This window comes from Pseudomonas sp. GL-B-19 (assembly GCF_019956415.1).
In the GTDB taxonomy this organism is placed as follows: domain Bacteria; phylum Pseudomonadota; class Gammaproteobacteria; order Pseudomonadales; family Pseudomonadaceae; genus Aquipseudomonas.
On the sequence record NZ_JAHBDK010000040.1, the window covers coordinates 1 to 49145 of the forward strand.

General features: G+C 57.1%; 44 protein-coding genes and 2 pseudogenes. 25 read left to right on the forward strand and 21 right to left on the reverse strand.

From position 1 onward, the window contains the following. Both KGB06_RS16655 and KGB06_RS16660 read left to right on the forward strand, forming a co-directional pair. A partial coding sequence (locus tag KGB06_RS16655; RefSeq protein ID WP_223517594.1) for a hypothetical protein occupies positions 1-394 on the forward strand: 394 nt, incomplete at its 5' end. A 284-nt stretch (positions 395-678) separates the two neighbouring features. Then, the gene (locus KGB06_RS16660) at positions 679-2598 is read left to right on the forward strand and encodes a tyrosine-protein phosphatase (RefSeq protein ID WP_223517595.1); all 1920 of its coding nucleotides are present in this window, start codon (positions 679-681) and stop codon (positions 2596-2598) included. Positions 2599-2661: 63 nt separating this feature from the next. Here KGB06_RS16660 and KGB06_RS16665 read toward each other — a convergent pair whose 3' ends face one another. Continuing rightward, positions 2662-3600, reverse strand: a complete 939-nt coding sequence (locus KGB06_RS16665) for a helix-turn-helix domain-containing protein (protein ID WP_263288297.1) — start codon at positions 3598-3600, stop codon at positions 2662-2664. A 326-nt stretch (positions 3601-3926) separates the two neighbouring features. Here KGB06_RS16665 and KGB06_RS16670 point away from each other — a divergent pair, with 326 nt between their 5' ends. After that, positions 3927-4853, forward strand: a complete 927-nt coding sequence (locus KGB06_RS16670; RefSeq protein ID WP_223517597.1) for a Gfo/Idh/MocA family protein — start codon at positions 3927-3929, stop codon at positions 4851-4853. 146 nt (positions 4854-4999) lie between these two features. Here KGB06_RS16670 and KGB06_RS16675 read toward each other — a convergent pair whose 3' ends face one another. Beyond that, positions 5000-7972 (reverse strand): multicopper oxidase domain-containing protein, encoded by a 2973-nt coding sequence (locus tag KGB06_RS16675; RefSeq protein WP_223517598.1) that lies wholly within the window; start codon positions 7970-7972, stop codon positions 5000-5002. Positions 7973-8535: 563 nt separating this feature from the next. On the opposite strand from KGB06_RS16675, the gene KGB06_RS16680 reads away from it, so the two are divergent. After that, a complete protein-coding gene (locus KGB06_RS16680; RefSeq protein ID WP_223517599.1) occupies positions 8536-9234 on the forward strand; it encodes a response regulator in 699 nt (232 codons plus the stop codon). Here the strand turns inward: KGB06_RS16680 and KGB06_RS16685 are convergent, their stop codons facing one another. After that, entirely contained in the window at positions 9235-10722 is a 1488-nt protein-coding gene (locus KGB06_RS16685) for a sensor histidine kinase (protein WP_223517600.1), read from the reverse strand. It lies immediately after the preceding gene. Between the two features lie 265 nt (positions 10723-10987). Between KGB06_RS16685 and cax the strand changes: the two genes are divergently transcribed. From cax to KGB06_RS16700, 3 genes are all read left to right on the forward strand, one after another. Then, on the forward strand, positions 10988-12058 hold the full coding sequence (gene cax / locus KGB06_RS16690) for a calcium/proton exchanger (protein ID WP_223517602.1): 1071 nt from the start codon (positions 10988-10990) through the stop codon (positions 12056-12058). 67 nt (positions 12059-12125) lie between these two features. Beyond that, positions 12126-12401 carry a metal/formaldehyde-sensitive transcriptional repressor gene (locus KGB06_RS16695; RefSeq protein WP_223517604.1) on the forward strand — a complete coding sequence of 92 codons (276 nt, stop codon included), beginning with the start codon at positions 12126-12128 and terminating at the stop codon, positions 12399-12401. Between the two features lie 8 nt (positions 12402-12409). Then, a complete protein-coding gene (locus KGB06_RS16700; protein ID WP_223517606.1) occupies positions 12410-13546 on the forward strand; it encodes a nickel/cobalt efflux protein RcnA in 1137 nt (378 codons plus the stop codon). Between the two features lie 131 nt (positions 13547-13677). Here KGB06_RS16700 and KGB06_RS16705 read toward each other — a convergent pair whose 3' ends face one another. The 7 genes from KGB06_RS16705 to KGB06_RS16735 all read right to left on the reverse strand — a co-directional run bounded on the left by KGB06_RS16705 (position 13678) and on the right by KGB06_RS16735 (position 17876). Next, entirely contained in the window at positions 13678-14250 is a 573-nt protein-coding gene (locus KGB06_RS16705; RefSeq protein ID WP_223517608.1) for a chorismate mutase, read from the reverse strand. A gap of 153 nt (positions 14251-14403) precedes the next feature. Beyond that, positions 14404-14727, reverse strand: coding sequence for a hypothetical protein (locus KGB06_RS16710; protein ID WP_223517609.1), 324 nt, complete (start codon positions 14725-14727; stop codon positions 14404-14406). A gap of 193 nt (positions 14728-14920) precedes the next feature. Beyond that, positions 14921-15349 (reverse strand): nuclear transport factor 2 family protein, encoded by a 429-nt coding sequence (locus tag KGB06_RS16715; RefSeq protein WP_223517611.1) that lies wholly within the window; start codon positions 15347-15349, stop codon positions 14921-14923. Between the two features lie 3 nt (positions 15350-15352). Further along, positions 15353-16111 carry an SGNH/GDSL hydrolase family protein gene (locus tag KGB06_RS16720; RefSeq protein ID WP_223517613.1) on the reverse strand — a complete coding sequence of 253 codons (759 nt, stop codon included), beginning with the start codon at positions 16109-16111 and terminating at the stop codon, positions 15353-15355. A gap of 194 nt (positions 16112-16305) precedes the next feature. Next, on the reverse strand, positions 16306-16629 hold the full coding sequence (locus KGB06_RS16725) for a hypothetical protein (protein ID WP_046030377.1): 324 nt from the start codon (positions 16627-16629) through the stop codon (positions 16306-16308). Between the two features lie 156 nt (positions 16630-16785). Beyond that, positions 16786-17478: an RES family NAD+ phosphorylase gene (locus tag KGB06_RS16730; protein ID WP_223517615.1), complete on the reverse strand. Its 693-nt coding sequence runs from the start codon at positions 17476-17478 to the stop codon at positions 16786-16788. Next, positions 17472-17876 carry an antitoxin Xre-like helix-turn-helix domain-containing protein gene (locus KGB06_RS16735; RefSeq protein ID WP_223517617.1) on the reverse strand — a complete coding sequence of 135 codons (405 nt, stop codon included), beginning with the start codon at positions 17874-17876 and terminating at the stop codon, positions 17472-17474. The genes KGB06_RS16730 and KGB06_RS16735 overlap by 7 nt, the downstream gene beginning before the upstream one ends. Positions 17877-18293: 417 nt before the next feature. Between KGB06_RS16735 and KGB06_RS16740 the strand changes: the two genes are divergently transcribed. Then, positions 18294-19511 (forward strand): DUF3422 domain-containing protein, encoded by a 1218-nt coding sequence (locus KGB06_RS16740; protein ID WP_223517619.1) that lies wholly within the window; start codon positions 18294-18296, stop codon positions 19509-19511. An 86-nt stretch (positions 19512-19597) separates the two neighbouring features. Here KGB06_RS16740 and KGB06_RS16745 read toward each other — a convergent pair whose 3' ends face one another. Together KGB06_RS16745 and KGB06_RS16750 are read right to left on the reverse strand one after the other, a co-directional pair. Then, complete coding sequence (locus KGB06_RS16745; protein WP_223517620.1) at positions 19598-20083, reverse strand: MaoC family dehydratase; 486 nt, start codon at positions 20081-20083, stop codon at positions 19598-19600. 65 nt (positions 20084-20148) lie between these two features. Beyond that, entirely contained in the window at positions 20149-20763 is a 615-nt protein-coding gene (locus tag KGB06_RS16750; RefSeq protein WP_223517622.1) for a LysE family translocator, read from the reverse strand. A gap of 180 nt (positions 20764-20943) precedes the next feature. Between KGB06_RS16750 and KGB06_RS16755 the strand changes: the two genes are divergently transcribed. Continuing rightward, positions 20944-21396 carry an Lrp/AsnC family transcriptional regulator gene (locus KGB06_RS16755; protein WP_223517624.1) on the forward strand — a complete coding sequence of 151 codons (453 nt, stop codon included), beginning with the start codon at positions 20944-20946 and terminating at the stop codon, positions 21394-21396. 217 nt (positions 21397-21613) lie between these two features. Here KGB06_RS16755 and KGB06_RS16760 read toward each other — a convergent pair. From KGB06_RS16760 to KGB06_RS16780, 5 genes and pseudogenes are all read right to left on the reverse strand, one after another. Continuing rightward, positions 21614-23278 (reverse strand): annotated as a pseudogene (locus KGB06_RS16760) (Ig-like domain-containing protein); the annotation flags it as partial. Then, positions 23268-23414 (reverse strand): annotated as a pseudogene (locus KGB06_RS16765) (dienelactone hydrolase); the annotation flags it as partial. The pseudogenes KGB06_RS16760 and KGB06_RS16765, both read right to left, overlap by 11 nt. Before the next feature lie 629 nt (positions 23415-24043). Next, positions 24044-26080, reverse strand: coding sequence for an LTA synthase family protein (locus KGB06_RS16770; RefSeq protein WP_223517625.1), 2037 nt, complete (start codon positions 26078-26080; stop codon positions 24044-24046). A 32-nt stretch (positions 26081-26112) separates the two neighbouring features. Beyond that, positions 26113-26724, reverse strand: coding sequence for a hypothetical protein (locus KGB06_RS16775; RefSeq protein ID WP_223517626.1), 612 nt, complete (start codon positions 26722-26724; stop codon positions 26113-26115). Then, a complete protein-coding gene (locus KGB06_RS16780; RefSeq protein WP_223517627.1) occupies positions 26721-28019 on the reverse strand; it encodes a sialidase family protein in 1299 nt (432 codons plus the stop codon). The genes KGB06_RS16775 and KGB06_RS16780 overlap by 4 nt, the downstream gene beginning before the upstream one ends. A 141-nt stretch (positions 28020-28160) precedes the next feature. On the opposite strand from KGB06_RS16780, the gene KGB06_RS16785 reads away from it, so the two are divergent. Next, complete coding sequence (locus KGB06_RS16785; protein WP_223517628.1) at positions 28161-28436, forward strand: hypothetical protein; 276 nt, start codon at positions 28161-28163, stop codon at positions 28434-28436. Here the strand turns inward: KGB06_RS16785 and KGB06_RS16790 are convergent. After that, on the reverse strand, positions 28405-29316 hold the full coding sequence (locus tag KGB06_RS16790; RefSeq protein WP_223517629.1) for a LysR family transcriptional regulator: 912 nt from the start codon (positions 29314-29316) through the stop codon (positions 28405-28407). The two genes, KGB06_RS16785 and KGB06_RS16790, sit on opposite strands and share 32 nt — an antisense overlap. A 108-nt stretch (positions 29317-29424) precedes the next feature. Between KGB06_RS16790 and KGB06_RS16795 the strand changes: the two genes are divergently transcribed. The 4 genes from KGB06_RS16795 (at position 29425) to KGB06_RS16810 (ending at position 33093) form a co-directional block, all read left to right on the forward strand. After that, positions 29425-30264: a hypothetical protein gene (locus KGB06_RS16795; protein ID WP_223517630.1), complete on the forward strand. Its 840-nt coding sequence runs from the start codon at positions 29425-29427 to the stop codon at positions 30262-30264. A gap of 154 nt (positions 30265-30418) precedes the next feature. Continuing rightward, positions 30419-31387, forward strand: coding sequence for an ABC transporter substrate-binding protein (locus KGB06_RS16800; protein ID WP_223517631.1), 969 nt, complete (start codon positions 30419-30421; stop codon positions 31385-31387). Between the two features lie 118 nt (positions 31388-31505). Further along, on the forward strand, positions 31506-32624 hold the full coding sequence (locus KGB06_RS16805) for an S-(hydroxymethyl)glutathione dehydrogenase/class III alcohol dehydrogenase (RefSeq protein WP_223517632.1): 1119 nt from the start codon (positions 31506-31508) through the stop codon (positions 32622-32624). An 88-nt stretch (positions 32625-32712) separates the two neighbouring features. Beyond that, positions 32713-33093: a VOC family protein gene (locus KGB06_RS16810; protein WP_223517633.1), complete on the forward strand. Its 381-nt coding sequence runs from the start codon at positions 32713-32715 to the stop codon at positions 33091-33093. Between the two features lie 16 nt (positions 33094-33109). Here KGB06_RS16810 and KGB06_RS16815 read toward each other — a convergent pair whose 3' ends face one another. After that, on the reverse strand, positions 33110-35113 hold the full coding sequence (locus KGB06_RS16815) for a DUF1302 domain-containing protein (RefSeq protein ID WP_223517635.1): 2004 nt from the start codon (positions 35111-35113) through the stop codon (positions 33110-33112). 281 nt (positions 35114-35394) lie between these two features. On the opposite strand from KGB06_RS16815, the gene KGB06_RS16820 reads away from it, so the two are divergent. From KGB06_RS16820 to arsJ, 4 genes are all read left to right on the forward strand, one after another. Further along, positions 35395-36090 carry a tRNA (adenine(22)-N(1))-methyltransferase gene (locus KGB06_RS16820; RefSeq protein WP_317849411.1) on the forward strand — a complete coding sequence of 232 codons (696 nt, stop codon included), beginning with the start codon at positions 35395-35397 and terminating at the stop codon, positions 36088-36090. 250 nt (positions 36091-36340) lie between these two features. Then, positions 36341-36703, forward strand: coding sequence for a metalloregulator ArsR/SmtB family transcription factor (locus tag KGB06_RS16825; RefSeq protein ID WP_223517639.1), 363 nt, complete (start codon positions 36341-36343; stop codon positions 36701-36703). An 85-nt stretch (positions 36704-36788) separates the two neighbouring features. Continuing rightward, positions 36789-37793 (forward strand): ArsJ-associated glyceraldehyde-3-phosphate dehydrogenase, encoded by a 1005-nt coding sequence (locus KGB06_RS16830; RefSeq protein WP_223517642.1) that lies wholly within the window; start codon positions 36789-36791, stop codon positions 37791-37793. Between the two features lie 9 nt (positions 37794-37802). Continuing rightward, positions 37803-39023: an organoarsenical effux MFS transporter ArsJ gene (gene arsJ, locus KGB06_RS16835; RefSeq protein ID WP_223517644.1), complete on the forward strand. Its 1221-nt coding sequence runs from the start codon at positions 37803-37805 to the stop codon at positions 39021-39023. Positions 39024-39134: 111 nt separating this feature from the next. On the opposite strand, the gene KGB06_RS16840 is transcribed toward arsJ, so the two are convergent. Continuing rightward, complete coding sequence (locus tag KGB06_RS16840) at positions 39135-39494, reverse strand: DUF6124 family protein (protein WP_223517646.1); 360 nt, start codon at positions 39492-39494, stop codon at positions 39135-39137. Positions 39495-40036: 542 nt separating this feature from the next. On the opposite strand from KGB06_RS16840, the gene KGB06_RS16845 reads away from it, so the two are divergent. The 5 genes from KGB06_RS16845 to KGB06_RS16865 all read left to right on the forward strand — a co-directional run bounded on the left by KGB06_RS16845 (position 40037) and on the right by KGB06_RS16865 (position 46085). Then, positions 40037-41593, forward strand: coding sequence for a T6SS phospholipase effector Tle1-like catalytic domain-containing protein (locus KGB06_RS16845; protein WP_223517647.1), 1557 nt, complete (start codon positions 40037-40039; stop codon positions 41591-41593). Further along, the gene (locus tag KGB06_RS16850; protein ID WP_223517648.1) at positions 41593-42249 is read left to right on the forward strand and encodes a DUF2931 family protein; all 657 of its coding nucleotides are present in this window, start codon (positions 41593-41595) and stop codon (positions 42247-42249) included. Before KGB06_RS16845 ends, KGB06_RS16850 begins: the two co-directional genes overlap by 1 nt. A 433-nt stretch (positions 42250-42682) precedes the next feature. Next, positions 42683-44041 (forward strand): MATE family efflux transporter, encoded by a 1359-nt coding sequence (locus KGB06_RS16855; protein WP_223517649.1) that lies wholly within the window; start codon positions 42683-42685, stop codon positions 44039-44041. A 94-nt stretch (positions 44042-44135) separates the two neighbouring features. Continuing rightward, positions 44136-44828: a phosphoribosyltransferase gene (locus KGB06_RS16860; RefSeq protein ID WP_223517650.1), complete on the forward strand. Its 693-nt coding sequence runs from the start codon at positions 44136-44138 to the stop codon at positions 44826-44828. Positions 44829-45437: 609 nt separating this feature from the next. Beyond that, positions 45438-46085: a hypothetical protein gene (locus KGB06_RS16865; protein WP_223517652.1), complete on the forward strand. Its 648-nt coding sequence runs from the start codon at positions 45438-45440 to the stop codon at positions 46083-46085. A gap of 135 nt (positions 46086-46220) precedes the next feature. Here the strand turns inward: KGB06_RS16865 and KGB06_RS16870 are convergent, their stop codons facing one another. Further along, entirely contained in the window at positions 46221-46967 is a 747-nt protein-coding gene (locus tag KGB06_RS16870) for an SDR family oxidoreductase (RefSeq protein WP_223517654.1), read from the reverse strand. A 208-nt stretch (positions 46968-47175) separates the two neighbouring features. On the opposite strand from KGB06_RS16870, the gene KGB06_RS16875 reads away from it, so the two are divergent. Continuing rightward, a complete protein-coding gene (locus KGB06_RS16875; RefSeq protein WP_223517656.1) occupies positions 47176-47745 on the forward strand; it encodes a YceI family protein in 570 nt (189 codons plus the stop codon). 269 nt (positions 47746-48014) lie between these two features. Continuing rightward, positions 48015-49142, forward strand: a complete 1128-nt coding sequence (locus KGB06_RS16880) for a sensor domain-containing diguanylate cyclase (RefSeq protein WP_223517661.1) — start codon at positions 48015-48017, stop codon at positions 49140-49142. The last annotated feature ends 3 nt before the right edge of the window (positions 49143-49145 follow it).

The window sequence follows — 49145 nt, forward strand, 5'->3', positions numbered from 1 at the left end:
GGCAGGTGGTGGTGGTGGTGGCGCCGGTGGTGGTGGCGGTCACGGAGGCGGCGTTGGCGGTGGCCATGGCGGCGGTACAGGCGCTGGTCACGCTGGTCACAACGGTTCCGATCACTCCGGCGGCACTCACAGTAACGGCCGCGGCAATGGGCTCAGCAGTGATCATGCCGGCAGGGCCGTTCGCGATCATGGTGAAAGCGGAAATCACTACGGCAGTGAGCACAATAGTGATCGCGGTCATGGCCAAACGACTTCAGGCATCGCCCACTCCAGAGATACTCATGGCATAAGCAAAGCCAGAGCTATTGCTGACTCGACTCCAGGCGATCACAACTCGAAAGGCTTGAGCAAAACCGGGATGTCGGTATCGAAAAGTCGCACTGATCATCCATAACGGCTGACCGGGAAGTGCAGCAGACTCAATTGCAAAGTCTGCTGTACGCTTGAGGTCAGTTCGATTTCTTCGGTGGGGAGTTTTGTCCAGAGTGGTAGGTGGGAATCCTCGCCTACCCTCTGCGAGAGAGTTTTGCACGGCCAATTGCCATAGGGATATACGGACCAAAAGCGCGCTATCCGGACCTATCGCGCACGGATTTTCATCCGTCGGCAATCTGTCATATTCGGTATTTCTTCATTACAGATAGTGGTCAGCCCAATGCGTATAAATGAGGCTGCACCGTGTTTTCACGTCTTCTGTGTTCACTGTCCGTTTTGAGCCTGTCTATCGCGGCTGCCCAGGCTGCCGAGACCAACTCCCTCGACACCCCCCGCTTGAGCAGCATCGACAACTTGCGCGATGTCGCCGGCACCACCACCGCGTATTCCACGGCTACCGACGGCACGATGCGTAACGGCGTGTTCTACCGCTCCAACGCGCTGACCCCGTCAGCGGCGGATCTGGGCACCTTGAATGGCCTCGGCATCAAAGCCGTCTACGACCTGCGCACGCCGAGCGAAATCGCCGGTACGCCTGACACCCTGCCCAACGGTGCTCGCTATTTGAACATCGACATTCTTGGCAACGCCACGTCCGGTTCAAACCTCCCCACGGGCCCGCTCGAAAGTGCCGCCGACGCCATCGCCATGATGCAGGGCATCAACCGGTCATTCGTCAGTGATGCGGGGGTGCGCGGTCAATTCAACACGCTGTTCAATGAGCTGGCCGAAGTTGACGGCGCCGCTCTGTTCCATTGCACGGCCGGCAAGGACCGTACAGGCTGGACCGCCGCCGTGTTGCTGAGCATTGCCGGGGTCGACAGCGCCACCATCATGAGCGACTACCTTGCCACCAACGAATACACTGCCGCGCGCGTGGCGGCGACGCTGGCGGCCATGCCACCGAGCATGGCCGCGATCTATGCGCCGCTCCTCGGCGTGGAAGCCAGTTTCTTGCAAGCCAGTCTGGATCAGGTCACCGCGCAGTACGGCAGCATGGACAATTACCTCAAGCTAGGCCTTGGCCTGTCCCAGGAGACCATCTACGTGCTGCGCGGCAAGATGGTTTTCTACAACAGCCTGCCTGGCCAGGCAGGCCTCCTCGGCAACGCCGCCGCAGGTGCCGGGTTGCTGCAACAGCTGCAGAACAGCAACCTGTCAGGCACCTACAGCGACTACAACTATTACCTGCAATCGGCGATTGATGCCGGCACCCTTGGTGGTGTCGAGTCCACTGTCGGTGGCCAGGTGCACGCCGACTCTGCCAGCTACTTGCTGCGCCAGGGGGCGATGATCGACCGGGCCGCTGCGCCCTTCACCAGCGGCACAGATCTCAAGATCGGCCAATACCGTTTGTGGAGCACTGCACTGGCGGGCTATCTGGGCACCGATGGTTCGTCCGAAACCGCCAGCAGCAACGAGCACAGCCAAGGGTTGATGATCGGCCTGACGCAGCGCTTCACCGAACAACTCAGCGCCCACGCGGGTTTCGGATACAGTCGCGGTAATGTCGGCGGGGCGGGCGGTGAGGTGGACACTGACTGGACCTTTCTCACCGCCGGCGCCCGCTATGCCCCGGACGGCCTGGAGCGCGGCCTGTTTGTCGACGCCGACGCCAACGCCGGCTGGCTTGACTACGAAAGCAAGCGTGACCTCGGTGGCGGACTAGGGACGGCCAAAGGCGACAGCCATGGCAATCTCTCCGGTGCAACCCTGGCGCTGGGCTATCGTGTGCCGGTGAGCGGCATGATCGTCGAACCGAGCCTCGGCCTTCGCGTCAGTCACCTGAACGTGTCCGGCTTCCAGGAGAAGGGCAGCGAGCTGGCTCTCGACGTCGACGATATCAATGAAACCCGGCGCAGTGCGGTGGCCAATCTGAATGTGTCATTTACCCCGGTCGGCATGGGTAGTTGGCAACTGGTGCCGGGTGTTCAGGTGGGTTATGAGCATGTGCTGGGCGATAACGAAGTCTATAGCGAAGGACACCTGCTGGGTCTGGATGTCGAACAACGCGCAGCCTTTGATAACCGGGATCAGTTCACCGCCGGGGTCAATCTCATGGCCAATATCGGCCCGCTGAGCCTTGGGGGCGAAATTGGTGCCAGCGGTGGAGGGGACAGTCACGGCTTCAGCGGTGGCATCAACGCCAGCTATTCGTTCTAACACTGCGGCATGGGTTCCGGCCGCCGGTATTCGGCGGCCTTGGCTTTATGCAGGACGAACCGGTTAGCGTCGGGCGCGCGGGCGCCCTGATTTCAAATCAGCGGGACTCACACCATAGGCGTTCTGGAAGTACTGGCAAAACCTGCCGACATTGCTGAACCCGAATCGCAAGGCCACCTCGGTCACGGACGTCGGGGCATCCTGCGCAAGCGCATCGTAGGCACGCTCCAGCCGCACTTGCCGTTGATAGGCGACAACCGAAATGCCCACGAAGCGCCGAAAACCTTCCTGCAACGCGCGCTGGCTGACGTTGCTCAGTCGGGCCAGATCCGTGCCGCTGACTAGTTGATCGGGATGATCCTGAATGTACTCGACGGCCCGCTTCACATGCCGTGGCGCTATCAGCGGAGCAGGGCGCCGAAGGGCTCGCGTGAAGTTGTGCGGCCAGGCCTCCAGTACCGCGTCGATCAGCATTTCCCGAAGACGTGAAGGCATCAGAGTCCCCGCGTTGATCAGCAGGCCGAACTCGGTGCCCGTCGCCAGATCGATCAAGGCCTTGATGCCCTGGAAGGCCGGGATTTTCAAATCTACCACCGGCTCGAAGTGCAGCTTTTCCAGGACCGGCTTTTCCAGCAACGTCGACAGTCGCTCGGTGAAGAGGGCGCGTCTGATCGAAATCCCGTGCTGGGCATGATTGTCGAGAAAATGCATCGAGCGAATATCGGCTTTGTCGATTGCCAGACCAACGTGGGTGACGCCCACCGATTCGGTTGTGTGATTGAAGACGATCTTGCCGGCAGTAGGAATGACGAAGGTGATTTCATCATGGGGATCGGGAAAGATCACCGTGAAGTCGCCGCGGTAATGCATCCTGCGAAAGCTGACGCCTTCATGCCTGCCGTAGACGCCCCCGATGATGATGTTGGCAGGTGGGGGCGGCGTATCGGAGTAGCGGTTGCCGAACATGGTCGAGAACAGCGCGCCAAAGTCATCGCAGCGCATGTCGTTGGATCTGAGGATGATTGGCTGGCGTGGTGGGGGTGAGTACACCTTGAGTGGCACCTTGGGTCGAGGGAACTTGGGTACAGGGACGATGGAATGTGGGGTACGCGGGGAGCATGAGGACGTTAGCAGGCGCGGGTGACAGGTTTGTGATGGCGTGGAATGTGGAGGGCGGCGATCGATCCAAATCGGGCATTAACAGGGATAGCAGTACTCAAGTTCGCCGGCTGGATGGACCGTTGGCACGTCATCGATGACTTCCCCGCTATACAAACGTAATCTTGCCGATTCGCGTACCAAGACAAGAAAAAAAACAGGAGTCATTGATGCAACCAATCCGTCTCGGCCTGGTGGGCTACGGCAAGATTGCCCGGGATCAACACGTTCCAGCGATCAACGCCAACCCTGCGTTCCAGTTGGTGTCTGTCGCAACGCAAGGGCAGCCCTGCGCCGGGGTAGAGAATTTTCAGTCCCTGAGCGAGCTGCTCGAAAACGGCCCGCACATCGATGCGATTGCGTTTTGCACACCGCCGCAAGGGCGATTCGCTCTGGTGCAACAAGCGCTGGCCGCTGGCAAACACGTGCTGGTAGAAAAACCGCCGTGCGCCACGTTGGGTGAAGCGATGGCGTTGGTGAATCAGGCAGAGGAGCAAGGTGTCAGTGGTTTGTTCGCCTGGCATTCACGCTACGCGCCCGGTATCGAAGCCGCCCGTGACTGGCTGGCCACCCGTGCCCTGCAAAGCGTACAGATCGACTGGAAGGAAGACGTGCGCAAGTGGCACCCCGGCCAGGTGTGGATCTGGCAGCCCGGAGGCCTGGGCGTCTTCGATCCCGGCATCAATGCCTTATCGATTGCAACCCATCTGCTGGCTTTGCCGCTGTTTGTCGAGTCTGCCGAGCTGCGCGTCCCCGGCAACTGCCAGTCGCCTATTGCCGCTTCCATCAAAATGTCTGATGCGCGCCACCTCGATGTCCGCGCGGAGTTCGATTTCGACCACGGTCATGAGGAACTCTGGAGCATCGAGTTTCGCTGCACTGAAGGCATCCTGCGACTGGACAATGGTGGAGCACTGTTGAGTATTGACGGCGTGCGCCAAGCCGTATCGGAGGAGGGCGAGTACGCGGCGGTGTATCGACATTTTCAACAGCTGATTGACGACAAAGCCAGTGACCTGGACCTCCAGCCGCTGCGACTGGTTGCCGATAGTTTTTTTGTCGGCAGTCGGGCGTCGGTTGAGCCGTTCTACGATTAGCGGCCGCTGAAAGATTTAGCCAATCTGCTGCATCGACTGGTTGAATCAAAGCCGACTGTGATGACAGGCGGCTTTGGGATTGAAACGGTCATATAAGCGGTTTTTTTCGTTTGCTGACGACAAAACCAGCCGTTTGATAGACGACGCTAGCCTCTGCCTTTACCTCCGCTGCCACCGCCACTGCCGCTGCCGCTGCCGCTGCCGCTGCCGCTGCCACTGCTGCTGCTGCTGCTGCTGCTGCCGCTGCCACTGCCACTGCCACTGCTGCCACTACCGCTGCCGCTGCTATCTTCCGGGTCATTGTTGACATTGGGCTGTGGCCCGACGCCATCTCCCGTACGGAATGTCGGTAACGCAACCGAGGCCACGAATTTCACGCCGTCCCAGCTAGGCAAGGGTGTGGGCATCAATTGGAACTGGCCCGGGTGCTCAGAGTCCCAGCGCAGGAGCATCGACGTGTCCTCATGCTGTGTGTTGTGGCAGTGCTCCATGTAGGTACCGGCAAACTCACGGATGCGTATGGCCATTTCGACATCGTCGAGGCTGTCGGAATCGCGGCCTACACGGTAGATATCTTTGCGCGCGCCTTTTTCCCATTCTGGCGGCGGTTTGCCACCTCGAGTGAGAATGACCCCTTCCTCGAAGTGCACATGCACCGGGTGAGTCCAGCCATTGCCGCCGTTCTGGATCTTCCAGATTTCCAGCGTGCCTTCACCCTTGAACCCTGCCGGTGTCGGGCCAGTGGCCAGTTGTGGCGCGGCTGAAATCCGGCGCGGGTCCATGCCGAAGCCTTCGCCGCCATCGGTCTTGATCGTCCAGGGCTTGAAATCCGTGCCGTTGGAGCGGCCAAAGATAAAGGTGCGGTGCCGCGCCTGGGCAAGCCGGGCGATATCGGCAGGGTCATCACGGTTCAAAGGCAGGGGGATCATGAACCTGCCCTCGGGCTTGCCAGGTTTGGCGGGCTCGAAGTCGACCGGATTCATGCTCACGTCCTGCCCGGTGTAAGGCTGGACGTTCAGTTGCAGGAACAGGCCCACGCCCGGGTCACCGTTGACCCACTGTGGCCCGTGGCTGGTTTGCCTGACAACGGGCAGGTACTTCCCGGAGAGTACATCCGCCAATGGAATGTCGCGTTTGGGACGCTTGCCGTCTTCATGCTCCTCGATGTTGACGAAGAAAATCTTGTCGCCCGGATTGATGCCGTTTTTCGCGAAGTCGATTACGATGTCATAGCGTTCGGCAACGCCCAGTATCGGCAGAATGGCATTGTTGTCCTGTGTGTCGCCGTCGCCATCGAGGTCCAGGCTGCCATCGAACGGCACCGCGTGCTCCATGATATTGCCGTCGTTGGCAATCATGTGGAACGGCACCCGGTTATAGGAAACCCCGGAGCTTTTCGGGCCAGGAAACTCGCCACCATTACCATTGACCTGACGCACCACCGCCAGCTTGAAGTAACGAGAAACCGATCCGTCGAGAATGCGGAAACGGTAGCGGCGGGCACGTACGTCCAGGAAGGGCTTGTACTCCCAGTTGGTCAGCACCTGGTCACCGAGAAAACCGTCGGTGTTGAAGGGGTTGAACCACAACTGGCCGGTCTGGTCCCAGGCTTTGTCGGCGATCGTCAAGTTGACGTCATAGTCGCGGTTACCCCACCCCAGACCCGAACCACTGGGCAAGCGCAGGTTGACCCCGTCGTCGACCGACTCGTTGCCACGGTCCACGGCGCTGTAGTAGTTCATCATCGTCGCGTTGCCCTTGTAGACATTCTGCGCGGTGAAATCGAGCATGTGGTCGTGGAACCAGTGGCTGCTCATGGTTTCTCGCCAGTCGCCACGGATCTTGATGGTGCCGTTGTTGCAGGTCTTGAAGCCGGGGGTGGCGTCGTTGACGAACAGGATCTCACCGGGGTCGCACGGGAATGCCGCTCGCGGATCCTCAGCGCTGGTATTGATGGAGTCGTAACCGGCCAACTGGATCGGCCAGCGATAGTCGTAGTACTGACCCGGGAAGAAGAACGCGTTGGCAAAGCCGTCGCTTTCCGCGGGCGAGTGGCCGTTGTGTTCATGGGTGGTGAGGGTGTGCAGGCCAAAGCCCCGGTTGGCCGATGGGTCAATGGGCAAGGCATCGTAATGACGCATCAGCATCGCCTGGCCATAGCGGACTAGAAGCAGTTTGGGCGGAAAGGTGCCGTCGAATGTCCACAACGCATTATGGTCCTGGACAGGAAAGTTTTCGTGAAACTGCACTTCAATGCCCTTGGTGGTGCCCTCGTTGGCCGGGGTGCCGTTGGTGTTGTGATAGAGCCCGCCTGGCGCAAATTCCCCCACGGCGTAGTTATGCCGTTGCATGCGATCACGTAAACCGCTGTTGACGTGCGCGCCTGCTTGCACCGTCTTGAAGGCGTCGCGCGGGAAAAACTCGTTGAAACGCTGGTGCGACCAGCCTTTTCCCGGTGGCCGGCCTTCTGCGGGCGAATCGACTCGACGATTGAGGAAATCCTCGATCTGCGCCTTCCAGGGGTTGCGGTCAAGTACATTGGAGAACTCTGTCGGGAAGGGCGTCAATGCCGGCTGCCTGAGAAAGGCATCCAGCGCAGTCGGCGATGGGCCGCTACGAGCCACCTTCAATGGATCTTGCGCCGGTGCGGGGCCCACCGTCGGGACCGGAAACGGAACGGGTGATGGCGGGTCGGTCGCATCCAGTTTGTTCGAGCCGAATTCCTCGAACAGTTCAAGCTTCTGTGTGAACGGTTGAACCCCGAACACCGGGCTGGCATTACCGTTAGTGGGGATGTTAAAGCTGGGTTGCAGATTGGGTGGCAGCACATTGTCGACCAAGGGGGTCTGGCGGTTTCCGGTCACACCATTGGGTAAGTCGAAGGCGCCGACGTTTGCGGGAGGCAGCTTGAGCAAGTCCCGCAATGCGGCATCGGGATCGGCAGGCGGATTGGTGAACGCCGATGGGTCGGTAGGAGGCGGGGGATCGGTGTTGTCGAGGGGGACTGCCTGGGTCTGGGACAAGCCCAGCCCCAACATGATCACGGCAGCAGAGATACTCAACGCCAGCCTGGTTTTGGACAAGGGACTAGGATTCAACCTTCCGGTATCTAGTTTCATCGCAAACACCTCTGACGGGTTCCTCGAAGCGCGTGGCAATACATGGGCAACGAACCACGGCTTCTGGCCCAGCTGGCGATTGATTTCGAGCCGGGATGGGGACGATGCATATTTCCAGCCAAAAGTGACAGGAAGTGACTAATGGCTCTACGCCACGCCCCCCTTATCTGCTGGCTTTAAGCCGGCGAATGAGAAGCCAGGATGAAAACCCCGATGACGGGGGATATCCCCCAATACAGGGTGCGATTGTGCGGGGTGTTTTGGCAAAGCGAAGTTGTGCCTAAGCGCAGGAGAGCGACTGTTGGTCGGATGAAAGATGGATCCGGGTTTTATGAGGCTGTCTTTTTTTGATGTTTTTAGCGGCCTTTTAAAACAATGGGTTGGGGTATAAATGTATAGAGTCTTGTAATCATGATTGCTTATTGACGATCGGATTTTATCCGACCTAAGTCTGATATCCGAGCGCCAGGAGCCTGGAAAACACGACCGGTGATCGGCGTCATCCTGGGTTCCCTGCTATTAATGAATGAATGTTCGAGTGTTAATCCTTTCGGGAGCGCGTCATGAATCCATTCATTCGCATCTGCATTGCCGACGACCATCCGATGTTGCGTGAGGGCGTTGCCAATACATTGAGAAAACGGGCGGATTTTCAGGTCGTGGAGCAGGGCGCCAGTGCGCAAGATGCCAGGGATATCGCCCAGAGGGTGCGTCCGGATGTGATGCTGATGGACGTCAATATGCCAGGTGATGTTTTCGCCGCGGTGCGGTTCATTTCCAATGAGCTGTCGGATGTGAAGGTGCTGATGCTGACGGTTTCAGAATCCGAAAATGACGCCTTTTTGGCGCTGGAGGCCGGCGCGCGAGGGTATGTGTTGAAAGGTGTCAGCGGACCGGAACTGGTCCAGGCGATCAGGTTGGTTGCCAAGGGTGAAACGTATGTCACCCCCGAGTTTGCCAACAAACTGCTGAGTAACACCAAGAAACACGAAGCGGAAATTCACACGTTTGATCTGACCCATCGCGAGGAGGAGGTCATTCGTGAGGTTTCAAAGGGGCTGACCAATAGGGAGGTTGCGTCAAAGCTGTTGATCAGCGAAAAAACCGTCAAGCACCACATGGGCTGTGTGATGCAGAAACTGAACGCCCGAAATCGTGTCGAAGCGGTCACGGCCCTACGGCATTACAGGGAGCGCGAAGCTGTCGGGCGACTTCACATCGGCGCAGGGAATACACCAATGGATGCCCAAAGCGGCCCCTGACTAGAGTTTGAACTGTGCATTGACCGACGTACCAGAGGCGCAGGAGTCGATGCTGAACAACCCGCCCAGAGATTCAACGCGATAACGCAAACCGGCGAGCCCCAAACGGGTTCTGTCGGATGTATCGAGCTGCATGGCGTCCGCCGCCATGCCCGGACCACTGTCCCTGACGCTGATATTCAATACCTGATCAATGTATTGCGCCTGGATGACCTGACCCTCGCCGTTGGCATGACGGTAAGCGTTGTTGAGGGTTTCTTGCACAAAACGGTACAAACAGAGTTTGAGCGGCAGCGGCGTGGCCTTTGGCAGCGGCCCCAGGGTTAAGGTGACCCTGGTGCCGGTACGTTGCTCGTGCCGTTGCGCCACCAGTTGCAATTCTTCCACCAGGCTCAGGTCGTTAATTTCCGGAAGTGCCAGGCCTCGTGACAAATCGCGGACCTCACGCAATGCGTCGGTGGCGGCGCCACGAATGGTTTCCATCGACTCCTGATCGACAGCCGAGCAGTTTTCGGCCAGGTCATCGAGCCGGATCAGAATCAAGGTCAATAACTGCGCCGGCCCATCGTGCAGGTCTGCACCAATGCGCCGCAAGGTAAGTTCGTTGACCCGGGAAAACTCCTGGGTAGCCGTCGCCATCTTGCGCTGGAGTTCGGCATTGCTGATGTGCAAACGGGTTTGCTCCTGCAACCGTAAGCGCAGTGCAACTTGTTGTTGCTGGATAATCTTGTCACCGCGTCGCACGATGAAGAACAGTAGCGTCAGCATTGCCAGCGTCGCGGCGCCCACAACCCCCCATACCTGCTGTCGGACCCGATTGATCTCGCGTTTCAGACTATCGGCCTTTTCATAAAATTCGCCCACCGCGACGATATTCCCAGAGGTTGAATCCCGCAGGGGCGCGTAGATCTCATAGAGCGGCAGGTTGAGGTTGCGCTCGAACTCGTTCTCCTCCTGGCTCAGGTCTTGAAGGTCAGTGACCACTTTGCCCTTGAGTGCCTCGGTGATCTCATCCAGTGGGAATTTTCGGTTGGTGATGGCTTTATTCGTGCCGTAGATCACCGTGCCATCCGCTCGCCAGATCTTGATCGAGACAATGTGCTGTTTTAGCGAACGACTTTCCGCGAGGCGGTCCAGGAACTGGACACTTTCAGCCGAGAGGCCGTTGTCCCGGCTCATCTCCTGCACATAGGGCTCCAGAAACGTATCCATGTACTGAGCGGCTGCTTCTGCCGCGCTTTGTACCGCGGCACTTTCTATTCGTTCGCTCACCAGTTTGCCAACGAAGAACATGGTCAGTCCCAGGATCACCGTAGCGGCAATGACAAACTGGGTCGAGCGACTCAGCTCGCGCGCCCGGCCCCTGATCCGTGTGCGCCAGATTCCATTGCGAGCCACATCGGAAGCAGGGGTTGGTTCGACCAGAGCCTCAGTCTCCTGCGCGATAAAAGTCTCGTTTTCTGATTCGACTTTTGCATTTTTTACCATCGATTTGGTTCCCTGATCATCGTGATAAACCGGTTGGAAAACCCTGCAACTCAACGGATATCTGGAGTCTGGCATGTATCGGCTAAAGCGCTTCCCCTCAATCAAAATGATATTTCGTTTCTTGACCAGCAGGTTTCCTTTTCGACTTTAGCAACTGACTCTCATTGTTATGTTGGTGGGATTTTCGACGGTGTTACGTAAGTGAGCCATTCTTACCGGGATATCGATCGCCGCTTCATCACCTTGGCCTCATGCGAGTACAGCCATGCTCTATTGGATGTTGGTCTTCGTCCCCATTCCTATCCTCTTGAAGTTCATTGCGCCACAGCAGGACTTGCTGATCTTTCTGGCGGCATCTCTGGCCATCGTGCCACTGGCCGGATGGCTGGGCCGGGCGACCGAGCAACTGGCGGAGCGTTCTGGAGAAGGGGTCGGTGGACTGCTCAATGCCACGTTCGGCAACGCCACCGAACTGATCATCGCCATTAGCGCATTGCGGGCCGGCTTGCACGATGTGGTGAAAGCCTCCCTGATCGGCTCCATTGTCGGCAATATCCTGCTGGTGCTGGGAGCCGCCATGCTCGCCGGCGGGTTGCGACACAAGGAGCAGCAATTCAATGCCCTCGCAGCTCGTTCCCAAGCCACGTTACTGACCATGGCGACCATTGCACTTGTATTGGCTGCTGCCTACAACGCCGTGGTGGCGCCTCGTGCACCTGAAGGGCTGCAGAGGTTGAGCTTGTATATCGCCGTGGTCTTGTTGCTGGTTTATGGGCTGTTTCTGGTGTACTCGCTGATTACCCACAAGAACCTGTTTGCCGGGGACCCTCATGTTGCGAGCGATGGGCAGCAGTCCCCGCTCTGGTCAAAGAGCAAGGCGTTGCTGGTTTTGACCGTGGCGACGCTGTTGATTGCCTGGGTCAGCGAGATTCTAGTGGCGGCCATCGAGCCGAGTGCGCATCAACTTGGACTCAGCAACCTCTTTGTCGGTGTTTTTATAGTCGCGATACTAGGAAACGCCGCTGAGCATTCTTCCGCGGTTTCGGCGGCCATGAAAAATCGCATGGACCTCTCGCTCTCGATTGCGATTGGTTCCAGCGTTCAGGTTGCCCTTTTCGTGGCCCCCGTTCTCGTGTTGGTCAGCTACGCCATCGGTTCGGCACCGATGGACCTGGCGTTCTCCGGCGGTTTGGTCCTCAGTGTGCTGCTGGCCGTTCTGATTACCGGTCAGGTGGCCGGCGACGGACGATCCGACTGGCTGAAGGGGGTGCAATTACTCGCCGTGTACTTGATCCTCGGCCTGGCCTATTTCTTTACACCTGATGTGTTGGCCTGAACGCCTGGGGATTGCGAATCTCTCAATTGCAGGTGATCATGCGCCAAATAGGTAGGGGGGGTATGGTATGGCGCACATTCACGGGCAAAAAGACGATCTATTGAAACGAGTAAAACGCATCGCCGGACAGGTTCAGGCGATAGAGCGAGCGCTGGAGTCCGAGGCCGACTGCGCCAAGACTTTGCATCTCGTCGCGGCGACTCGCGGGGCCATGAACGGTTTGATGGATGAAATCATCGAAGCTCACGCCCATGCACATGTCGCCAATCCTGAACTGAGCGATGAGGAGCGGGCCAAAGGCGTCGAAGAACTGCTCGAAGCCATCCGCCGTTACTCCAAATAGGCCCGGTAATGCCAAATTTCGCAGAACTGCTTCAACAGGGTGGCGCCCACGCGTGGCTCTATTTCCCCAGCGCGATACTGCTGGGGGCCTTGCACGGGCTTGAACCCGGGCATTCAAAAACCATGATGGCGGCGTTCATCGTGGCCATTCGTGGCTCGGTCAAACAGGCGGTGTTGTTGGGTCTGGCCGCAACGCTGTCGCATACGGCGGTGGTCTGGCTGGTCGCTATCGGTGGCATGTATTTGGGCAAGGGGCTGGATGCTCAAACCACCGAGCCGTATTTCCAACTCGCATCCGCTGCACTGATTATTTTGATAGCGCTCTGGATGCTGTGGCGCACCTGGCGTGGCGAACAGATGTTCAAGTTCGAGCAGGGTGAAGATCACCACCACGGCGAACATGACCACGGTCACCACGATGAAACCCAGCGTATCGATACCGGTCATGGCCGTGTCGAGCTTTCGATTTTCGAAGCCGGCATGCCGCCGCACTGGCGTCTGAAAGCGTTGAGCGGGCATGCCTGGGGCGCTGCGGATGTCCGGGTGCTGACGACGCGTCCGGACGGCAGCACCCAAGCGTTCTCATTTATTGAGCATGACGGTTTTCTGCAATCGACGGCGGACATTCCCGAACCCCATGAATTCAGCGTTCGCTTGAGCCTTGGACACGCCGGGCACTCTCACGACTACGACCTGGAATACCTGGAGCATGATCACGGGCATTCGCACGCGGAACTGGAAGGCCTGGAATTGTCGGTTGATGGTTATCAGGATGCGCATGAACGTGCCCATGCCAATGACATTCGCAAGCGCTTTACCAATCGTGAAGTGACCACCGGCCAGATCATCGTGTTCGGTTTGACGGGAGGGTTGATTCCTTGCCCGGCGGCCATCACCGTTTTGCTGCTCTGCCTTCAGGTCAAGGAAGTCGCCTTGGGTGGCGCACTCGTCTTGTGCTTCAGTATTGGTTTAGCAATTACGCTGGTATCGGTCGGCGCGGCGGCAGCCATTGGCGCCCGTCAAGCCACCAATCGCTGGCCATGGTTGGGTGCGGTTGCGCGTCGGGCACCTTATTTGTCCGGGGCGTTGATTATCGGCGTGGGCTTGTATGTCGGCATTCATGGCTGGATCGGGTTGAACGCTTAACACGCATTGCATGGGCGCGGATCTGTTTCGTGCACGAAAAAGCCCGGCTGATCAGGCCGGGCTTTTCATTGAGTGCCGCGCTAATGCCATGCATTTGATGCCGACGATGGATGCATCAGCTAGGGGTAAGGTCATTGAGCGGTGACACACAGCTCCCCGGTGGCGCGGATCAGGGCCTGACCGTGCAGTTGATCCTTGATCAGGCTCGCTCGCTCGGTCCCCAGCCAGTTTGGGCAGTTGGGGTCATTGCGATAGGGCACGAAGTCGGCGTATTGCTGCAGCAGGCGGTGTTGCAGCTCATCCAGTTGTGGCCTGATTTGATTGATCAGGTCCGGCCGTGGAGTGTCTGGCGCCTTGTCCGCCGCGCGCCATTGAGCGAGCAGGCCGTATTGCACCAGCTTGTTGGCTTCGATTTGTGCGGCGATCAGCTCGGCAACTTCGTCCGGATTCAGTTTCTGGCCCTCGGCTTTCTTCCTGGCGTTGTCGATAAGCTGCGTTTCCCGGGGCGTATCCTGGATCGGTTTGCCACTGTCCCATTTGGTCAACGCCACCAGATCAGCAATGTTCAAGCGCTCGTTGATCGTCACCAGCAGCGGTAACAAACTGTCGGGCGCAGGGGAGGGTGTACCGGCCTGGACGCCGCCAGCGAACAAACCGAACAGGGCGCAGCTCAGCAGGTGCGGCAAGCGTAGGGAGTGGAGCATGGGCAAACCTCATTGAGCGCAAAGTTCACAATCAGGTCTTATGTACCACAGGTGCGGCAGAGGCTTTAAGTGGGGACTGGTTTATTTTGTGCGTGAAAAAGCCCGGCTTGTTTGGCCGGGCTTTTCGTTGAGTGCTGCGGTAGAACCCTTCATTTATACCGCGCGGCTTTCGATCAGACGGTCGGAGCCACCTTCGGCAACGCGGTTCTGCATCAGGCGGTCGGAGCCATCAGCGGCTACACGGTTTTCGATCAGACGGTCGGAGCCATCAGCGGCCACACGATTCTCGATCAGACGGTCAGAGCCATCAGCGGCCACACGATTCTCGATCAAACGATCCGAACCCCCTTCAGCCACACGGCTTTCAATCAGACGATCCGAGCCGCCTTCAGCGACTACAGGTTGAGCAGAAGTAGCGGCAAAAGCGTTAACTGCGAAAACTGAGAAAGCGATAGCGAGAAGAGTTTGGCGTTTCATGGTGGTGTGCTCCGGGGTGCTTATTGGTTGGTATGGAGCTGATGTTACGCCGGGGATTTTTTAAGAGAACTTCATTGAGTTGATGGTGACTATCGATGTCGGCAATGGATCATTGCGCGCGGTGACTTCACCGCGCGGCACTTGAGTTCCGGGTGTCTAAACGGCGGGAATCCCGCAAATGCGCCGTACTAAATCAGCCTTTACTGGCCGCCAGATAAGCGCCAAGGCGTTGTCCCATATGCTCGCCCAAGGCTTGCAAACCGCTCAAGGGACGGACCATCACTTCAAACTCAACGATTTTCCCCTGTTCATTGAAGCGGATCATGTCGATGCCCTTTAACTGTTTGCCGCCCACGTTGGCGCTGAATTCCAGGACGACGTTCAACCCGTCTGCCGTCGCCAGTTCGCGGTGGTAGGCAAAGTCCTCAAACACGTTGACCACGGTGTTGAGAATCATCGAAACGACGGCCGCGCCCGGATAAGGCGTGTGAGCCATCGGCGAGCGGAACACCGCTTGCGGGTCCAGCAAGTCTGGCAAGGCGCTCAAGTCATCCGTGCGGATCATCTCGTGCCATTGCTTCAAGGAGGCCGTCGCGTTGGGATGCAGGTTCAGTTCAGACATTTTCTACTCCTGTATTTTTATTGTGGGTTCTGCAATGTCGAAAGGCGTGGTGTTGCGAAAGCGTTGGTCAATGACCGCCGCCGCATCGTCCGCCCACTGACTGTATATCGCAGGACCAGGATGGAAGCCATCCCGTGCCATCGAACCCGTCACGGGGGCCAACCGGGTCGTCAGCATCGTGCAGTGATCGATGCGCGCCACCAACTCGGCAAGACGCGTGTTGAAACCACTGGCCCTGCACCCCAGGTACCAACGCAGCGGTTGCGGCAGCGCTGGAAACAGGTGCATGGGCGGAAGAGGGGACACCACGATCTGCCTCACCGCGTACTTGCTGCGCAGCAGGTCCATCAACTGATCTTGTCGAGCGACCCACTCGTCAGCCGCCAATGTACTGGTGACATCGTTGACGCCGATAGACACCAGTGCCACATCGAAGGATTCTGGAGCGCTGCTGTCGAGCAGCTCCAGCAGCGCTTGCGAATCAAGCCCGGACCTGGCCCAGAGTTTCCAGGACACCTGGTAATCACTGGCCAACTGGCTGACCAGTTGGCCGCTGAGTGCTTCGTCCTGAGTCGATGCTCCAACGCCAGCGGCGGCGCTGTCTCCCACAATCAACAACCGCAGGGCTACGCCGCTGCCGGCCATGCCTTGGCGCTCGCCCTCGGCCTCCGGCAGTCTGGGCGTTACCCATCGGGTGTAAACGCCCTGCATGAGTAACAAGGGACCGAGCAGAATTCTGGCGAGCGCTTCAGTGTGGTTCATGCAGGGGTGCCGTGTTGAGGGCCATGGTTATCTGGATAGTTCGTCGTCGAAAATGCTTTCGATGGGCCGTGTGCTAACCGTTGTCAGCGATATTTGTATAACGCCAGCGCGGCAAGTGCATCAAAAATAGCTCAAGAAAAAGCCCGGCTGATCAGGCCGGGCTTTTCATTGAGTACTGCGCTAAAGCCCTGCATTTATGCGGCGCGGCTTTCAATCAGACGGTCGGAGCCACCTTCGGCAACGCGGTTCTGCATCAGGCGATCGGAACCATCAGCGGCAACGCGGTTTTCGATCAGACGGTCAGAACCATCAGCGGCCACACGGTTTTCGATCAGTCGGTCAGAACCATCAGCGGCTACACGATTTTCAATCAAACGATCCGAACCACCTTCAGCCACACGGCTTTCAATCAGACGATCCGAGCCGCCTTCAGCGACCACGGGTTGAGCAGAAGTAGCGGCAAAAGCGTTAACTGCGAAAACCGAGAAAGCGATGCTGAGAAGGGTTTGGCGTTTCATGATGGTGTGCTCCGGGGTGTTATGGGTTGGTATGGAGCGGATGTTACGCCGAGGATTTTTTATGAGAACTTCATTGAGTTGATGGTGACTATCGATGCCGGCAATGGATGCATGCGGCCCCCGTTTTTCATGCGTTCCACCGCAGCCAGTTCACATTCACGCTTCACTGATCTTGCTGACACTGGTGATCTGGCCATTCCAGATCATCTCGTAATGAGCCGTCTGAACAATCGATGCAACCGGTCGCGGCGTCATCAGCGCCCAGCAATAACTACCTTGCATACGCACCGAGCGGTAACGAATACCGGGACATCCCGCTTCTTTGATCGATCTGCCCAATTGACGGGAATGCGTGTAATCGTCCGGCGCATAGACAGGATCCGTCAGCGCAATGGACGTAGCATCTTTCATCGCCACGTCCACAAAGGAACAGGACAGCCCACGAAAAACGAAGCGCTCATAGTTCAGGTTACGAACATTCGACCAATACAGACTCTGGTGATGCCGCACTTCAGCCAGTGCCGTTTCCATGGAGTCCGCCAGATACAACACCCCAAAGCTGCCATCGCTGAACCGCGAACCTGAAGGGTTGACGTGAGTAAAAGGCGCTATCGCGTAAGAGCAGCCAGGAATACCGAACGGGATCTGATCTCGCGCAATCAACTCGAGACGACCCACTTCGTTATGCAGTCGGGGATTTGTCAGCGCCTGTATTTGATACAGCACCTCAAACTCGTCCGCGTCTGCCACGTCATCAAACAGCGCAATCGGTGGAAACTTCGAATTGACCAATCGGTAGGCCTGTAACTGCTCGCCGGCAAGCGCTGCCAGTTCGCTCACCCTCACCATTGCGCGCCCCGCAGTACATCAATGCGCCGAAAGGTTTCATACAGAGAAATCATATCGCCCTGGGACATGATCTCGAGGGGGGAGCGCCCATTGAAAAACTCGTTGTCGTTGGCCATCGACGGAAAACCGTAGACGTTTTCCGGATTATCGAAAACCAGGCGCAGCGTTGCGTGGATGTTGAGCACAAAACTGATGCGCTGCATCTGATCCGCGTCCAGCGCCACCGCCCATTCGGGATCGCGCTGCCGGGCGCGGGTGTAGGTGCTGCGGGAAATGCGCAGGATGCGACAGGCCTGATCGCTGGACGCGGACCATTTTTCGAGAATGCCTACTGCTGCACGCAAGCCCGTGACGCATTGGGTCTTGGTGAGTGCTTGTTCCTGAAAGGGGGCTGCCATCTTCTAGATCTCAATTGATCCGTAGACTCAAAAATACATAGATTGGGTCTACAGATCAATAGTGCATCGAGTAGCCATTCGGTTTCCTCGAGACTGGGTTCCCCTACGGACAGGCTAAGCAACACCTGCGCAACAATCGTCACTTGGTGGTGACTCATGAGTTCGTCAAACAGTCCCACCAACAACAGCAGTCGATAATGCCCCGAAGGACGTGGCGCCTGGCAACCGAGCACCGCTCTCGCTTTCAAACAGGGCTGGCAATGCCCATGGTCCTGGTTGTCGGTGCGGCCATCGCCTGCTTTGTGAAGGGTTGGGACATTGATCCAACTGAGCAGCGCTTGATGGGGGATCCGGACTCGTTACTCGGGTGGGCATTAATCGTAAGCGCCAAAAACAACTCCAACATGGCCACACAACATGCACCCGTTACGACAAAGCCTGCACAACGAACTGCACGCGCGCCCGTCACTGTATTTCGATGAGCCGGCCCATGTGTTTCATCTGGCCTTCCTCGGCAGCGATCAGGAGTGCAATGCATTCCTTCAAAACTGCTGCCCTGGCTCCCTCGACCTGAATGCCGCCCAAGGCATTACTCAACTCGATGGTCATGCACTGAAATGGGAGCGCCATGCCGAGTTTTTCACCCTGACCCTGGTGGTCACTTCATCCTGCAATGACTTGTCCTGGACAACGCTGCCCGAGGTGCTGGCACGGAAGGTCGAGGGGCATTTGTCGACGCTCATCAACTCGGTGCAGATCGTCGTGCGTGGTGAAGCCGACCTGGATCTCTCCCGTTATGGTTTCAAGGACCCGAGCGGTTCTTGCGTGGGTGGTGGCGATGCGGTGGTCTGGAGCGATTTTCGTATCAGCGAGGATGGCAACAACCACCTATTGTTCGTCAACCGGCGCCTGAACGCCTACCGCCAAGGTCGAATGATACGTCGCCTTCTGGAAATCGAGACCTACCGGATGATGGCCTCGTTATCCTTGACCATGGCCAAGTCCTTGAGCGCGCAACTCGATGTTTTTGACAAGACTTTGGTCACGCTCTCCGAACGTAACGCCCATGCCGACGGTAATAATGCGAAAGCTCTGCTTGCAGATATTTCCAACCTGTCTGCCCAAGTGGTCAGCAGCACCGCGAAAACCCGCCACCGCTTCAGTGCCACTCAGGCCTATGCTCAACTGGTGTTTGAACGCTTGGGTGAGTTGCGGGAAAGTCATGTGGGCGATTGCCAACGCCTTGGCGTGTTCATCGAACGCCGCTTCAAACCCACCGTCAGGTATTGCTCCGCCACCGAACAGCGGTTGGAGCACTTGGCCAAAAGCGTGGCCAACCTGGGCGATCTGTTACAAGCACGGGTCCAGGTAGAAATGGAAGAACAGAACTCGGAAATTCTCAAAAGCCTGAACGCCCGCGCCGATGCTCAAATCAAGATCCAGCGCGCAGTGGAAGGTCTGTCGATTATTGCGATTACCTACTACCTGATTAACCTGCTCAAACTTGGCTACTCGGGGTTGCACTTGCTCGGCGTTGCAGTGGCCCCGCGAGAGGCCATGCTGGCGATGACGCCGCTCGCAATCGGCATTCTTGCGTTGATTGTGCTTCGTATCAAGAAAGTCAAAGAGCATTAAGGCGATGACCCTGATGCTCACTTTTTACCAGGGTGCGTGGTCTTGAACGATTGGGCAATTCCCCAGCTTCCGCCATTTCCAGGCAATCAACTCATGGATTCGGCAGCACCGTTGGTGGGATCCCCTTCAGACAGCATCTGCTTGAGGCATTCTCGCTCTTCAATTCCAGGCAGCACGCCAGAAGTCGTCGCTTCCAGCACTGTGATGCCTTCAGCATTCTCAATCCTGACTTCGGCTTTTGCGTGACCGCGTTCATCGATATCAGCGATGAGCCAGTGGCAGATGAGTTGTTCTCCCGGGTACACCGGTCGTTTGAACTCGAAACTCATCCCTGTCGCCAGCCAGCCGATTTGCCCGCCAATTTCGGTGACAAGGCTGGCGGTCAGCAGGCCATGGGCAATGGGTGCCTTGAACCTGCGCAACTGCGCATAACGTGCGTCGCAGTGAACCGGGTTGTAGTCGCGAGAAATCTGCGCGAATTGACGAATATCAACCTCTGAAAAACAGCGGACTATCGTGAACCGGTCTCCGATCTGGAGGCCTTCGGCAGCACGTTCTCTTGGACTCTTCATAAACGCTCCCGGGTGGTAAAGGCGTAGGTTAGTCGCTCATTGGAGTTGGCTCGCTGAAAAAAGAATCAACCCATCTGCTCGGTGAGCAGCACCACCGCGATAATGACCATGGCCGCTCCGGATAGACGGCTGACACCGCGAGCCGCCGCCGGACGTGCTTGCAGTACAGCCTGTGAACCAAATCCAACCAGCAAATAGATAACGCCGCAGCTGACGGTGTGGATGAGTCCCAGCGCAATCATCTGCATCGGCACAGGCCAGGCAGCGGCTGTGTCGGTGAACTGAGGCAATAGCGCCAGGAACAACAGAAACACTTTCGGATTCAGCCCACTCACGCAAAGCCCCTTGATCGCCCAGCGACTCCAGGAGCCCGACGCCTGTATGTCATCAGCGCGCGGTGTAGCGGGGCGGGCAAGCATGTTGATGCCCAGCCAAAGCAGATAACCCGCTCCGGCAACGGTCAGTGCTGACAAGGCTATGGGATGGTTAACAACCAGCGCGCCGGCACCACCGGCCACAATCACGGTTGCAATCAAATGACCGGACAAAAGTCCGCCCACGGCGGGTATGACGACTCGGCCTTTCAATCCCGCCGAAATTGCGTAGGCCCAATCTGCGCCCGGTGTGATGACGAACAGAATCGACACTGCCCAGAATGCGATGAAAACGCTGACGGTCATGGCGCTACCCATACCTGCTGTTGCGATTTTGTGACCTGCATCGTCCTGCTCCTTGAATCAAAAGCCGCCTCTGGAAGAGGAGTGCGGCAAATATTAGTCAAAGGAAGAATAGTGAAATGTGGTTAGAATTAACTTTCAAAGATCATCATTTACGTGCGCAGGATTGGGAGATTGTTCCGAATGGACAGGATTGATCGCAAGATTCTTTCTGAGCTTCAAAAGGACGGCCGTCTTTCGGTTACCGAACTTGCTGAACGCGTGGGTCTGAGCCTTTCCCCTTGCCATCGACGGGTGCGGGCGCTGGAAGAGTCGGGAGTGTTGCTCGGCTATAGAGCCCAACTGGACCCCGGTGCATTGGGTTTCAACTTTTCCGCCATGGTGTTTGCCACGCTTCGCGAAGGGAATAGACAAGCTGTCGCTGCCTTCGAGGCGGCGCTCATTGAAATACCGCAGGTGGTCGATGCCCAGCGATTGTTTGGGGAACCGGACTACCTGCTGCACGTCATTGCCGAGGATTTGCCGGCGTTCCAACGGCTGTACGACGAGAGCCTATCGACATTGCCTAATGTGCAGCGCCTGACCTCAACCCTTGTCATGAAAAGGGTCATTCAGGACCGGCCGCTCCCGTTGTGATGGCAGGGCCGGGGCTTCTGGCTTTGCCTTTCATACAGAGTTTGCGTTGATACGGAGTGACCCGATCTGGCCGTTTTCTGCTTGTCGTGACCGGCTGTAACCGACCCATAACGGTCATTTGTCCACCGACGATGGAAGCTTTAGCGCTGAGCTACTGCTTGACATGCCGGTCCTCTGGAGATTTGGCTGCCAAGCAATTTGCCGATTCAATCCCCCATCAACGCACCGAGACTGGTGCTGTTACCACCTTGCCAAGCGCAGACGTGACAGTGATGGTTGGGTTTGGCGCCGGCCCGGCACCGGCGGTCGCCACCAACACTCGCCACTTCGCACCCGTGCCGACTTGCGTGAGCGTGGCCTTGCCCAGATTAAGCGTCCCGGCGGTAGTGGACGCGGTCACCGTCACGCTATTGCCGGTAAAACGCGTGGTGGTGCCGGAAATATCCCAGGTGTAGCGATTGTCGCTACGAACGGTGACGAAAGCGCTGGTGACCGCCAGAGTCTCGTTGGCCGCTGCAGCGGTGACATTGACGGACACCGTCGCCGGGTCCGAATTCGCGTCCTTGGCATCGCTGGCCCGATAGGTGAAGGTCGCGGTGAACGGTGCGGGGACGATGGCCGGTGGGGTGTAGATCACGCGCAGACCATCGGTGGCGACCACGCCCTTGCCGGAGTCCGGTTGCTCCAGACCCACCACTTTAAGTGGCACGTTACCGTCGGGGTCGCTGTCGTTGGCCAGCACGTTGATGGTCACCGGTTGGCCGGTGTTACTGATGGCGCTGTCTGGGTTGGCAATTGGTTTTTTGTTTTCGCCTTCGTTATTGTCACGTTTATCGCCAGTGCGGAAGGTCGGCAGCGCAGCGGAGTTGACGTAAGTGACGCCGTCCCAGCCGGGTATGGGCGTTGGCATCAACTGGAACTGGCCCGGATGCTCTACATCCCAGCGCAGCAGCATGGACGTGTCCTCGTGCTGGGTGTTGTGGCAGTGCTCCAAGTAGGTCCCGGCGAATTCGCGGAAGCGGATCGCTATGTCCACGTCCACCGAACTGTCGATGCCTTCGCCGATGAGATAGACGTCCTTGCGCGCCCACTTTTCCCATTCCGGCGGCGCCTTGCCGTCGCGGTTGAGGACGATGCCTTCTTCGAAATGCACGTGCACCGGGTGGCTCCAGCCGTTGCCGCCGTTCCTGATTTTCCACACTTCCAGGGTGCCGTCGCCGGAGAACCCGGCAGGGGTCGGACCGTTGGCCAGTTGCGGAGCGGCGCTGATGATTCGAGGGTCCATTTGGAAGCCTAAACCTCCGTCGGTCTTGATCGTCCAGGGTTGTTCGTCGGTACCGTCGGAGCGGCCGAAGATGAACTCGCGATGCCGCGCCAGTTTCAGTTTGGCCTGCACCGCCGGGTCGTCGCGGTTGAGGGTCAGCGGAATCATGGTTTTACCCGCCGCCTTGCCCGGTTTGGCGGGTTCGAAGTCGGCAGGGTTCATGCTCACGTCCTGGCCGGAGTAAGGCTGGACCACCATCTGCATGAACTTGCCCACCACCGGGTCGCCGTTCTCCCATTGCAGCCCTTTGCTGCCCAGCTTGAGTACCGCCTTGTACTTGCCGGACAGGACATCGGCCAGGCTCAGCGGATTACTCTCCGGACCTTTACCGTTCTGATGCTCCATCAGGTTGACGAAGTACAGCTTGTCGCCGGTGTTGATCCCGTTTTTCGCGAAGTTGACGATGATGTCGAAACGCTCGGCGATGCCCTGGCTGGGCAGGATGGCGTTGTGGTCCTGCACATCGCCGTCGGCGTCCAGGTCCATGCTCCCATCGAACGGCACGGCGTGTTCCATGAGGTTGCCGTCGTTGGCGATCAAGTGGAACGGCACGCGGGTACCAAACAACCATCTCCAGTGCGCGGTCATTGTGCGAGTCCGCCAGTGTGGAAGAGTGGAAGCCGACAGCGTTCTGGTCAGCGAGTGCGATAGTAGTCAGCCAGGTCAACAACAGGGCGCCAAAAGCTATTTTCAATGTCGTTTCTTCCTTGATTAGACAAGTGCATGGCAACCTGAACCCGCCGTTAGGCGCAGCCACCTTCGTAGGAAGTCGAAGCTAATGTGGCTGCATATAAGCATGGACATTAAAGCCCTCATTCGAACCGCCGCGCATAACTTTCATCGTTAACTCTGTTCGCGGTCTTTAGTGAGAAGGCTGAACGTCCCTCAAGTCGACAATCACTGTCCAGCTACAGGATTGCAGCCTCACCTTTACCCAAGCGGATATTTTGGGGAGCTCTGTAGCCTTTTCGGGCACTCTTTACTTTGCGATTTCGCATGTGGATCAATACTACGAATCAGTGAAAGACAAGGTCGCCATTGCTTGGCCGCTTCAAAACATGCCCTATGGATCAAGGGAGTTCGGGCTCCGCGATTGCAATGGCTACTACCTTGCGTTCACGCAAATTTCGGCAGGTAGCAAAAATTCTGGCTGAGCATTCTGCTGCCTCACCATTGGCCTGCCACGATCTGAATCACTGCCGTTTAGCAGCCATCGTGAGTGGCGGTTTCCGGGTGTTAGCTGCCCGCTATTGAGGGTGAGTTTTAGATACTGGTATCAGGGGGAGGCCCGCGTCTATTTGCACTATAGACGCGGGAAAGCCGTTACTTGCGCACGTTCTGGTACAGCATCAACCGTGAGGTTTCATGCATGGCGCGGGTCAACTCTGACAGCCGCTTGAACTCTTCGGGGTGTTGCTCGGCGACGTTGTCCAGCGGCGTCGGTGAGGCCAGGTCATGGAGACTTGGCGAGCTGCCGTCGTGTTCCATCTGTACCAGGTAGTGTTGAGTCACGCCGGCAATCAGCGGGAACGTGCCTTCGCGCAACACCAATGGCACCACGCGTTCGCCTTCGGGCGCGGGCTGCTGAATATCACGGCCCATGCCGCTGTTGCGAAACTCAAGGCCGGCCATACCCGCCACGGTTGGCAGCAAGTCCACCAGGCCAACGGCTTCCTCGACCTTGCGCGTCCCGATCATGCCTGGTGCGTGGATGATCATCGGCACCGCGTTGCTTTCCAGACCCAGTTGCTCGTAGGCCGGTGCCAGGAAAGGGATCTGGGCGATACGGGTGTTGTGGTCGCCAAACAGCACGAATATGGAGTTTTCGTACCAGCCGCCGGCCTTGGCGATTTCCATCAAGCGTCCGATGTTGAAGTCCAGCAAGCGCACGGCGTTGTATTGCTCGACACTGCGCGAGCCTGCGGCCTGGACTTCCTCCAGGGTAGGGTGCTTGACCTCGAATCCGTCATTGGTCTTTGGAATCGTAAAGGGGCGATGGTTACCGGCCGTTTGCACATAGGCGAAGAACGGCTTGTCCTTGGGCAGCGTTTGGAGGATCTGATCCGTTTCCTTGAACAGGTCCAGATCCGAGATCCCCCAGACATCCACCACTGGGGATTTCCAGTCTCGCTCGTCGAACAGACGAACGCCGTCGATACTTTGCTTGATCAAGGCATTCATGTTGGCCCAACCGGAGTTGCCGCCAATGGTGTAGATCTTCTCGTAGCCGGTGAAGGCATTGACCAGCGTGTTTTGGTTGGTGATCAGTGGATTACGTGTCGCGGTTTCCTGTCGAGTAACGTCGGGCACCCCACTGATGCTGGCCCAGACAGTTTTTGCGGTCCCCGTCACCGGCACATAGAAGTGCTTGAAGAACCAGCTCTGCGTCGCCAGGCGATCGATGTTGGGCGTTGGATTAATCGGGTTGCCATAGGCCCCGACGGCGCTGGTGCCCAGCGATTCGAGCATGATGAACATCACGTTCGGTGGCCGCGAGCCCGGTACTTTGTAGGGTTGTGGCGCCTGGTGGCGGACGAAATCAAGGGTCTGCGGGTCGGGTTGGTCGACGCCCAGATAGTTGGCCATGACCGCGTAATGTTCGCGCACCTGCGCTTCGTCATAGCGCGACTGGCCGACCTTGACGGTGTCGTAAAGGAAAATCACCGGGTTCAGGCCCAATGCGGCGACCTGGTTATTGCCCGAGAAAAACGCATCGCTCCAGCGCAGCGGTACAGGGTTTTCAATATTCAAGTGTTCGACACGACCCAAAATACCCAGCAGCACCAGCACGACCATCAACGCACTGCCCCATGTCGCGGAGAACCGGTGAATGACTTTGCGGGGACGGTCCAGCGTGACGCGCTCCAGACGAACCAAGGCCAGTGTCACCAACGCGACTGTTGCCAGCCAACCCAGTGAAATCCAGATAACCGGGTAGGTTTGCCAGACCATATCACGGGATATTTGCGCATCGTCGATGAAGCGCAACACTGTGGCGTTGATCCTCACGCCGAGGTACGCGTAATGGCCAAAATCGATGATGTAGATCAGCAGCAGAGCGCTGAGCACGGCAACCAGATACACCCGAGCGATGCAGCGAACGAGGCGGCTGTCGATCAGGTTCCAGCGAGGGATCCAGGCCAACAACGCCAACGGCAGCATGACCAGAATGGCCAGGCGCAAGTCGAAACGAAAGCCGATGCCCAGGGTTGTCAGGACGGCATTGTCGTCGCTCAGGGCTTTAGCGTCGAAACCGGAAAAGCCGAAAAAGAACACCACCCGCAGCAGTGCAAACAGCACAAACGCGATCGCTGTTGCGCCCAGCCAGTAATGCAAACGTCTCGATTTCAGCCAACCCATCGAAGTTTCCCTATTAAAAATGTCGTTAAATTTCAAACGGATCTGTTACTCATTGGTCTGCGCAACGTGATGAGCCGGCGATACGCCCAGCGTGTCGCCATTACCAGCACTGCCAGGCAGCAATACAGGCCCAGCAGCGGATCAATCAAGTAATCCCAATAGTTGTGGGAGGGTTTGATCCCGGCGATGAAGGCCAGGGTCGCGCTGGTCAACAACACGACGGCCAGGTAATTGCGCAGGTAAAACAGGCTCAAGGTCAGCAGTGCGACGACAAACAACAGGGGGCGCGGGCTGAAACCCCGCCGGTAAGGGTCCAGATCACTCAAGCCCAGGGTTGCCGGGTACAGCACCAGGGCCATCGCGGCGAAGAGGATCAATACGCCGACATAACCCTTCTGCGCAGGCGGCAACACACCCAGTCGACGCAAACAGCCCCACCCCATGAACACCAATGAGGTGATCGCGAGGTCATCAATATAGCTGCGCAAGTAAGCGGCCAGCGACACCTCGCCCAGGGGTATGAAGCTGGCGGCCAGCAATGCCAGCAACAGCGCGATACGCCAGCCCCTGTTCAGACCAAAAGCCGGCAGTATCAGGAAGATGATCATCGCGAAGCTGGCATGGGCTTGCCACAGACTAATCATTTGAGACGCTCGGACAGCCAGGCCTCGTTGAAGGAGACGTGTTTGATGAAAGTGTTGTTCCAGGTATAAACCAAGTGATACATCCCGTCGGGGCTGCGGATGAAGTACGGGTATTCATATTCAAACTCACACCCTTCGCTTTTACAGACGCGTTTGTCGAGGTTGTCGAGGAATTGCGCCTCCAGCGGTTGGCGAAGCTCGCCACTGGAATCGCGGAACTCTTTCCCGATGATTTCCTTGTAGGCGAGGGGTGAAAACGGATCGCCCTCGGGATCCGGTGATTTGTCCAGATCGTGCACCAAGCGCCAATCGTCCATTTTCGCATCGGTGAGATAAAGGCTCAGCTTGAAGCGCCCCTCTTGCAGGTCATTGAGCGCTACCAGCAACCCGTGTTCGGGCGTCGCAACGGCCGCCAACGAGGAATTGGGGTTCGAAGGATCGAGCGGATAAGGTTCGCTCCAGGTTTGCCCGGCATCCTCGGTGCGGCTCGCCAGGACTCGGTGGTGGGTGTCGCCGGCATAGCGCAACATCGCGATACCGCGCTGACCGTCCAGCGGAACGACCGCGGGTTGCAAGGAATTATTGCCGTGGCTGATGCGGTATTTATCGATCACTTCACCGTCTGCGCTCAAGTACAGGTACTCGGCAAACTTGCCCAGAAACTCGTGATAGACCGGCAAGCCGATGGAGCCGTCGACATGGAACACCGGTGCCGACCGGACCAGGGTGCTGATGTTCAGAAAGGGTGAAGTGATCAATTGGCGCGGCACCGACCAATTCACACCAAAGTCGTCTGAAACCATCACATTGACCGCGCTGCCGGCCCAGCCGCCCATGGATACGGAGACGTAGAACAGCCACAGGCGATTGTCCGGCGCCAGTGCAACGACCGGGTTGCCGAGTTTGCGGATGTATTTTCGAGTGCTTTGCTGGGTTGATTCCCGGGTCGCCATGACCTGTTCCTCCCCCCACTCGCCGGTGCTCACGTTGAAACGGGCGGAGCGCACCTGCACATCGGCTGCGCCTTCGCGAGTGCCGGCGAACCAGACCGCCATCAGGCTACCGTCAGGCAAGGCCGTTACCGCCGAGGAATGCACGAAGTCCACCAGCCCGGAGGAGGCGAAACGGCTGGTATAAATGGGCTTGGCCGCTTCATCCGCCTCAGGCAAAGCCGGACTTATCAGGGCAAAGGAAGAGTGCTTGGGGGCAGGGTGGGTGAACCATGCACCCGCAAAGAGGCAAGCCAGGGCAAGGTAAACACCGATGGCAGGAATGCTGGGGAGCTTTATGCGCATAACGAAGGCTTTGGCCTCTCATGGCCCGATAAAGCGCACAAGCTAACACTCGGTAGTACAAGATCGGATTTTATGAGTTTCTATTGTGTAAGCAGGTATTTATAGCGCTACTGCGCTGTCGGCGAATAAAGACGGATTGAGTTGCTGACACCACCGGGTTTGATGGTTTTCGCCTCGGTCCAGGATACTCGTCAGCCATCTTCACCGCTGGTCGAAAAACTGGACCTGAACAGGGAGGAGCCAGACAAGGAAGCTGAATTATCGATTGAATTCACAATCGCACAGGCCGCTTACGTTGTGATGGCGGGACCGTCTCTGGCCGAAATCAGCCTGATGCGAAAGACGGTAATCGGCCTAAAGAAACTTTTTGCGCGCTGGTTATGGGTTAGCTGTGGTCAGGTTTTACTGCATATTTAATCCAGGTATCAAGCTCTGTAACCATTCTATTGACCTCACTATCTTTCTGTTCCGAGGGTCGAACAATAGCGTTCCAGGCGATATCAAGGCCGTCATTCAGGGCTGCCCACGCAAGCTCCCCACGTTCTAGGCTGGGGGTCACCAAATCGCGTTGCAATATGCTGATTCCGTATCCTGAGCGAACCAGTTCGACGATGGCTTCGATCAACTCCACCGTGATCATACGGCGCGGCAAGATGCTGGCGGGGGCGAAGAACCGATCATATTCCCAACCACTTGCTCGATCAGTTGAGTACGTCACCAGGTTGTAAGTTTTGAAGTCTTCGGCATAGATGTTTTTCCTTCCTGCAAGGGGATGATCGGTTGCCATGATCGCAATCAAGTCGTCCCGGAAAAGTGGCAGTTTTGCTACACCACTAGGCACCATGCCGTCATCGATAATGGACACATCAAGCCTTCCTTGCATCAGGCTCGCGTAAACGTCATTACGAGGTACGGTCACCAGTGTTATTTCGATGTCAGGCCGAAGGTTCGAGTAATGCTTGATGAATTTTGGAATCCAGCGAAACGGGCCGTAGGAGGTGACGCCCATACGCACAAAAGCCGTGACGCCTCCGGCCATCGACCTGGCTTCAGACTCGGCTTCATTCAGTATCGAAATGATGTCTTTGGCCGCCCGTTCCAGGCGTACGCCGGCAGGGCTGAGTCTTAGTTTTCCGCCTGATCGTTCCGTCAGGCTCACACCTAGCCGCCGCTCGGCTTCGCGTATGCGGTGACTGACGGCTGAAGGTGTCAGCCATAAGCGCTCGGCAACCGCCGTTATCGAATCGACTTCCGACAGAGTTTGCAACATCACAAGGTGATCCAGCGTGAGTCTCATGGCGAGCGACCTGAAAATAATTCACGAAATTGCGTAAAATTATGAGCGTGACTTGTTTTTGGTGTCGATGCAATCTGAATCCAGCAGAGCCACCGGAGACCAACAATAATGACTACCTTGCCTTTCGCACCTGCGCTATCACTGGACGACATCGTCGATCTCGAGCGTTACCCCATTACCGATCGCGCCAACCCCGCCTATCTCGCACTGGTCACTCACAGTCAGTCATTGCTGGGACAAGAGGGCGTTGCGATCTTCCCGGGTTTCGTTCGCAATCCATCGGTTGTCGCAATGGCGGATCAGACGCTTGCCTTGCACTCGCGTATGTTTCATTTTCGGGAAAACCACACGGTTTATTTCAAACCTCAAGATGAAAGCGTTGATCCAGAACATCCGCTACGACGGTTGATGAACACTGCAAAAGATACCGTCGCTTATGCCGATATCCCGGCCGATCATTTGATCAGGCAGATCTATGAGTCGGATGAAGTACTTTCTTTCATCAAGGATGTTTTGGATCTGGACACGCTCTATCGTCATGCAGATCCGTTGGCCGCCCTTAACTTGCAGGGCTTTACGGCGGGGCAGCAGCTGGGCTGGCACTTTGATCGTTCCGACTTCAGCGTCACGCTGTCCCTTCAGGCGGCGAGCGCTGGTGGGGATTTTGAGTACGTACGCATGCTGCGTAATGAAAGCGACGATTGCTATGACGCGGTCAGGCAGTTTCTCGATGACCCGAACACACAGCAGATAGAGGTTCTGCCTCAAGTGCCCGGTACCCTGACATTGTTCCGTGGCCGCTATTCATTGCACCGGGTGACGCCGGTGGAAGGGGGCAGGTTGAGGCTCAACGCAGTTTTCGCGTACGTGGACCAGCCCAACGTCGAATTCAGTGCCTATGCCCGCCAGTTGTTCTACGGGCGTACCACCGTAGATCCATTGGTTTAAGTTTCGCCAATAACAATAAAAGCAATTGATTCACTTCTTCGCTTCACATGTTTGCGCACGCACCTGTCCATACTGAATCTGATGGGCTCGTTTGCTCCTGTGTCGCACACAACAGTTCGCTGCCCCCAATAATAATGATTCGGAGCGTCTGATTATGAAAAACAGGAAGAGTTTGCTGGCCTCGTTACTCACCCTTGGCTTGATCGTCGGTAGTGCTTCAAGCCAGGCTTCAGGATGGTGTGAATCGGGCAAACCGGTGAAATTTGCCGGTCTGAATTGGGAGAGCGGGATGCTCCTCACCGATATCATGATGATCGTGCTCAAGGAGGGCTACGGTTGTGCAACAGATCAGTTGGTGGGTAACACCATCATTCTTGAGACTGCTTTGGCCGGCAACGACATTCAAGTGTTTGGCGAAGAGTGGATGGAGCGCAGCGAAGTCTGGAAAAAAGCGGCGGCCGCTGGAAAGGTTGTCGGGGTTGGCGCTCCGATCATCGGTGCGACTCAGGGGTGGTATGTACCGCGCTATGTCGTTGAGGGGGACGCAAAGCGCAATAAGTCAGCACCCGCACCAGACCTCAAAACAGTCTCTGACCTGAGCAAATACCCGAAGGTTTTTCGAGATTCGGAGGAACCGTCTAAAGGGCGCTTCTATAACTGCCCTGCTGGTTGGATTTGTGAGCAGGACAATACCGAGATGTTGAAAGAGTATGGTCTTGAAAACACCTTCACGAATTTCCGTCCGGGAACCGGTGCCGCATTGGATGCGGCTGTCCTGTCCAGCTATAAACGCGGTGAGCCGGTACTGTTTTACTACTGGTCACCGACTCCGCTAATGGGGCAGATCGATGCGATAAGACTGGAAGAAAAGACCGGGGCCGACAAAAACGTCATTACCATGGTTGGACTCTCCAAGCCTTTTCATGACCAAGCTCCCGAACTGGTCGCGGTGCTGGAGAAGGTTAATATTCCTATCGATATGTTGAACCAGAACCTGGCGAGGATGGTCAAGGAGCGCATCGAATCACCGAAGCTGGCCAGGTTGTTCCTTAAGGAACACCCGGAAGTCTGGCATGCCTGGGTCGATGAAGCCGCTGCAAAAAAGATCCAGGCATCACTCTAGTCGGTCACGAGGGCAAGGACGCCCGCCCTTTGTAACGCCCCTCTGAACACATTCTCTTTACTGATTTTTACTGCTTCTACACAGAGGCGGTCCCTCTTTGCGTCCGGGAATTACAAACATGATCAAATCACGAGCGGCCGTTGCCTTCGCGGCAAACCAGCCTCTTCAAATTGTCGAAATCGATGTGGCTGCACCACAGTTCGGCGAGGTACTGGTACGCATCGTTGCGACAGGTGTGTGCCATACCGATGCGTTTACCCTGTCCGGTGCCGATCCAGAGGGGATCTTCCCCGTCATTCTTGGCCACGAAGGTGGCGGTATCGTCGAAGCGATTGGCGAGGGGGTAACTTCACTGGCGGTGGGCGATCATGTGATCCCGCTCTACACCCCGGAATGTGGCGACTGCAAATTCTGCAAGTCAGGGAAAACCAACCTCTGCCAGAAAATTCGTGCGACTCAGGGTAAAGGCCTGATGCCAGACGGCACCAGTCGCTTTTCCTACAACGGCCAACCGCTGTTCCACTACATGGGCACCTCGACCTTTTCCGAGTACACGGTGCTGCCGGAAATCTCGTTGGCCAAAATTCCGAAGGAGGCGCCGCTGGAGCAGGTTTGCCTGCTCGGTTGCGGTGTGACGACCGGCATTGGCGCGGTACTCAACACGGCAAAGGTGGAAGAGGGGGCATGCGTGGCTATCTTCGGTCTGGGCGGCATTGGCCTGGCAGCCATAATCGGTGCCACCATGGCCAAGGCCGGTCGAATAATCGCGATTGATATCAACCCGGCCAAGTTCGAGATTGCCAGGCAACTGGGTGCTACCGACTTCATCAACCCCAAGGATTACGACACACCGATCCAGGACGTGATCGTCGAGATGACGCAAGGTGGTGTGGACTACTCATTCGAATGTATTGGCAACGTCAATCTCATGCGCGCTGCCCTGGAGTGTTGTCACAAGGGTTGGGGGGAGTCGGTGATTATCGGTGTCGCCGGCGCGGGCCAGGAAATCAGTACTCGACCGTTCCAGCTAGTGACCGGTCGCGTCTGGCGCGGCTCCGCTTTCGGCGGCGTAAAAGGTCGCAGCGAATTACCCACTTATGTCGAGAAGGCTCAGACCGGCGAAATCCCGCTAAACACCTTCATCACTCATACCATGGGACTTGAAGACATCAACAAGGCCTTCGAGTTGATGCATGAAGGCAAGAGCATACGCACCGTTATCCATTTCGATCGCTGATAGAACCGCCCTGGCGTACATCGTCAATCGAGCAGCGCCCGGTCGAACTGCATTGCCCATCCCCTGTGTTATCAAAGAGAGAATCAAAATGAGCATCTTCACTCATGTCACCGTCGGTACCAACGATCTGCAAAAGGCCCGCCGTTTTTACGACAATGTACTCGGCGCACTCGGCCAGAAACGCATCGCTGATCTGGATGAAAATGGCTCTATCTGGGGGGAGAACGCGCCGTCCTTCTTCGTGCTGAAACCGGCAAACGGCGCGCCTGCCAGTGTTGGCAACGGCGTCACTGTCAGCTTTGAAGCTCCGGATCGAGCTGCCATCGACGCCTTCCACGCGGCAGCGCTGGCCTGCGGCGGCACCGACGAAGGCGCACCCGGGCCACGGGGCTGGGCACCTGATGCTTACGCCGCCTATGCCCGAGATCTGGACGGTAACAAACTGGCCGCGTACTGTTTCAAGCCTTGAGTAAGCGAGTGGCGAATCAAAAGGTGGTTTTCATCGTCAGGTACATGGCACCACGGTCCTCAATCGTTGCGCCAACACCGGAGAAGGACGAGTAGCCACCGGCGAAACAGGCGTAGTTTTCGTTGCCGCTAAAGGCGTTCGGTGTGGGGCCGTCACCATCGGTCGGGCCGGTGCTCACGCCACTTGTATTGCACTTGTCGGTTTGGCCGAAGGCGTCCACGTACTTCAGGTCGACAAAGTATTTGTTGTACACAATGGCACCGACGCCCAACGCGTAGTTGCCGGTGTCCTTGGCACCGCCACCGGACACCGGTGACACGCCGGCGAGGCCGACGTTGACGGACACTGGCGCGTTGAGGTCAACACCAGGGAACACCTGGAACCAGGTCGGTGTGAAGTTGACCGCAAGGCCCCAGTTGTCCCGGGTCGGCTGGTCGACGCCGCGATAGGTGCCTTTGCCTTTGTAGAGTGCTTCGTTCTTGTCATCGAGCTTGAGCAGGTTGCTGTAGTACAGCTCGGCCAGCAGGGTTGCCGAATCGAACAATGGCGTTTTCGGCAGGGGCAACAGACCGTTCAGCGTCCAGTGCAAGGTGTCACCGGTGGCGCTCAGGCTGTCGCCGCGGCTCGGGGTGTCGTAGATCACCCCCGTGGAAGCGGTGCGCGCCGGCAACAGGCCGAGGCCTTGGCCCAGGCCCAGCGGGCTGGTGGTGCTGACGATGGCCGGGATACTGGCCAGCGGCATGTTGTGACGCACGTTCAGGTCCGAACCTACACTCACAACGCCGACATCCTTGGACAGACTCAGGCCGAAAATCTGAATATTGTCGGCATAGGCCAGTTGATAGGTGGCGGTGCTCAACGAGTTGAGCGTGTTGACCAGCGCCGGCACTTGCCCGGCTGGCCGGGTGCCGTTCGGGTTGGCCGAGGAGATGCCTCTGGCATCCAGCCAGGCTTGCGGCAGGATGTCCGAGGTTTCGCGGTAGTAGACGCCGAGCGTCCCGTCCAGCCAGGCCGGCGACCACTTGGCCATCACGCCCCAGTCACCGCTGTTGTGCGGATCCAGGTCATGACCACGACGCACGTTGGTCAACGCGTTGCACTGTGCCAGGCCACAACCCAGAGGGCTGCCCGGAACCACGGCGTTGGTGTTGCCCAACAGGAACGATTTGGCGCCAAAGCCCACCAGATCGGAACCACCGTAGTAGGTGCCCGCTTCGGGCAGGCGAGCGGCGTCCCAATCCAGGAAGTACTGCGCACCCACGGTCAACTCGGGGTTAACGGTGAACGACATCGACAACTGGTTACGCGGAACGAACAGCTCCTTGGTTTCCGTACCCGGCGACGCCGCCAGTTTGGCCAGGTCGAGGCCGGACTGGCCGTAGCTGATCGAGTGCACCGGGTTGAGAATGGTTTCGCCCCAGAACACGTTGTGCTGACCGGCCTTGGCGCTGAACAAAGACTCTTCGCCCACTTCGGTGCTGTAGAACACGAACGCATCGAGAATTTCGCCAGACGGCCCGGTGTAATAACGCTGGGCGTAGTTGCTCAGGTGCGGGCTGCCAAAGCCGACGTCGTCGTTGGTGACGCCGGCCAGGCGTGGATCGTTAGCGATCAGGCCGGACCGTGAGTCATTGCCGTTAACGAACGGGTTGGAGTTGGAACCGGTGTTTTCATACGCCTTGTCGTACCAGCTGGCAGCACTGACACGAAAGCCCATGGCGTTCTTGTAGACCACGTCCATCTCGGTCAACAGGTCGACACGGTTGGTGATGTCGGTACCGGCCTTGCGGAAGTTGTAGTCGCCATCGTTGTTGTTTGGCGTCCCCAACATGCGCTTGTCGGCGCTTTCGGTGCGCACACCGTAGTTGTACCTGACGGTGTTATCGATACGCGCGGCCCAGTCCGGATTGCCCGTATCCAGTTCAACCGCCTGGGCGGTCGGCATGGAAGCCGCCAGGATGGCCGAAGCCAGCAAGGTGTAGCGCGGAACCGTGAACCCTTGACGCTTATTGTTGGGCATTGCGTGTCCCCGCCTGCTTTTATTTTTTACAAGCGTAGCGGCATTCCCGCACTTCCTTGTTCCACGGACTTTTCTTGATGACGTTTTTTACCGGGTAAAGGCACCGAGCATGGCAGTGGAGTAAAAAACTCACAGTCTGGTCGTGGAAGAGGGGGGCTTTCTCTACGACTCTAAAGGCGTGGCCTTGGTCGCAGGGATTTGAAATGCACGGCGTTGCTCGGCAGAATCGTGTCCCGATCTGGCCTAAGGTGCCGGACGTTCGTGGTGAAAAGGAACTGCAGTTGAACGAACAGACATTGTCCATGCGCCTGGAGCGCGTGGCGGCGCATGTGCCAGCAGATGCGCGCCTGGCCGATATCGGCTCGGATCACGGCTACCTGCCGGTGGCGTTGATGCGCCGGGGCGCCATCGTGGCGGCGGTGGCCGGCGAGGTGGCATTGACGCCGTTCCGCTCGGCTGAACGCACCGTGCGCGAGAACGACCTCGACCAGCGAATCACCGTGCGCCTGGCCAATGGCCTGGATGCGATCGAACCGGGAGACGGGATCACGGCGATCAGCATCTGTGGCATGGGCGGCGAGACGATTCGCGACATCCTCGACAGTGGCAAGGCGCGCCTGAGTGGCCAGGAGCGACTGATCCTGCAGCCCAACGGCGGCGAGCAGCCACTGCGTCAATGGCTGATGGAAAATGGCTACCGCATCCTCTGCGAGGAAGTGCTGCGGGAAAACCGTTTCGACTACGAAATCATCGTCGCCGAGCGCGACGGGCCGATGGTGTACACCGCCGAGGAGCTGTATTTCGGCCCTCTGCAGATGCAGGCGCGCAGCCCTGCGTTCCTGGTCAAGTGGCAGCGCCTGTTGCGCGAGAAACAGAAGACCCTGAACAGCTTTGCCCGGGCTCGGCAGGCTGTGCCCGAGGAGACGGTGCGGGACATCGCCCGGCAAGCCCGGTGGATCACCGAACTGCTGGCTTGATCCCGCCCAAGGTGTCTGGGTACTGATGCCGACATTCAGAGCTTTCATTGACGGAGGGCAGGGGAGTCCAATCGCTTTGATGGATTAATCTGAAGCGAACTATTTACCTTGTATACGGGAAATCATATATTCGTTTTCCCGTATATGAGCTGAGACTTCACCCTGACCAGCAAAGCCTGTGTCCTTTCGCTGGTGAGCGTTTCGATCAGATCATCACTCTCTTGGTCAAAAACAAACACTGAGAAACGATATGGCTGACCCTCTGACACCGACCACTGTCTTCAAATGCCTGGCTGACGACACTCGGGTCCGCACGATGATGCTCATCACCCGTGAAGGAGAGCTATGTGTTTGCGAGCTGACCTGCGCGTTGAATGAGAGTCAGCCAAAAGTCTCCAGACACCTCGCGCAGTTGCGCAGTTGCGGTTTGCTGTCGGACCGTCGGCAAGGCCAATGGGTGTATTACCGATTGCACCCAAATCTCCCTGATTGGGTCCATCAAGTGCTGACCACTGTGCTCGAAAGCAACCAGCATTGGTTGAGCCCTGACGCCAAACGCCTTGAAGAAATGGGTGACCGTCCTGAACGGGCACTGGCCTGCTGCGAAAGCTGAATCGCCGATTCCGCTTCATTGAATACATCGGCCAGTTCGACACCCGGTCGAATTCCCACTGACAACAGATACAGAGCACAACAACATGACTATCAAAGTTGGCATCAATGGTTTTGGCCGGATCGGTCGCCTCGCTTTGCGAGCAGCCTGGAGCTGGCCGGAGTTTGAGTTCGTGCAGATCAACGACCCAGCTGGGGACGCGGCGACTCATGCGCACCTGCTGAACTTCGATTCGGTACACGGCCGTTGGAATTACCAGGCCGATTCCGAGGGCGACAGCATCGTCATCGACGGCAAACGAATCAAGGTAACGGGCAACACGGTAATTGCCGCCACCGATTGGTCGGGCTGTGATCTGGTGATTGAAGCCAGCGGCAAGATGAAGACCGTCGCCGTGCTTCAGGCTTACCTCGACCAAGGCGTGAAGCGTGTGGTGGTCAGCGCCCCGGTGAAGGAAAAAGGCGCGTTGAACATCGTCATGGGCGTCAATCATCAACTGTTCAATGCGGCGCAACATCGCATCGTCACGGCGGCGTCATGCACCACCAATTGCCTCGCTCCAGTCGTTAAAGTGATCCACGAAAAGCTGGGTATTCGTCACGGTTCGATCACTACTATTCACGACCTGACCAACACTCAGAGCATCCTCGATCAGCCGCACAAGGATCTGCGCCGTGCGCGTGCTTCGGGTATGAGCCTGATCCCGACCAGCACCGGTTCGGCCACCGCCATTGCCGAAATTTTCCCGGAGCTGCGTGGACGCCTCAATGGTCACGCCGTTCGCGTGCCGCTGGCCAACGCTTCGCTGACTGACTGTGTCTTTGAAGTCGAGCGGGCCACCACGGTCGAAGAGGTCAATCAGTTCCTCAAGGACGCTTCCGAGAACGAGCTTAAAGACATTCTCGGATTCGAAGAGCGTCCACTGGTGTCCATCGACTACCGTACCGACCCGCGTTCATCGATTATCGATGCGCTGTCGACCATGGTCATCAACGGCACTCAGGTCAAACTCTATGCTTGGTACGACAACGAATGGGGCTATGCCAACCGCACCGTCGAACTGGCCAGAATGGTCGGTCTGGCAGTCTAAGGTGCGGTCATGACAGCGTTGTCAGCCCTCGCTCCGCAAGTGCGGCAGTACCTGCTCGTGACGGGCAACTACTGGGCCTTCACCCTCACCGACGGCGCCTTGCGCATGTTGGTGGTGCTGCACTTTCACGCGTTGGGCTACAGCCCGCTTCAAATCGCGGCGTTGTTTCTGTTCTACGAACTCTTTGGCGTGATCACCAACCTGGTGGGTGGCTACCTCGGCGCCCGGCTGGGTCTGAACCGGACCATGAACATCGGGCTGGGCATCCAGGTCGCGGCGCTGCTGATGCTGACGGTTCCGGTGGCCTGGCTAACCATTCCATGGGTGATGGGGGCTCAGGCGCTGTCGGGGATTGCCAAAGACCTGAACAAGATGAGCGCGAAAAGCTCCATCAAGCTTCTGGTTCCGGATGGGCAGCAGGGCAAGCTCTACCAGTGGGTGGCGATCCTCACCGGCTCGAAGAACGCACTAAAGGGTGTCGGCTTTTTTCTGGGTGGCGCCTTGCTGGCATTGATTGGCTTCAAAGGCGCCTTGCTGGCCATGGCGGGTGGCCTGGGTCTGATCTGGATCAGCAGCTTGATCTTGTTGAAGAAGGACCTGGGCAAAGCGAAAGCCAAGCCGAAGTTTCGCGACATCCTGTCCAAGAGTCGGGCGATCAATATCCTCTCCGCGGCGCGGATGTTCCTGTTCGGTGCCCGTGATGTCTGGTTCGTGGTGGCCTTGCCGGTGTACCTGAGCAGTGTCTTCGGCTGGGACTTCTGGAAGGTTGGCGGGTTTCTTGCGGCCTGGGTGATTGGCTACGGCATCGTGCAGTCCTTCGCGCCCAATATCACGGGAAAGAAGCGTGGGCACGTACCGGATGGTCGTGCAGCGTTTCTTTGGGCGCTTGCACTGGCGGGCCTGCCTGTGGCCATTGCTCTCGGGCTGAACACCGGCCTGTCGCAACAGGCAGTGCTGCTGGGTGGACTGATGGTTTTTGGCGTGCTGTTCGCAGTGAATTCGTCGCTGCACAGCTACCTGATCGTGTCCTACGCCAAGGAAGACGGCGTGTCGCTGGATGTGGGGTTTTATTACATGTCGAACGCCTTGGGGCGGTTGATAGGTACGGTGCTTTCCGGTTGGGTTTACCAGGTGTCCGGGCTGGGGGCGTGCTTATGGATATCAAGTGCATTCGTGCTGCTTGCTGCTTTGATTTCGATTGCATTGCCCCGTCACGCGCTGAGTGAATAACTGCTTTGGGTGATAGCAGACACTCTCCCAGGTTGGGCTTCGCAGCGGCCCCAAAAAGGGACCAACTGCAAAACCCTGCGTCACTTACCTGCTTATCAACGCAGACCGCAACTAAGCAGGCATATCAATTTTATCCAGCACCCGGTTAGCCGTGATCTCCGCCACCATGATGCTGTTTGAAATGCCCAGCAACGCGTAGCGGGCTTCACCTTCCAGATGGTCCACCAACTGATGGACCATCACATCGACCGAGGCCAGTGTTTCGACCAAAAACACCACAAGGGTTTCGTTGGTCGCCTCTTGGTCAACGGAAAACAATTTGCTGGGTGTACGCGCGGTGGCTTTAATGTCGGCATTCGATGGGAAGTGGAAGTCGAGGGCGCGTTCGGCGGCCTCGTTGAGTTTGTTTGAATCGGGTTCGTACGGGGAGACCGGATCGGTGTCCGGTGGGTTGGGTGTGACCTTGAACATATGCTGAGTTACCTAATTGTGTGCCACCCCTCTTGCGACTAAACGAGAGAGGAGGCAGCTGCACGCAGGTTAGTCGACCGGGAAACTCAGCAATCCGGCGCGCCCGAGAGCGCCCTGCGTACAGCCACCATCAAGTACAGGAAATGAAAGACCTGCATGACAGATGCACGCACAACTGAGTTAACACGAGCGACTAAACCCGACCACTGATGGGCAGTGGCAGGGAAACAATAGAGGCCAAGCCCAGGGCGCACAAGCCGGCGGATTCTGGCGTAACGGTAGGCAATGGCGCAAGGTCTTGTAGCTTTCAGGACGTAACCTTGATGGGGATTAAACAAGCACCTCCCAATGACGTTTAAAAAGCAAAAGAACAATAGTTTCGTTTTACCTAAGTGCTCACAGCAGCATCTTGGCGAGGACGGGGTGCACTCGTCACTGAAGTATGCTCGGTCTGAATAGGCAAAGTGCCATGCGTTGATTCGCCTTACCTTGAGTGTCACCCTGCGACTGCAAATCAAGGATCAGTCCCAAGGAATCAAGGAATGAGTGGTTATGTCCCTAAGCCTGCACTACCCAATACACCGCAGAACTTGCGTAATCCAGGAGTGACACCGGTCAATGTTCACGCTCAGCGCTGGGCGGAATACGAAAAGTACGGCAAAGAGCCCGCAACCGAGGCACAAAAAACCGGCATAGCGTTACGCATCGGTGTCTTCTTTGATGGCACCGGTAACAACGCCAACAACGCGGAGGCGGGCCTGCTCTGCGGAGCCCATCACCCCATTGCACCAAAAGACATCAACGCCAGTTGCAAGCCGTTCATGAGTGATCCGGACAGCAGCTATGGCAACGGCACCAGCAATGTGAAAAAGCTGAGTGATCTGTACTACGTCACTCCACAAGCAGAAGGCAATGGCCCGCAAAAAAGCGCCTCCCGTGTCGTATACATTGAAGGCATCGGTACCCAATCGGGTGAAGCAGACAGCGTCTTGGGGGCGGGCACTGGACGCGGCGATACCGGCGTCGTAGGGCGCGTTCAGTCTTCGTTCGTATTGATCAAACAGAGCATCAATGAAGTGTTGGTCGACAACCCCGGCAGTGAAATCAGTTCACTGACGTTCGATACTTTTGGCTTTAGTCGCGGTGCGGCTGCCGCTCGACACTTTGCCAATGAAATCGTGCGTGGCAAGCAAGGCCCTTTAGGGGACGTTCTGCGCGGCAACTCCAAAGCCTTCAGTTCGACCTTCATTGACCAATACAAAAGCGACATCAACATGGGCTTTATTGGCCTGTTCGATACCGTGCCATCAATTGCCGGCTGGTCCAACCTGGGGAATATCAAAAGCCCTGTCGCGACAGGCATCAAACTTTACCTTGATCGGCGCTTTTTCACTGACGTCGTCCAGTTGGTGGCGCGAGATGAATGCCGAGCCAACTTTGCCCTCAGTCGAATCAAACCGGCCTTCCCGGAAATTACAGTACCCGGTGTTCACTCGGATGTCGGCGGAGGATACCTCGCCGAAGCACAAGAGTGTGTATTGGTCAGCCCTATGCAGGCTTTGGAAGTGCCTATCAACACCGACGTTGTTACCACCTCGATCTATCGCGACGCCGAGAATGTAAAAAACCAATGGCTAGTGAAAGGCTGGCCTCCTGAACTCCTGGAGATTGTCACTCCCCCTGCGTCCGAAGTGCCGCAACAGCGACTAGACCGGCTCAGTCCAGGTCGGAAACGCGTTTATGCCGCATTGCAGCTCAAGCGTCCGGTAAGCGGCAAGCTTTCACTCGTTTACCTGCGTGTGATGTATCAATTGGCGAAGGAAAAGGGGGTTCGCTTTAACGATATCGTTGATGCGCCTGAACTGGCGGTACCAGTAGAGCTTCAAGCGCTCTGTGACAGGTTTATCGCGAGCGACTACAGCACCACACCGCAAGAAGAACAGCTCCTGAAACTGAAGTACATCCACACCTCCGTCAACTGGAACCACCCACTAGGTAGAAAAGACGGCAGCGGTCTAAAGGCTGTTTACATCAATGCCCCCACACAGGATGCGATCCGCGTGCAACACCCTCATGTACCTGACTGGACGCTTTGGTAATGAAACTACTCATCACGCTACTGGGCATCCTACTCATTGCCGGCTGCCAGTCTGTCGACCCGCTTTCAGCAAAAAACGACCCCAAGTCCCAGTGGTGGGAGCTCGATTTCACCGAACCCCTCTACATGAAGGTATGGGTTGAGGACAGCGCCGTGGAAGACATCAATGGCAAGCTGTTCCACCACACTGGCGGGGGTTCCGCCTCGGGTGGTGAGCCCGAAGACGGAACAGAGTCCGCAAGAGGTTGGCGAGGCGTCGGCGGTTCCGGAAAAGCGGTGGTCGGCGCCGACCTTCCCCAACGTATTTTTGTGCGGTGGCAGTCCATGGTAGAGCCACAGACCTATAAAGTCTGGGTGGACATTCCCGATCAAGCCAGACAACTTATGCACTCATCAATCATGCAGCGCTGCCCGGCAACCCCTGAACAAGAGGCCCGGTATAGGGCCGCTATCTATCTGGGCCTTGCCCCTGGTGGCGTCGTACAGGTATGGGTCAGAGACTCATGCCACCGTCCCGTCAAAGTAGCTCGGGCCCAAGCAGAGATTGAGCCGCTGGGACCTAGTCAAGGAAAAAATGAAGGCCGTTATGGCTACCCCGTCAGTGAAAAGGCAAAGCGATACATAGAAAAATACGGCATTCCTTACGGTAGCTGGTGAGGACCCAACATGACTGATAGGCCTCCCCACCTCATAGGACGTGCGTTACTAAAGATGCTCTTGCGTCACTTGATTCCATATTTCATCTTGAGTGATGCGATTACAAATTTTGCTTCATAAACTAAGCCTTGCATGGTTGGTTTTTCTTTGAAACAAACAATCGTATTGGTCGTATTGGTCGTATTGGTCGTGTTTGGGTAGGTGAAAAAGAAGCTCTGTCCGCCATAGGTAGTTGCAGTTCAGTACGCAGTATTTCCTACCGTAGTCGCAGTTGCCTGTGTCGTTGTCGGTGTTACATAGCTGGCGCCTGTAGAGTCGTCAGCCATGTTTACAATCACAATAGAGCTGGCCAGACATGTGAATCACGACCCACTGCGCTCAAATCTCGTAGCGTAGAATCCCCAAACCGCGCCCCATCCGAGACGGACCCTCCATGCAAACCCCCGCCCAATCAACCCCGCTTTGGAAAACCTACCTCCTTTTCCTCGCCCCGATGGTCCTGTCGAATTTCCTCCAATCCATGTCAGGCACCGTCAACAGCATCTATATCGGCCAGATGCTCGGCACCCAAGCCCTGGCGGCCGTATCAGGCATGTTCCCCATCGTTTTCTTCTTCATCGCCTTGGTGATCGGCTTAGGCGCGGGCGCCAGCGTGTTGATCGGCCAGGCCTGGGGCGCGCGTGAGCTGCACCTGGTGAAGACCATCGCCGCGACTACGTTGCTGTTGGGCGCAATGATCGGTCTGTCCGCCGCGGTGCTGGGCAGTGTGTTCGCCAGGCCAGCCTTGCAGGGTTTGGGCACGCCGGCCGATGTGCTGGACGACGCGGTGTCCTACGCCCACGTGATGATGTGGATCATGCCGTCGCTGCTGGTCTACGTGCTGTTCACCCAATTGCTGCGCGGGGTGAGCGATACGTTGTCGCCACTGATCGCGTTGGTGGTGTCGACGTGTATCGGGTTGGCGCTGACGCCAGCGTTGATTCGTGGCTGGTTCGGGTTGCCGATGATGGGGATTCAGAGTGCGGCGTATGCCGGGTTGGCGGGTAACTTGTCGGCGATGGGGTGGCTGGCGTGGCGGTTGATTCGCAAGGGGCATCCTTTGGCGCCGGATCGGGAAATGTTTGCGGCGATGAAGCTGGATCGGGTGATTCTTGGCAAGGTGTTGCGCATCGGCTTGCCGACCGGGTTGCAGATGGTGGTGTTGTCGGTCTCGGAACTGGTGATTCTGGCGCTGGTGAACCAGCACGGTTCGCAGGCGACGGCGGCGTATGGGGCGGTGACGCAGATCGTCAATTACGTGCAGTTTCCGGCGCTGTCGATTGCGATCACGGCGTCGATTCTCGGGGCTCAGGCGATTGGGGCAGGGCGCCTGGAGCGCATGGGGCCGATTTTGCGCACGGGGCTGCTGATCAATGTGTGCCTGACCGGAGGGTTGGTGGTATTGGGTTACTTGTTGTCGCACTGGTTGTTGGGGCTGTTCCTGACGGATGACTCGACGCGGGCAATGGCCGAGCACTTGTTGCACATCATGCTCTGGAGTCTGTTGGTGTTTGGCTTTCAGGCGATTGTCGGCGGCATCATGCGCGCCAGTGGCACGGTGTTGGTGCCGATGGCGGTGTCTATTTTTTGCGTGGTGTTTTTGCAGTTGCCGGTGGCGTATGTGCTGGACGGGCATTTTGGTTTGCAGGGCGTGTGGATGGCGTTTCCGGTGGCGTATCTGGGGATGCTGGCGTTGCAGACCGCGTATTACAGCTTCGTTTGGCGGCATCAGAAAATCCAGCGATTGGTGTAAGCGGCGCCGCTTGATGTCGGCCACGGTCAGGCCGACAATTCTCTGGGACTGCGTGATGAAACCGACGGGCGTGATCGTCTGAGGAGGTTTTCAAATGAGTCCCCCATCGAACATCGTTTTGCAGGACCGGGCAGCGGCCGGTCGGCGTCTGGTGGCGCCGTTGCTCGCTTACGCTCATCGTCCGGAAGTGATCGTCCTCGCCTTGCCCCGTGGCGGCGTGCCGGTGGCCTATGAAGTGGCCACGGCGCTGGACGTTCGCCTCGATCTGATGCTGGTGCGCAAGCTCGGTGTGCCGTCGCACGAGGAGTTCGCCATGGGCGCGATAGCCAGCGGCGGCATCCAGATTCTCAATGAACAGGCGTTGCGAACGCACCCGATTGATAAGGATGCATTCGATGCGGTGGTCGCCCGGGAGACGCGGGAGTTGTTGCGGCGCGAGCAGGTTTACCGGGGAACGCGCGCGCCTGTGCAACTCAAGGATCAGGTGGTGATTCTGATCGACGATGGTCTGGCGACAGGCGCCTCAATGATGGCGGCGATTCACGCGGCGCGGGTGCATGAGCCGACTGACATCGTGGTCGCGGTGCCGGTTGGGCCACCCGAGACAGTCGAGACGTTGCGCAGTGAAGTGGATGAATTGATCTGCCCGCTCATGCCTGAGTGGCTGATGTCGATTGGGCATTGGTACATGGATTTTTCCCAGACCTCGGATGCGGAGGTCATCAGGCTGTTGCAACGAGCCTGGGAGAAAGAGGGCTGCGCCGATCAGCCGAATCCCGAACCTTAATTGCCAAAAATCAGAGCGCTCACGGGCGTGCGGGTAACGCCCAGACCGGGCACCCTCGACACCTGAGATTTCCTGATTTAAAAAGTATGACTGTTTTAGTTACTGTGCCCTTAATGCGAGTCGCTCGCTATTACGCGCGCCCTGACGTGGTCAGCAACTAATGGATCCAATAAATTTATTATGAAGTCCATGTAAATTAAGCAGGCCAGTTATCATGGGCCTATCAGGGAAGTCTACGACTTAGTGTCGGCGCGATAAGTCACAAATTCTAACTACCGTTTGTCGGTAGTGTGCTCAAAAAATGAACATTCGGGTATTCTTGGGCTCTCATTCTTCAGCAGTCATTCATGACTTGCACCAGAATCCGTAGTAAAGAAGTGGAAAATTGAACCTCATGTGCATTGAATGCTATGGGGATTTTTTTTCACTGAAACCCGGGAGAAATACTTAAGCAGATCGTTGGTTCGCTGTGCGAATCAATGATCTTGGCCGTGCCAAGTCTATGAGTTGGCTTATCTTGAATCAGTAGGATCGAACAGGTGTATTTGGAATAAATATATAACCTGTAGAGCATCGATCAGTACTGTCGAATAAGGTGGAGAACGTATCGTGGCGATAAATACAATTATGAGCCTGATTGAAAATAAAGAATTCATGGAATTCTTACGATTGGGCGTTGTTTATGTCCATTTAGTTGCGTGTTGTGTCGCCATTGGTTTGGTATTGACCAGCGATATTGCGATGGTGAGAGATCTATTTAAGCGAAAAACATTTACGGAGCATGATAATGCTCACATGGAAAGTCTTCAGAAGTCTGTCAGTGTTGCGTTGATAGCCTTGTGGGTAACAGGTGCCGCGATCATCGGTATCGATTACCTGGACAAAGGCATGAACTACTTTATGAATCCAAAACTTCAAGCCAAAGTCATTATTGTCGCCTTGCTGACTTACAACGGTGTCGTATTGCATCGCCTGGTACTGCCTGCTCTGCAAAAGGCCGGCTCATTGCTCAATCTCGGGTTCAGCGCCCGGATGACAGCACTGTTCTGCGGCTCGCTGTCGGCAGTATCCTGGATGTACGCGGCCATGTTGGGGGTCGGTCGTCCGCTGGCCTGGAAGTATTCCCTTACTGAACTATTGATGGCCTATCCGGTGCTGATTGCACTGGGGTTCCTGGCGATGCTTGTGTTGACTCAGCGGGCGAAACAACCGGACTACGCCATTGCGTCTCCGCGGACATTCGCAGCCGCTTGTTAAGTCGGTTAAGCGAGTAGACCTTACAGGCTTGTTCGGAGCCTGACAGAAGCGACCTCCTTTGTGCTGGGCAACTAATGCCAGCATCAAGGAGGTCGTTTTTGTTTTACAGCCACCCTCACCGTGGCAGATGGGCGCCTAGTGGGTCTTGAGCCAATCCTGAAAGCGGGTCGCACCGACGATGGGGTTGGCGCCCGGTGTCAGCGACTGGTTGTTGATTGGCGCACCAAAGTAAGGAACCGTGTTGTCCGCTACGGTTTGGCGCGGGTCGTTGGTGTGCTTCAGGTAATCGCTCGCGAATTCAACGAGAGGGCGGTTATCAGGTCCAGCCACTTCGACGGTCTGATTGACAGGCGCTTTCAGCGCGATTGCTGTCAATGCCTGCGCAACATCCGCCGAGGCCACCGGTTGCAACGCCGCAGACGTTAAGTGAATGGTGTCGCCTTCTTCACGCCCGGAGTGAGCAATGGCATGGATAAACTCAAAGAACTGCGTAGCCCGCAGGATGGTGTAGGGAATACCCGACTTCTTGATGAGATTTTCCTGCGCCATTTTTGCCCGGAAGTAACCGCTGTCGAGCATCCGTTCGGTGCCGACGACCGACAGGGCCACATGGTGTTTGACGCCGTCGAGCTTTTCCGCCGCCAACAGGTTGTGCCCGGCTGTTTCAAAAAAATGCAACGCTGCGTGGTCTTCGAAAGAGGGCGAGTTCGCGACGTCGACCACCACGTCGGCGCCTTTTAGCGCCTCCTTCAGCCCTTCGCCGCTGATGACATTCACGCCGGTACTCGGTGACGCCGCGAAGGCTTCATGGCCCAGATCCTGCAGATTTTTACAGACTTTGCTGCCGATCAGCCCGGTACCTCCGATAACGACGATCTTCATGTCCTGTCTCCCGCCGTGGTGAGTTCAGCAATTATTAAAGACCCGCACAGGTGGCAGGATCGGGCGCTGAGCCGTGTTGGCCGACAAGTGGTCGCATGTCAGCACGGCAAGTGGAAGAATTGGTCGTTGTTTGCTTTAGTCCACCTATCGCTGGCGTAGGTGTGCGAGCGTTTCGGCTCATGACCGGACGCCTTGACCGGAGAATCCCATGACTTTTCGATTCCCGCGGCTCGCTGTTCTGGTTGCCTTGCTCACTGTCGGCGTCTTGCCCTGCGCGCAAGCGGTTCAGTACACGCAGGTCAATCAGGCTGCGAGCAAAATCTCCTTCACGTACAACCAGTTCAGCTCGCGGGTGTATGGCACGTTTGGCAAGTTTGAAGCCAAGCTTGATTTCGACACGGCCAACCCCGCCGCGGCCCATGCGTCGCTCACCATCCAGCTCGACAGCATCGATGCCGGCAGCAGCGAGGCCAACACTGAACTGCAAAAAACCGCCTGGTTCGATACAGCGGCTTATCCGGTGGCGACCTTTGAATCGACCGATGTGAAGGCACTTGGCGACAACAAGTACACAATCATCGGCAAACTGACACTCAGAGGCATTACCCGTGAGGTGGCGGTTCCGGTCCAGCTGAAGGCGAAGAAGACCATCGGGATTTTCGATGGCCAGTTAACGCTCAAGCGAAGCGACTTCAAAGTCGGCGACGGTGAATATGCTGATGCCGTCGTTTCCGACGACATCAATATCCGGTTCAAGATGGTTGCGCCGCAGCGGTAGCGCGTTGCCGCTGAGACAGTGGGGGCGAGTCCATACATAGCAGCTGGCGAAGCCTGTGGGAGTGAGCCTGCTCGCGATGACGGAGTGTCAGTCGACAGCTGTGTTGCCTGATATACCGCTATCGCGAGCAGGCTCACTCCCACAGGCTACGCCAGCTGCCACCAAAAAAGTGTGGTCCTTAAGCGATCGGCATGTGATTCGTTTGTTTGCCTAAGTGGGAGGGTGTCACAATCACTTTTTTGTCACAGCATCATGATCAGGAGGATCAAATGGGTGGCCCAGGATATCGGCACGATCAGGAGATGTTCATCACCGCGCAAGTGCGTGGTGACCGATTGCGCCAGCTATTCCATCAATCCGTGTCTGCTGTGTTCGGCAGTTACCTTGCCGCGATCATGTTGTGTGGGCTGTGCTGGGAGCGTATTGATCACCGCGTCGTGTGCGGCTGGATTGTCCTGCTAAGCGCCTCGTCGTTGCTGCGCATCCTGATGTTTATTGTCTATTTTCGTAGCCCGGAAAGTGAGCGCACACCTCAACGCTGGGAGCGGACCTATTGGATAACGCTGATGTTGTCTGCCAGTATCTGGGGCGCAGGCGCTTTGGCGGTCATTCCGGCAAACGACCTGCTGGCCCAGTCGCTGGTCATGCTCTTCGCCGTCGGCATGTCGGTCAGCGCGGTGTCGTGTTACTCGTCCTATCGGTACATGACGTTAGCGTCGATTGGCCTGGTGTTGTTGCCGTGTACCACGTGGCTGTTGTTTCAACCGTCGGCCCTGCAATTCGGTATGGCGCTGGCGGTCCTGGTGTTCGCCTCATTTGTCGTCAACGCGACTCGAAAACTGTCCGAAGCCCTGGAAACAGCTTTCCGCGTGACCCGTGAAATGGAACAGGCGCACCGCATTTCCACACTCGCCGCACAAACCGATGAACTCACCGGGTTGAAAAACCGCCGGGCTTTTTTTGAGCGCGCGCAGCAATTGTTCAATGACTGCCAACACAAACGGTTGCCACTGTGCGTGGTGATGCTGGATATGGATCACTTCAAGCACATCAATGACACTTACGGTCACCAGGTCGGTGACCAGGTATTGCGTCAAGTGGGTGTCATCATCAGTGGCTGTTTTCGCGAAACGGACGTATACGGCCGGTTGGGTGGCGAGGAGTTCGCCATCCTGCTGCCGGACACGCCCATTGAGGTCGCCCTGAATCTTGCCGAGCAACTGATCCAGGCTATCGGTGGTTTGATGTCCGGCCCTGTCCACCGCATATCGGCCAGTCTCGGCGTCGCCTCAATGGAGTTCCACGATAATGATCTGCAAAGGTTGATGAACAATGCGGACAAAGCGCTTTATCGGGCCAAGGCACGCGGGCGTAATCAAGTGGCTGTTTCAGAGTAAGGG

Excerpts from the sequence above, each read along its gene's own strand:
- KGB06_RS16875 (WP_223517656.1), top strand. The coding sequence starts at position 47,176 with ATGACTTTTCGATTCCCGCGGCTCGCTGTTCTGGTTGCCTTGCTCACT.
- KGB06_RS16830 (WP_223517642.1), top strand. The coding sequence starts at position 36,789 with ATGACTATCAAAGTTGGCATCAATGGTTTTGGCCGGATCGGTCGCCTC.
- KGB06_RS16805 (WP_223517632.1), top strand. The coding sequence starts at position 31,506 with ATGATCAAATCACGAGCGGCCGTTGCCTTCGCGGCAAACCAGCCTCTT.
- KGB06_RS16810 (WP_223517633.1), top strand. The coding sequence starts at position 32,713 with ATGAGCATCTTCACTCATGTCACCGTCGGTACCAACGATCTGCAAAAG.
- KGB06_RS16795 (WP_223517630.1), top strand. The coding sequence starts at position 29,425 with ATGACTACCTTGCCTTTCGCACCTGCGCTATCACTGGACGACATCGTC.
- KGB06_RS16860 (WP_223517650.1), top strand. The coding sequence starts at position 44,136 with ATGAGTCCCCCATCGAACATCGTTTTGCAGGACCGGGCAGCGGCCGGT.
- KGB06_RS16700 (WP_223517606.1), top strand. The coding sequence starts at position 12,410 with ATGCCAAATTTCGCAGAACTGCTTCAACAGGGTGGCGCCCACGCGTGG.
- KGB06_RS16665 (WP_263288297.1), bottom strand. The coding sequence starts at position 3,600 with ATGCGCTGCGATGACTTTGGCGCGCTGTTCTCGACCATGTTCGGCAAC.
- KGB06_RS16740 (WP_223517619.1), top strand. The coding sequence starts at position 18,294 with ATGCACCCGTTACGACAAAGCCTGCACAACGAACTGCACGCGCGCCCG.
- KGB06_RS16755 (WP_223517624.1), top strand. The coding sequence starts at position 20,944 with ATGGACAGGATTGATCGCAAGATTCTTTCTGAGCTTCAAAAGGACGGC.
- KGB06_RS16770 (WP_223517625.1), bottom strand. The coding sequence starts at position 26,080 with ATGGGTTGGCTGAAATCGAGACGTTTGCATTACTGGCTGGGCGCAACA.
- KGB06_RS16800 (WP_223517631.1), top strand. The coding sequence starts at position 30,419 with ATGAAAAACAGGAAGAGTTTGCTGGCCTCGTTACTCACCCTTGGCTTG.
- KGB06_RS16855 (WP_223517649.1), top strand. The coding sequence starts at position 42,683 with ATGCAAACCCCCGCCCAATCAACCCCGCTTTGGAAAACCTACCTCCTT.
- KGB06_RS16705 (WP_223517608.1), bottom strand. The coding sequence starts at position 14,250 with ATGCTCCACTCCCTACGCTTGCCGCACCTGCTGAGCTGCGCCCTGTTC.
- KGB06_RS16815 (WP_223517635.1), bottom strand. The coding sequence starts at position 35,113 with ATGCCCAACAATAAGCGTCAAGGGTTCACGGTTCCGCGCTACACCTTG.
- KGB06_RS16775 (WP_223517626.1), bottom strand. The coding sequence starts at position 26,724 with ATGATTAGTCTGTGGCAAGCCCATGCCAGCTTCGCGATGATCATCTTC.
- KGB06_RS16780 (WP_223517627.1), bottom strand. The coding sequence starts at position 28,019 with ATGCGCATAAAGCTCCCCAGCATTCCTGCCATCGGTGTTTACCTTGCC.
- KGB06_RS16790 (WP_223517629.1), bottom strand. The coding sequence starts at position 29,316 with ATGAGACTCACGCTGGATCACCTTGTGATGTTGCAAACTCTGTCGGAA.
- arsJ (WP_223517644.1), top strand. The coding sequence starts at position 37,803 with ATGACAGCGTTGTCAGCCCTCGCTCCGCAAGTGCGGCAGTACCTGCTC.
- KGB06_RS16720 (WP_223517613.1), bottom strand. The coding sequence starts at position 16,111 with ATGAACCACACTGAAGCGCTCGCCAGAATTCTGCTCGGTCCCTTGTTA.
- KGB06_RS16725 (WP_046030377.1), bottom strand. The coding sequence starts at position 16,629 with ATGAAACGCCAAACCCTTCTCAGCATCGCTTTCTCGGTTTTCGCAGTT.
- KGB06_RS16670 (WP_223517597.1), top strand. The coding sequence starts at position 3,927 with ATGCAACCAATCCGTCTCGGCCTGGTGGGCTACGGCAAGATTGCCCGG.
- KGB06_RS16695 (WP_223517604.1), top strand. The coding sequence starts at position 12,126 with ATGGCGCACATTCACGGGCAAAAAGACGATCTATTGAAACGAGTAAAA.
- KGB06_RS16710 (WP_223517609.1), bottom strand. The coding sequence starts at position 14,727 with ATGAAACGCCAAACTCTTCTCGCTATCGCTTTCTCAGTTTTCGCAGTT.
- KGB06_RS16730 (WP_223517615.1), bottom strand. The coding sequence starts at position 17,478 with ATGGTGAGGGTGAGCGAACTGGCAGCGCTTGCCGGCGAGCAGTTACAG.
- cax (WP_223517602.1), top strand. The coding sequence starts at position 10,988 with ATGCTCTATTGGATGTTGGTCTTCGTCCCCATTCCTATCCTCTTGAAG.
- KGB06_RS16735 (WP_223517617.1), bottom strand. The coding sequence starts at position 17,876 with ATGGCAGCCCCCTTTCAGGAACAAGCACTCACCAAGACCCAATGCGTC.
- KGB06_RS16750 (WP_223517622.1), bottom strand. The coding sequence starts at position 20,763 with ATGACCGTCAGCGTTTTCATCGCATTCTGGGCAGTGTCGATTCTGTTC.
- KGB06_RS16880 (WP_223517661.1), top strand. The coding sequence starts at position 48,015 with ATGGGTGGCCCAGGATATCGGCACGATCAGGAGATGTTCATCACCGCG.
- KGB06_RS16870 (WP_223517654.1), bottom strand. The coding sequence starts at position 46,967 with ATGAAGATCGTCGTTATCGGAGGTACCGGGCTGATCGGCAGCAAAGTC.
- KGB06_RS16850 (WP_223517648.1), top strand. The coding sequence starts at position 41,593 with ATGAAACTACTCATCACGCTACTGGGCATCCTACTCATTGCCGGCTGC.
- KGB06_RS16845 (WP_223517647.1), top strand. The coding sequence starts at position 40,037 with ATGAGTGGTTATGTCCCTAAGCCTGCACTACCCAATACACCGCAGAAC.
- KGB06_RS16685 (WP_223517600.1), bottom strand. The coding sequence starts at position 10,722 with ATGGTAAAAAATGCAAAAGTCGAATCAGAAAACGAGACTTTTATCGCG.
- KGB06_RS16675 (WP_223517598.1), bottom strand. The coding sequence starts at position 7,972 with ATGAAACTAGATACCGGAAGGTTGAATCCTAGTCCCTTGTCCAAAACC.
- KGB06_RS16745 (WP_223517620.1), bottom strand. The coding sequence starts at position 20,083 with ATGAAGAGTCCAAGAGAACGTGCTGCCGAAGGCCTCCAGATCGGAGAC.
- KGB06_RS16825 (WP_223517639.1), top strand. The coding sequence starts at position 36,341 with ATGGCTGACCCTCTGACACCGACCACTGTCTTCAAATGCCTGGCTGAC.
- KGB06_RS16840 (WP_223517646.1), bottom strand. The coding sequence starts at position 39,494 with ATGTTCAAGGTCACACCCAACCCACCGGACACCGATCCGGTCTCCCCG.
- KGB06_RS16680 (WP_223517599.1), top strand. The coding sequence starts at position 8,536 with ATGAATCCATTCATTCGCATCTGCATTGCCGACGACCATCCGATGTTG.
- KGB06_RS16715 (WP_223517611.1), bottom strand. The coding sequence starts at position 15,349 with ATGTCTGAACTGAACCTGCATCCCAACGCGACGGCCTCCTTGAAGCAA.